Source organism: Alteromonas sp. C1M14 (assembly GCF_018860965.1).
Classification (GTDB): domain Bacteria; phylum Pseudomonadota; class Gammaproteobacteria; order Enterobacterales; family Alteromonadaceae; genus Alteromonas.
Window position 1 is genome coordinate 1 of the sequence record NZ_JAHKQF010000011.1, and the last position, 57,671, is coordinate 57,671.

Annotated in this window: 49 protein-coding genes and 1 tRNA gene (1 of these 50 running past the window's edge); 32 read left to right on the forward strand and 18 right to left on the reverse strand. The window is 45.1% G+C overall.

The annotated features are described in order from the left end of the window. Positions 1-369: hypothetical protein (locus KO501_RS09590; RefSeq protein WP_216029455.1), on the reverse strand; the 369-nt coding region annotated here is incomplete at its 3' end. A gap of 508 nt (positions 370-877) precedes the next feature. Here KO501_RS09590 and aldA point away from each other — a divergent pair. Beyond that, positions 878-2,317 carry an aldehyde dehydrogenase gene (gene aldA, locus KO501_RS09595; protein ID WP_216029456.1) on the forward strand — a complete coding sequence of 480 codons (1,440 nt, stop codon included), beginning with the start codon at positions 878-880 and terminating at the stop codon, positions 2,315-2,317. A gap of 145 nt (positions 2,318-2,462) precedes the next feature. Then, a complete protein-coding gene (locus tag KO501_RS09600) occupies positions 2,463-2,879 on the forward strand; it encodes a hypothetical protein (protein ID WP_216029457.1) in 417 nt (138 codons plus the stop codon). A gap of 103 nt (positions 2,880-2,982) precedes the next feature. Here the strand turns inward: KO501_RS09600 and KO501_RS09605 are convergent, their stop codons facing one another. Together KO501_RS09605 and KO501_RS09610 are read right to left on the reverse strand one after the other, a co-directional pair. Further along, positions 2,983-4,188, reverse strand: a complete 1,206-nt coding sequence (locus KO501_RS09605) for a hypothetical protein (protein ID WP_216029458.1) — start codon at positions 4,186-4,188, stop codon at positions 2,983-2,985. 281 nt (positions 4,189-4,469) lie between these two features. Then, positions 4,470-6,470, reverse strand: a complete 2,001-nt coding sequence (locus KO501_RS09610; RefSeq protein ID WP_216029459.1) for a sigma-54-dependent Fis family transcriptional regulator — start codon at positions 6,468-6,470, stop codon at positions 4,470-4,472. A gap of 604 nt (positions 6,471-7,074) precedes the next feature. Between KO501_RS09610 and KO501_RS09615 the strand changes: the two genes are divergently transcribed. The 6 genes from KO501_RS09615 to KO501_RS09640 all read left to right on the forward strand — a co-directional run bounded on the left by KO501_RS09615 (position 7,075) and on the right by KO501_RS09640 (position 16,175). Further along, complete coding sequence (locus KO501_RS09615) at positions 7,075-8,808, forward strand: PQQ-dependent dehydrogenase, methanol/ethanol family (protein WP_216029460.1); 1,734 nt, start codon at positions 7,075-7,077, stop codon at positions 8,806-8,808. Between the two features lie 88 nt (positions 8,809-8,896). Next, positions 8,897-9,553, forward strand: a complete 657-nt coding sequence (locus KO501_RS09620) for a Rieske 2Fe-2S domain-containing protein (RefSeq protein ID WP_216029461.1) — start codon at positions 8,897-8,899, stop codon at positions 9,551-9,553. Between the two features lie 12 nt (positions 9,554-9,565). Then, on the forward strand, positions 9,566-10,024 hold the full coding sequence (locus tag KO501_RS09625; protein WP_216029462.1) for a hypothetical protein: 459 nt from the start codon (positions 9,566-9,568) through the stop codon (positions 10,022-10,024). Positions 10,025-10,036: 12 nt separating this feature from the next. After that, positions 10,037-13,306, forward strand: a complete 3,270-nt coding sequence (locus KO501_RS09630; RefSeq protein ID WP_216029463.1) for an FG-GAP-like repeat-containing protein — start codon at positions 10,037-10,039, stop codon at positions 13,304-13,306. A 101-nt stretch (positions 13,307-13,407) separates the two neighbouring features. Next, positions 13,408-15,468, forward strand: a complete 2,061-nt coding sequence (locus KO501_RS09635) for a TonB-dependent receptor (protein WP_216029464.1) — start codon at positions 13,408-13,410, stop codon at positions 15,466-15,468. A 56-nt stretch (positions 15,469-15,524) separates the two neighbouring features. Continuing rightward, on the forward strand, positions 15,525-16,175 hold the full coding sequence (locus KO501_RS09640; protein ID WP_216029465.1) for a hypothetical protein: 651 nt from the start codon (positions 15,525-15,527) through the stop codon (positions 16,173-16,175). A 73-nt stretch (positions 16,176-16,248) separates the two neighbouring features. On the opposite strand, the gene dld is transcribed toward KO501_RS09640, so the two are convergent. Together dld and KO501_RS09650 are read right to left on the reverse strand one after the other, a co-directional pair. Beyond that, entirely contained in the window at positions 16,249-17,952 is a 1,704-nt protein-coding gene (gene dld, locus KO501_RS09645) for a D-lactate dehydrogenase (protein WP_216029466.1), read from the reverse strand. 85 nt (positions 17,953-18,037) lie between these two features. Continuing rightward, entirely contained in the window at positions 18,038-19,738 is a 1,701-nt protein-coding gene (locus KO501_RS09650; RefSeq protein ID WP_216029467.1) for an L-lactate permease, read from the reverse strand. 174 nt (positions 19,739-19,912) lie between these two features. Between KO501_RS09650 and KO501_RS09655 the strand changes: the two genes are divergently transcribed. Continuing rightward, positions 19,913-20,818, forward strand: coding sequence for a LysR family transcriptional regulator (locus KO501_RS09655; protein ID WP_216029468.1), 906 nt, complete (start codon positions 19,913-19,915; stop codon positions 20,816-20,818). A 62-nt stretch (positions 20,819-20,880) separates the two neighbouring features. Here the strand turns inward: KO501_RS09655 and KO501_RS09660 are convergent, their stop codons facing one another. Together KO501_RS09660 and KO501_RS09665 are read right to left on the reverse strand one after the other, a co-directional pair. Beyond that, positions 20,881-22,008, reverse strand: a complete 1,128-nt coding sequence (locus tag KO501_RS09660; RefSeq protein WP_216029469.1) for a DcaP family trimeric outer membrane transporter — start codon at positions 22,006-22,008, stop codon at positions 20,881-20,883. A 148-nt stretch (positions 22,009-22,156) separates the two neighbouring features. Next, the gene (locus KO501_RS09665) at positions 22,157-22,687 is read right to left on the reverse strand and encodes a DapH/DapD/GlmU-related protein (RefSeq protein ID WP_216029470.1); all 531 of its coding nucleotides are present in this window, start codon (positions 22,685-22,687) and stop codon (positions 22,157-22,159) included. Between the two features lie 135 nt (positions 22,688-22,822). On the opposite strand from KO501_RS09665, the gene KO501_RS09670 reads away from it, so the two are divergent. The 10 genes from KO501_RS09670 to tldD all read left to right on the forward strand — a co-directional run bounded on the left by KO501_RS09670 (position 22,823) and on the right by tldD (position 34,894). Beyond that, positions 22,823-23,332, forward strand: a complete 510-nt coding sequence (locus tag KO501_RS09670) for a hypothetical protein (protein WP_216029471.1) — start codon at positions 22,823-22,825, stop codon at positions 23,330-23,332. 102 nt (positions 23,333-23,434) lie between these two features. Further along, positions 23,435-23,926, forward strand: a complete 492-nt coding sequence (locus KO501_RS09675) for a prepilin-type N-terminal cleavage/methylation domain-containing protein (RefSeq protein ID WP_216029472.1) — start codon at positions 23,435-23,437, stop codon at positions 23,924-23,926. 349 nt (positions 23,927-24,275) lie between these two features. After that, complete coding sequence (locus tag KO501_RS09680; RefSeq protein WP_216029473.1) at positions 24,276-25,319, forward strand: rod shape-determining protein; 1,044 nt, start codon at positions 24,276-24,278, stop codon at positions 25,317-25,319. Positions 25,320-25,360: 41 nt separating this feature from the next. After that, positions 25,361-26,239, forward strand: a complete 879-nt coding sequence (mreC, locus tag KO501_RS09685; protein ID WP_216029474.1) for a rod shape-determining protein MreC — start codon at positions 25,361-25,363, stop codon at positions 26,237-26,239. Further along, positions 26,235-26,711 (forward strand): rod shape-determining protein MreD, encoded by a 477-nt coding sequence (gene mreD, locus KO501_RS09690; RefSeq protein WP_216029756.1) that lies wholly within the window; start codon positions 26,235-26,237, stop codon positions 26,709-26,711. Before mreC ends, mreD begins: the two co-directional genes overlap by 5 nt. A 10-nt stretch (positions 26,712-26,721) precedes the next feature. Next, positions 26,722-27,303 carry a Maf family protein gene (locus KO501_RS09695; protein WP_216029475.1) on the forward strand — a complete coding sequence of 194 codons (582 nt, stop codon included), beginning with the start codon at positions 26,722-26,724 and terminating at the stop codon, positions 27,301-27,303. Continuing rightward, positions 27,300-28,766, forward strand: a complete 1,467-nt coding sequence (gene rng / locus KO501_RS09700) for a ribonuclease G (RefSeq protein ID WP_216029476.1) — start codon at positions 27,300-27,302, stop codon at positions 28,764-28,766. The genes KO501_RS09695 and rng overlap by 4 nt, the downstream gene beginning before the upstream one ends. 57 nt (positions 28,767-28,823) lie before the next feature. Then, complete coding sequence (locus KO501_RS09705) at positions 28,824-32,642, forward strand: YhdP family protein (protein WP_216029477.1); 3,819 nt, start codon at positions 28,824-28,826, stop codon at positions 32,640-32,642. Further along, entirely contained in the window at positions 32,635-33,462 is an 828-nt protein-coding gene (locus KO501_RS09710; protein WP_216029478.1) for a carbon-nitrogen hydrolase family protein, read from the forward strand. The genes KO501_RS09705 and KO501_RS09710 overlap by 8 nt, the downstream gene beginning before the upstream one ends. Beyond that, positions 33,452-34,894: a metalloprotease TldD gene (gene tldD / locus KO501_RS09715; RefSeq protein ID WP_216029479.1), complete on the forward strand. Its 1,443-nt coding sequence runs from the start codon at positions 33,452-33,454 to the stop codon at positions 34,892-34,894. The genes KO501_RS09710 and tldD overlap by 11 nt, the downstream gene beginning before the upstream one ends. Positions 34,895-34,970: 76 nt before the next feature. On the opposite strand, the gene yjgA is transcribed toward tldD, so the two are convergent. Then, a complete protein-coding gene (gene yjgA, locus KO501_RS09720) occupies positions 34,971-35,525 on the reverse strand; it encodes a ribosome biogenesis factor YjgA (RefSeq protein ID WP_216029480.1) in 555 nt (184 codons plus the stop codon). Positions 35,526-35,596: 71 nt separating this feature from the next. Here yjgA and pmbA point away from each other — a divergent pair, with 71 nt between their 5' ends. Further along, positions 35,597-36,928, forward strand: a complete 1,332-nt coding sequence (gene pmbA, locus KO501_RS09725) for a metalloprotease PmbA (protein WP_216029481.1) — start codon at positions 35,597-35,599, stop codon at positions 36,926-36,928. 81 nt (positions 36,929-37,009) lie between these two features. On the opposite strand, the gene arcA is transcribed toward pmbA, so the two are convergent. The 6 genes from arcA to KO501_RS09755 all read right to left on the reverse strand — a co-directional run bounded on the left by arcA (position 37,010) and on the right by KO501_RS09755 (position 43,830). Next, the gene (gene arcA / locus KO501_RS09730; protein ID WP_216029482.1) at positions 37,010-37,717 is read right to left on the reverse strand and encodes a two-component system response regulator ArcA; all 708 of its coding nucleotides are present in this window, start codon (positions 37,715-37,717) and stop codon (positions 37,010-37,012) included. A 130-nt stretch (positions 37,718-37,847) separates the two neighbouring features. Further along, on the reverse strand, positions 37,848-39,509 hold the full coding sequence (locus KO501_RS09735; protein WP_216029483.1) for a HAMP domain-containing sensor histidine kinase: 1,662 nt from the start codon (positions 39,507-39,509) through the stop codon (positions 37,848-37,850). Between the two features lie 96 nt (positions 39,510-39,605). After that, positions 39,606-41,030 carry a glycogen synthase GlgA gene (gene glgA / locus KO501_RS09740; protein ID WP_216029484.1) on the reverse strand — a complete coding sequence of 475 codons (1,425 nt, stop codon included), beginning with the start codon at positions 41,028-41,030 and terminating at the stop codon, positions 39,606-39,608. Positions 41,031-41,137: 107 nt separating this feature from the next. Next, positions 41,138-42,226 carry a class I SAM-dependent methyltransferase gene (locus KO501_RS09745; protein ID WP_216029485.1) on the reverse strand — a complete coding sequence of 363 codons (1,089 nt, stop codon included), beginning with the start codon at positions 42,224-42,226 and terminating at the stop codon, positions 41,138-41,140. 22 nt (positions 42,227-42,248) lie between these two features. Next, on the reverse strand, positions 42,249-42,968 hold the full coding sequence (gene trmB, locus KO501_RS09750) for a tRNA (guanosine(46)-N7)-methyltransferase TrmB (RefSeq protein WP_216029486.1): 720 nt from the start codon (positions 42,966-42,968) through the stop codon (positions 42,249-42,251). A 169-nt stretch (positions 42,969-43,137) separates the two neighbouring features. Further along, positions 43,138-43,830, reverse strand: a complete 693-nt coding sequence (locus KO501_RS09755) for an alpha/beta hydrolase (protein WP_354667821.1) — start codon at positions 43,828-43,830, stop codon at positions 43,138-43,140. Between the two features lie 65 nt (positions 43,831-43,895). On the opposite strand from KO501_RS09755, the gene mutY reads away from it, so the two are divergent. The 5 genes from mutY (at position 43,896) to KO501_RS09780 (ending at position 47,522) form a co-directional block, all read left to right on the forward strand. Continuing rightward, positions 43,896-44,951 (forward strand): A/G-specific adenine glycosylase, encoded by a 1,056-nt coding sequence (mutY, locus tag KO501_RS09760; RefSeq protein WP_252728306.1) that lies wholly within the window; start codon positions 43,896-43,898, stop codon positions 44,949-44,951. Between the two features lie 27 nt (positions 44,952-44,978). Next, positions 44,979-45,251, forward strand: a complete 273-nt coding sequence (locus KO501_RS09765) for an oxidative damage protection protein (RefSeq protein ID WP_216029487.1) — start codon at positions 44,979-44,981, stop codon at positions 45,249-45,251. Between the two features lie 173 nt (positions 45,252-45,424). Further along, a tRNA-Phe gene (locus tag KO501_RS09770) sits at positions 45,425-45,500 on the forward strand. 357 nt (positions 45,501-45,857) lie between these two features. After that, on the forward strand, positions 45,858-46,466 hold the full coding sequence (locus tag KO501_RS09775) for a LemA family protein (RefSeq protein ID WP_216029488.1): 609 nt from the start codon (positions 45,858-45,860) through the stop codon (positions 46,464-46,466). Then, complete coding sequence (locus KO501_RS09780) at positions 46,467-47,522, forward strand: DUF3137 domain-containing protein (protein ID WP_216029489.1); 1,056 nt, start codon at positions 46,467-46,469, stop codon at positions 47,520-47,522. Between the two features lie 73 nt (positions 47,523-47,595). On the opposite strand, the gene KO501_RS09785 is transcribed toward KO501_RS09780, so the two are convergent. Further along, on the reverse strand, positions 47,596-47,871 hold the full coding sequence (locus KO501_RS09785; protein ID WP_216029490.1) for a hypothetical protein: 276 nt from the start codon (positions 47,869-47,871) through the stop codon (positions 47,596-47,598). Positions 47,872-48,107: 236 nt separating this feature from the next. On the opposite strand from KO501_RS09785, the gene KO501_RS09790 reads away from it, so the two are divergent. The 7 genes from KO501_RS09790 to KO501_RS09820 all read left to right on the forward strand — a co-directional run bounded on the left by KO501_RS09790 (position 48,108) and on the right by KO501_RS09820 (position 52,897). Beyond that, a complete protein-coding gene (locus KO501_RS09790) occupies positions 48,108-48,605 on the forward strand; it encodes a sigma-70 family RNA polymerase sigma factor (protein WP_216029491.1) in 498 nt (165 codons plus the stop codon). After that, on the forward strand, positions 48,598-49,194 hold the full coding sequence (locus tag KO501_RS09795) for a hypothetical protein (RefSeq protein WP_216029492.1): 597 nt from the start codon (positions 48,598-48,600) through the stop codon (positions 49,192-49,194). Before KO501_RS09790 ends, KO501_RS09795 begins: the two co-directional genes overlap by 8 nt. 428 nt (positions 49,195-49,622) lie before the next feature. After that, positions 49,623-50,153, forward strand: coding sequence for a hypothetical protein (locus tag KO501_RS09800; RefSeq protein WP_216029493.1), 531 nt, complete (start codon positions 49,623-49,625; stop codon positions 50,151-50,153). Between the two features lie 122 nt (positions 50,154-50,275). Then, positions 50,276-50,629, forward strand: coding sequence for a DUF2306 domain-containing protein (locus tag KO501_RS09805; RefSeq protein WP_216029494.1), 354 nt, complete (start codon positions 50,276-50,278; stop codon positions 50,627-50,629). Positions 50,630-51,216: 587 nt separating this feature from the next. Then, positions 51,217-51,555 (forward strand): hypothetical protein, encoded by a 339-nt coding sequence (locus KO501_RS09810; RefSeq protein ID WP_216029495.1) that lies wholly within the window; start codon positions 51,217-51,219, stop codon positions 51,553-51,555. A 481-nt stretch (positions 51,556-52,036) separates the two neighbouring features. Beyond that, the gene (locus KO501_RS09815) at positions 52,037-52,417 is read left to right on the forward strand and encodes a VOC family protein (RefSeq protein WP_216029496.1); all 381 of its coding nucleotides are present in this window, start codon (positions 52,037-52,039) and stop codon (positions 52,415-52,417) included. 117 nt (positions 52,418-52,534) lie between these two features. Beyond that, entirely contained in the window at positions 52,535-52,897 is a 363-nt protein-coding gene (locus tag KO501_RS09820; RefSeq protein WP_216029497.1) for a hypothetical protein, read from the forward strand. A 527-nt stretch (positions 52,898-53,424) separates the two neighbouring features. On the opposite strand, the gene KO501_RS09825 is transcribed toward KO501_RS09820, so the two are convergent. The 3 genes from KO501_RS09825 to KO501_RS09835 form a co-directional block, all read right to left on the reverse strand. Continuing rightward, positions 53,425-54,564, reverse strand: a complete 1,140-nt coding sequence (locus tag KO501_RS09825; protein ID WP_216029498.1) for a histidine kinase — start codon at positions 54,562-54,564, stop codon at positions 53,425-53,427. 9 nt (positions 54,565-54,573) lie between these two features. After that, positions 54,574-55,293 carry a LytTR family DNA-binding domain-containing protein gene (locus KO501_RS09830; RefSeq protein ID WP_216029499.1) on the reverse strand — a complete coding sequence of 240 codons (720 nt, stop codon included), beginning with the start codon at positions 55,291-55,293 and terminating at the stop codon, positions 54,574-54,576. 353 nt (positions 55,294-55,646) lie between these two features. Beyond that, a protein-coding gene (locus tag KO501_RS09835; protein ID WP_216029500.1) for a TonB-dependent receptor crosses the window boundary here: on the reverse strand, positions 55,647-57,671 show its 3' portion. Its footprint extends 849 nt past the window's final position; 2,025 of the gene's 2,874 nt are visible here — the last part of the coding sequence; its start codon lies off the right edge, out of view; its stop codon occupies positions 55,647-55,649.

The following is a 57,671-nucleotide window of genomic DNA, read 5'->3' on the forward strand; positions in this document are numbered from 1 at the left end:
TGGTGCTTGTTCACTAATGGAAAAGACGACGACTTCATCGGCTCCTAACTGGGACACCCCGTCGTACAATCTGCTGGCTAAAGCATTGGCCGTATTTTGAGAAAACACCAAATCAGGCTGTTGATTTTTCGACAATGAAAAAATGGACTTATCGGTTTCTTGATATTTAAGTGAGCGTAGGGCTTGTGTCACAAGGGGCAGGGTAATGTCGGTAGAATACGGGCTTGCATCTACCTGGGTGGCGGTTTTTATGGCCACATAATCATACTGGTGTTGCCAGATGATTTTCTCTTGAGCTGGGGAAACCTTTGAAAACAACAGCAAGGTGAATAGTACGGGTAAGTTGCAGTATTTTAATGACATCGCCATGTTACCTCTTTATCGATTGTTATTTTGTACTCGTAAAATGCAGTAGCAGTTGTCGTACCAATAAGGGCATGTTTTAGTCATTTTTCAATAACGTCTTCTTTCTCTCTATTTTGATGTTCTAACTAACTGATGAGGCTCAATTTTTATTCTTCTGCTTAATGCTGCTTTTAGCGAAGGCATAATCGGTCGCTTTGTGTGGCGTGCAAGGTGGTGTGGCAGCTATTGCAAAATGCGACATTTGCCATGCGACAAGTGATGCAAGTGTCTTATGTCCAAGGGGGGTTAAAAAACAATAGGCAGCTGGATAGCCAACCTAAAAAAAGGAATTAAATTATAAATTACAGTTAGTTAGTCTATTTTTAAACGAATTGTTAACAAATGGTGTGGTGATTGCAAATCGAAGCATAGACGGCTTGATTGACGATTTTTCTTTTTCGCTTTTAGCTGCGCAAAAAGAAAACGCTTTTGGCTTTTTATTTTTTTCATCGTTCAACAGAGAGAATTGCTTATGTCTGAGATACCTGTATATCAAAATTACATCAATGGTGAATTTCAAGCAGAATCAGCATCCTATATTGAAGTTACAAATCCCGCTGACGGCACTGTTTTATCAAAAGTACCGAATGCCAGCGCAACTGAAATTCAACAGGCCATCGATGCTGCAAAAGCTGCGCAAAAAGGGTGGGCTGCTACGCCTGCTATCGAGCGCGCACAATATCTTAATCGCATTGCTGATAAGCTGCGTCAAAACGTAGACCGTTTGGCCTCCATCATTACCCAAGAGCAAGGTAAAGTCTTAGATTTAGCCACGGTGGAAGTGAATTTCACCGCGGATTACCTCGATTATATGGCCGGTTGGGCGCGACGTATAGAAGGCGATATTATTACCAGTGATCGCCCGGGTGAAAACATCTTTTTGTTTAGAAAACCGTTAGGCGTGGTGGCGGGTATTTTACCGTGGAACTTTCCCTTCTTCTTGATTGCCAGAAAGATGGCACCGGCTTTAATTACGGGTAATACTATTGTCATTAAACCCAGTGAAGAAACGCCGAATAATTGCTTTGAGTTTACCCGATTACTTAACGAAGTGGGTTTACCGAAAGGGGTCTTTAATGTTGTGTGTGGTACCGGACAGCAGGTCGGCGAAGCATTAACAACCAGTAATAAAATAGACATGATTAGCTTTACCGGTAGCGTTGCCACAGGATCTGCCATTATGGCGGCGGCTGCCCCCAATGTGACTAAGCTTAACCTTGAGTTAGGCGGTAAGGCGCCAGCAATTGTGTTAGAGGATGCAGACTTGGATCTTGCTGTTGAGGCCATTAAAGCATCGCGAGTGATTAATACCGGTCAAGTATGTAACTGTGCCGAGCGTATTTATGTACATGCTGCGGTAGCCGATACATTTATTAGCAAACTTAGTGAAGCCATGAAGGCCACTCGCTTCGGTAACCCCATGACTCAAAAAGATTTAGAAATGGGGCCGTTAATTAACCAAGCGAGTTTAGATAAAGTAGTTAGCATGGTTGAAACCGCAAAGCGGGAAGGCGCGCAGGTTGTTACTGGCGGCAAGGTGGCAGATTTAGACAGTGGTTTTCACTATGAACCCACCGTTTTAGCGGGTTGCCATTCCGATATGGAAATCATGAAAAAAGAGATTTTTGGCCCCGTTTTACCGGTTCAGGTTGTAGATAGCTTAGAGGAAGCGGTGGAATTAGCGAATGCATCTGAATACGGTCTTACCTCGTCAGTGTATACACAGAATTTATCTACTGCTATGCGCGCCATTAATATGCTCGATTATGGTGAAACCTATATTAATCGTGAGAATTTTGAAGCCATGCAAGGCTTCCATGCCGGTGCTCGCAAATCTGGCATTGGTGGCGCAGATGGTAAATATGGCCTGTACGAGTACACCCGTACACATGTGGCTTATATTCAAAGCTAACGGCTGAACTCAACCCGCCTCAATGTTCTATTGTTGAGGTGTTTTTTACGCTTAAGTTGTGCCGTCACTAAGAAGTGGCGGCTTTTAAGGTTGTGGTCATTACCCACATAATACTGTTTTAATAATTAACCGTAGTACTTTATGTATGAGTCGTTTTAAGAAAAAATTAAACCGAATCAATATGCCTATTTTTGAAATAGATCATCCCTATTTAAATGAACTCGATACGGGTTTTTTTAGCCAGCTAAAAAACGAATGTAGTAGTATTTATAGCGGTGGTTATGATGAGGATAATCTTGTTCTATGTGATTTCGCTGTTGAGGAATCGTTATCAATTTTTATCGATAAAGCTTATGCCATTATTTCAAAAATAAGTGAAGGTAATTCCATCTATGTTGTGAATTCATCCGATGTTTACACAACCATTGAAGAAGCAGCCTTACACAATCAATTTCCCACGGCTAATAGTAAACACGTTATTTATAATATAACTATAGATAGCGCCTCAACAAGTCGCGTTGTCTTTATTAATAATGACGCGGAAAATCTTCTTTTTAAATAACTAAAATCGATGTGTGTTTGAACGAATTTGCCGCCAAAGAAGGATGTTCTTTGACGGCAATGATAGGTGGGTTGATAAATTAGGTAAGATTACCCTTATATGGTTAGAAGGTCACCGAAGCCTCAATAATCACACCGTCCCATTCGGCCCCTCCTTCTGCGCCAAATTGTGCGGTGCCACCACCAGAATACTGTTCCTCTTCTTGTTTAACATATTCAGCTTTAAAGAGGGTAGAATCGTTCATCCACCAACCCCCGCCTAACTGAAGACGGCTCGCCGTGTTGTTGTCGCTAATCCCTGCGCTTTCGTTGTCAGATTCTGCATACCGTGCAGCTACATACAGATCCTCGTTTATCATATAGCGACCTTCGATAGACCAGAATGCCATCTCAGCATCTTGCTCAATGTAGTTGGTTTGGAACGTTCCTTGTCCATCTGCCCAGCTGTAGTCGTCTTTGGCTGAGCCAAACAGGCCGTGTAGCAATACGGTGTCAGTTTTGTACTGAACATCGGCTTGCCAGATAAACGCGTCTACACCAGGCACAATTAACGGGTGGGTAACACGGGCATTAGGTGCGGAGCTGGCGAATTGATAGTTATCTCCATCGCCTACCGCGATAAGGGTGCCTGCGGTCTTTCCGGTTACCGCGTCTATGTCGTGGTTGGTGGAGAACATACCGCCGCCAAAGGATAATCCGCTAGGTAAATTATAGGTGCCGCGTAAACCATAATTGTAGCCACGGCCATCGGTGAAATCGGCAAAGAAGTCTGGTGTAGAAACCACCGCATCCCAGGTGATCGAATGGTCATTAGCGGTATTGTGTACCCCGTAGAACCATAGCCCTTCTTCAGCGGTAATCATATCTACCAAACTATTACCCACAAAGGGGTTGCTTTGCACGGCAGCTCCATCTGAATAGCGTATGAAGTTCTGTGTGGTAGAAATAAGGTTGCCCAGTCTTACGCCCATGTCATCGTTGAATTGAAATTGGATCCAAGCAAGATCCTGACTGACCGCCGCACTACTATCATTCCAGTCGTTTGGTTCTTCTGCCAGCTCGGCAAAGACCGACACTCGCTCGGTAACTTGGACATTAATATTGATGGCAAAACGGAATCTATGAAAACCGGAGTCAGCATTGGCATTCCCTGGATCTGCGGCAGCGCCTTCTACTTCCATGCCCGCTTGCCAACTTTGCATAACGGCACCTGAAAGTTGTATGCGACTTTCTTGTTGAGCAATGGCGGCGGGTGAAAAATAGAGAAGCGCTAAGCTTGATGTGGCTAAATAGAGTTTGTTTAATTTCATTTTTATGTGTCCTCTTAATGGAAATAGCTGTGTTATCCATTTAGAGAATGGCAAACTATATGCCATGTTAAATTTATTTTTTAATATGTTATTAATTGTTAATAATTAAGGGTTTTTAATATTCTTTGTTGTTTTATTTGAATTTTATTCTGACACTATTGTTGCATTTAATTGCTACAGTCTGCGACACATGGAGTGTTATTTCGATAGAAATGAAAAAGCCCGTTATAAATTGATTTTTATAACGGGCTTTTAGGTGGAGCGATAATTAATGACGTAATTTAATAGACGTCATTAGGTTGAATGATGTTAAATTTCTTCATTTTTCGATATACCGTAGAACGACAGATATTTAACTCTTCAGATACCATGGTGATATTCCATCGGTGTTTTTTTAACGTATCGAGCAGTAATTGCCCTTCATGGGATCCGGCATATTTAGATAAGGGATTATGCTCTGCCTTGGTTTCTTCTGCATTTATCTCTTGTGGGGGATCGCAGGGCATGGATGTGTTTTCAAGCACGTCATCAGGTAGGCACTCAACGTTGATTTCGTTATTTTCGCTTACTGCGGCAGCATACTTAAGAACACTCATTAATTGGCGGATATTACCGGGCCAATGATACTGTTTCAGTATCTCCAGCACTTGCTCGGTCAGGGTGTATTCACCTTCATGCTTGAGTTCTCGATGAATAACACTGGCGATAATACTTTCTTTATCTGTTCTATCCCTAAGAGCAGGTAGCTTGACCGGCATACCATTTAAACGGTAGTAAAAATCCTCGCGAAATGCTTTTTGTTCGATACGTTCTTTAAGGTTTTGGTGGGTAGCCGAAATAATTTGTAAGTCTAAGGCAATGGGCTCACTGGAGCCTAACGGCATGCTTTCACGTTCTGCCAAGACCCGTAGTAATCGAGTTTGTAGCTGAACCGGCATATCGCCAATTTCATCAAGAAAGAGGGTACCGCCATTGGCCAATTCTAATTTGCCGGTCATGCCCTTTTTATTGGCGCCAGTAAAGGTGCCGCTGCGATAGCCGAATAACTCACTTTCTATTAGGGTTTCAGGAATTGCCGCACAGTTTAACGCAACAAAAGGCCCGTTAGCGCGGCCACTGGCTTGATGGATTGCTCTGGCAAAGGCTTCTTTACCCGTGCCTGTCTCGCCGGTAATCAGTACAGGAATATCCTTATTTAAAACCTGTGAAATCTGTCGAACGATTTTTCCCATCCGCGGATCATTACCGCTAAGCTCTTCCAATGAAGGGTGTTTGCCAAAGCTCCCTTTTTTGGCGATGGCTGAGGGGCGAGTTTGCTTATTCAGCACAAAGGTTTTGTTGCCCGGTACCCGTAACGCGAGTTCAATTTCTTCTAATAGTAAGGGAGAGTAAAGCTTAATAACGTTACTGCCACCGTTGGTTTTGGTGAGTAGTTCGTCAATTGAAATACCGATGATCTCTTCGAGTTTGCTTCCTGGAAGGGATTGGTTTGCCGGTAACAGAGAACTATACTCAAAAAAGGAAGAGCGATTCGCGCCTATGATTACGCCTCGTTCATTAACGGCTAGTAATTGTTCTTGAGCGAGATCGAAAAAGCTTTCAGCAGGACGAATATTTAAGGTGATCTGATTTCTGTAGGTTTTTCTAAAATAACTGTTTTCGATCATCCTGCCGTACATCATTACCATCTGCAGGGTCAAAAACTGATTATCCTTGGCTTTATCGGCACCCAAACAAGACGCATTGAGGCAACCCCGTAATTCACCCATGGGATCAAAAATAGGAGTGACAGAACAGCTTAGCTGTTTATGGCTGGGATAAAAGTGTTCATCTTGATGAACAATCAACGATTCTTTTTCTACCAAGCAGGTGCCAATACCGTTGGTCCCGACCATATTTTCAGCCCAACGGGCTCCTATCAATAAGCCGGATTCCTTACTACGGGCTTTTTCTCCTTGGGGAAGGTTTGTGGCTAAGGTAAGGCCGGTCTCGTCAGTTAATACCACCGAATAGCCAGCATCAACAATACGCTTTGACAGACCGGTAAGACCTTGACGGGCAATGTTGAGATAATCCTCTTGTTGTTGCAATTGTTGGCGCATTTCAGAGGATGACAGAACTTCTATTTCGCCGGCCTTATTGGGGTCTAGGCCATATTTAAGTAAGCTTCTTTTCCACGAGCGGGCTATGCAATCGGAAGGTTGAATATTACGTTGCCTAAATTCTGCAGACATAAAAGATTGTGCGCCGTAGCTGTCCATAGAACCCGAAGTCTGATTCATCTTTAATTTACTCCGTTATCATTATATTTTTGGGTACTTCTCGCGATGAGTCGCAGTCGCTCTTACTGTACAGCTTTTCACCACAATAGCAGATTAACGTTTTAATGCAATTTCTGTAACAATTACGCAAAGATTAAAGCAAAAGGCAGAATTGCCTTTACCGGGCACATCTATTCATTATTAAAACTGGCTCTGTATTTTAAATATTTCTATTATTATTAATGGCTTATCAGTTTTTAGTCCAACAGAGCTGTAAGCTTTGATAATAAGGTGTCGTGCTAACCAAGCAAAATACCCTCGAAACCTGCCATGAAAGGAGCGAGAAAATGTGCGTCAAACGTGTCTCATTGTCGCATTTGCCCTGCGACACTTGTTTCGTCTTTCACACTAACTTCAAATATTGCCGCCCCATGAATTTTCTGAAAATGGTAAAATAACCATATATATCAGTAATATATAAATATTTTGAATTTTAAATGTTATTGGCATGTTAATTGTTCTTCTGTCTAGGTCTGTAACAAACGACCCTCAGAGGCACACAATGAAGAAAAACAGTACTCCAAAACTAAATTACCTAAGCTGCTGCATTGGCATCGCAACGCTAATGACTGGTTCATTAGCCACGGCGGCGGGGCTAACTAAATTAACCAAAGAAATCGAAGGTTATGCTCCTGTCACCCAAAAGCGCTTAAACGAAGCTGATCCTAAAGACTGGTTGCTACCGAAGGGCAACTATGAAGGCTGGATGTTCAGTAAGCTGAATGAAATTAACAAGAAAAACGTGAAGAAACTTACTCCGGTTTGGACCTATTCCACCAATGTGGATTCAGGACATGAAGCGCCGGCTTTAGTGAATGATGGCGTAATGTTTGTTGCTACGCCATACAATCATGTTATCGCCCTTGATGCGAAAACCGGTCAGGTATTTTGGCGTTACAAACATGATAACCCATACGATTTATCGGTAATGCACAACACCAGTCGCGGTGTCGCCCTGTGGGAAGATAAAGTCTATGTGGCAGGCTTAGATGGCACCTTAAACGCCCTTGATGCCAAAACCGGTGAAAGAATCTGTCAGGCTGAAGTCGGCGACTGGAGCGTAGGGGCGTATATCACTTCTGCGCCCACCCCAGTTAAAGGGAAAATTCTTGTGGGTCCTTCAGGTGGAGAATATGGCGTGCGAGGCTTCCTTGAAGCCATGGATGCCGACACCTGTGAGCAAGCTTGGCGCACCTATAGCGTACCTGGCCCAGGTGAACCTGGCCATGAGACCTGGAAAAAAGAAGGAAAGCGGCCTGATGCGTGGAAATATGGCGGCGGTAGTATGTGGATGCCAGGAAACTATGATCCCGAAGCTGATGTGCTTTACTGGGGGGTGGGTAATGGGTCGCCTTGGTTAGGAGATCAACGTCCAGGAGACAACCTCTACGTGGCATCATCCATTGCCATGGATCCGGACAACGGCGATATCGTGGGTCATTACCAGTATCACTTTAATGATTCGTGGGATTGGGCAGCGATGAATGCGCCCATGCTGGTTGATTTCAAGAAAGACGGCAAAACAGTAAAAGGGCTGGTTTCTCCGCAACGAAACGGCTACATGTACTGGTTAGAGCGGGATGATAAAGGTGAAATCAGCTACGTTGAAGGCAAACCCTTCGTTAAAAACAACGCCTTTAAATCTCTTGACGAGAAAACCGGTCGTCCAACCTACGACTATGACCATGTTCCAGTCACCGGTAAGCGAGTGGATTATTGCCCTAGCTTGTGGGGCGGGAAAAACTGGCCTTACGAGTCTTACAACCCCGAAACCGGTGTTGTCTATGTTCCTGCCAACGACAATGTGTGTAATTCGTTCTTAGGTAAATTCCAAGATGATGTTGAACCGGCATCCGGTCAATTCTGGGCTGGGATCGATATTCCGGATCTGGATGTGTATGTGGATGATCCGACAAAAGGCGTAGGCCAGCTTCAGGCATGGAATATCAATACCCGAGAGAAAGTTTGGCAGCATGATTATGGCAAAACCATGAACTGGGGGCCGGTACTTTCTACCGCTGGTGGACTTGTCTTTAGTGCCGGCACAAACGACCGTATGTTGCGGGCCTTCGACGAAAAAACCGGTGAGGTATTGTGGGAGTTTCCGCTCAATTCCACGGCGATTGCGCCCCCTGTTAGCTACGAAGTTGATGGCAAGCAATATATTGCTATCACCGCAGGCTACGGTGTGGATGCCCAGTGGACTAACAGTGTCTTAGCCGAGAAAGACGAATCTGGCGAATGGATTTCCGATGTACCAGAAGGTGGTGTGATCTGGGTATTTGCCCTTTCAGACTAGTGTTGTGCATGCAGATGAAAGCAGGGCTTCCCTGCTTTCTTTCTCAAGGTTTGTAGTTGATAAGATTTTATTGTTTTGAGGTTTACCTATGAGTAATCGTGCATCAGATAAGACGGCGCCAAAAGATAAAGGGTTTTCATGTCAGTGTCAGGAAGCGTCCTACAAGGGCCCTGAAGATAACTTCCGCCGGGACATGCTTAAATATATGACTTTGGCGATCCCAGTGGCCAACCTCGCTTTAGCCGGAAGTGCATCTGCCGCTGAAAAGCCAGAGCGCCTGCCCCCACAACCCGGTGATAGGTTGACCTATTTTAGTAAGAAAAAACGTGGGCAAATTATCAAAGTATCCGATTTAAACGAGCTTGATAAACAGCAACTGATATTACCATTTGATACACAGAATGAAATTGTAAGAGATGGTTCCCGTTACAACCAGATTTTGCTGCAAAAGTTACCCGAGGGTGACTTATCCGAGAAAACCAAAGCACTTTCTGCCAATGGCATTGTTGCCTATTCCGCCATTTGCACCCATGCCGGTTGTCCGGTAACCGGGTGGGTTAGCGATGATGAGCACTATATGTGTCCGTGTCATCAGTCTGTTTTTAACCCTAAAGATAGCGGTGTTGTGATGTCGGGACCGGCACCACGAAATTTACCTGCACTGCCCCTTGCCATTGATGGTGATGAGATTGTGGTAGCAGGATCATTTAATTCTTGGATTGGCTTCGGCAAACCCCGCAGATAAAGAGGTATTAATATGACGTTCACAAAACAAAAAACCATGCTTTGCTTACCGGCCCTCGTTTTGGCTCTTGTTAGCACATCTAGCTGGGGAGCGGCAAAGCCGGTGACCGGTGTGAGTTGTCAGGGTGGATTTTTTATTCGTACACCAGACAAACACATTCACTGGATCAACGATGAAAAAGACGAGCGTGTCCAAGTTTATGAAGATAAGGATGAAATTTACGCCATGGCCGAATGTGGTACCGGCGTAATTACGGTGTTTGAAAAAAGTGCAGAAGATAAACAGGAGTACGCGGCGTATTACAGTCCCAATTGCCAACATATTGGTAGTGAAGAAGGTGAAACCCAAAACCTTTATAAAGGGGAGTTGAAAATAAACCGCATAAAACCCGATGAGGAAGGGGTGGAGATCCGCTTTGTTAATAACCAAACTCTTCGCGGTGCAAGCTGCAGCGCGTTAAATCAGGGTTAAGGAGAGTGTGACGTGGCAGTGGGTAAGTTTTTGCTAGGAATCGGTGTGTTTTTGGGCCTTAGCCCAGCTTTAACTCAAGCGGCAATCAGCCACGAGGAAGAGCTAGCACTGCAGCAAGTCTTGCAGAACCTAGGAGAAACTTACCATTTTTCTATCGAGGTAAATACGCCGGATAAGCAATCTGCCATGTTTGACTTAGGGATGGAACTGTTTTTCAGTAAATCCTTAAGTGGTAATCAGGACGTAGCCTGTGCCAGTTGTCACCACCCGTACTTAGCGGGTGGTGATGGGTTGAGTTTACCGGTTGGCGAGTCCCCCTATGAAGACAATGTGGTGGGATTGGGGCGTTGGCACAACTGGCAGGATTCAAAAGATCCAAAAGCTAACGGCGCTCCCAATGTGGCTCGGCATTCTCAAACCACATTTAATGCGTCTTTGTATAACCGCTCCATGTTTTATGATGGGCGCATTTTTGTATTAGATTCGGATTTAGCTTCTCACGGGAAAAACCAGTCTCATCGTACTCCAGACAGCCACTTATGGCAGGGAGATGAGTCAGCAGGTGAAGATTTGCTGGCAACGCAAGTCCGGTTTCCTGTTGTTTCTACCGATGAGATGCGAGGTCATTCGTTTGCCGCAAATAGTACCAATGAGGGCGTTAGGCATGCCCTTATTGAACGGCTGAAAAAAAATGACACTGAAAATCGCTACCTGGCTTTATTTAGGCAAGCGTTTAACACGCCAAAAGGCGACAGTGATACCTTGATCACCTTCGATAATATAGAAACTGCCATTTCTTATTATCAGTCGACACAAATCCTCATCGATGCCCCTTGGTTTGCTTATGTCGACGGCAATCGCGAGGCGTTATCTTTAAGTCAGAAGCGGGGGGCGTTGCTGTTTTTACAACGCCCTGAACAAGGCGGAGTAGGTTGTATAAACTGTCATGCGCCACCCACCTTTACCGATGAGAAATTTCACAATATTGCGGTGCCCCAATTTGGTCGGGGCAAACAGCCTGATGGCGAAGATTTTGGCCGACGTGGGGTGACCCAACGTGACGAGGATCGTTATGGCTTTCGTACGCCGTCACTGTTAAATGTGGCCGATACCGCGCCTTATACCCATACTGGCGCATTTTATGATTTGGCATCGGTGATCCAACATCATCTTGATCCTGCAAAATCCATCGCCAATTACGATTTTAGTTTTTCTGACAACCCACAATTAACTTATGTGACTGATTTATTATCGAATAGTCGGGAATTAACCCAAGATGCCCTTGCGCATTTAATTAGCGAGCAACAAAAACAAACCAGCTTACTCCCCCAAGGGGTCGCTATGTCGGCTTCGCAATTAACCGATATCATTGCCTTTTTGCAAAGCCTTACGGACCCGTGCCTTAATGACAAGCAATGTATGTCTCAGTGGATCCCGTCTCAAAGTGCCATCGGGCCAGACGATAATCGCTTAGTCGCCGAGTTTCGCTCGCCTGTTGGGCCGCCAAAGCCAGTGGAACTACTGCCTAAAGCACCCATGGCAAGGTTATCAAATCATGATTCAACAAATGCTAGATTAGCCGCCGAGCTGCTAACAGATAAAGCGTTCGGGTGTGCTGTGGAAAACCCAGTAATGGAACCGTCGCAACAGGAGCCGCAGGGGTTTGAGGAAGTGGCGTTAGATGCTGGGCTTACCCATCGTCACCACATCAATTGGGATCAATATTCCCTGTCATCAGCCCAGCGTCTTATTTTTAGTGGCGGTGTGGCGGCTGGCGATGTGAATGGTGACTGCTGGCCGGATATTTTTTATGTTACCGGTGATGCCAAAACGGACGTACTTTATCGCAACCAACGCAATGGCCGCTTTACCGATATTAGTAAAGCGTGGGGGATCACCGGCAAGGAATTAAGCAACGGCGCAGCCATGGTGGATATCGATGGTGACGGTGACTTGGATATTATCACCTCCAATTTGCTGCATGATTCTTTGCCTTCACTGGCCGGGCAGCAAGGGGGCAACCAAGATGCCCAAGTGCCGACTTTATTTCTTAATCAAAACAATACCGGTTATCAGATCAGTGACAGCATCGGCTTACAAGTTCAGTTTACCAGCTGGTCTTTTGGCTTTGCCGACTATGACAAAGACGGTGACATCGATATGCTAACCAACCATTGGCGTGGCCCTGGATTAGGTGGAGAACAGCCTAATCATTTATGGGAAAACACCAGTACCGCTGACAATCTTAATTTTACTGGCAGGGACGAAACCGCCGGATTAATCAATTTAATCGGGGGCGCCGATTTTACCTTTACCAGTAACTTTTCTGACATCAACAATGATGGCTGGCTAGATCTGCTCTTTGCCGCCGATTTTGAGACTAGCCAGGTATATCAAAGTGTGGGTAATGGCCACTTTAAAAAAGTGACCAGTGAGCACGAAATCACCGACAAAAATGGTATGGGCGCTGCAGTGGCTGATTACGATAACGATGGTTATCTCGATTGGTTTGTTACCAGTATCTGGGATCCAAACGGACAGCCAGAGGGCAGTTGGGGAACCACAGGCAATCGTCTTTACCGCAATGACAAGGGAAGACTTACCGATGTGTCGGCCCAGGCGGGTATTGAAAATGGTTTATGGGCGTGGGGAACATGCTTTGCCGACTTTAACAATGATGGCTGGCTTGATCTGTTCCATGTCAACGGATTCGATTTACCACAGCCGTTAAGTCAGCAGTTCGGACATCCACTGGCCTACCGAAAATTAAAACACTCGGTGGCAGAATTTGAGCGTTCCCGTAGTCGTTTGTTTATGTCTAATCAGGACGGCACATTTACCGAGCAAGGGAAAGAATGGGGCATTACCGATACCCTTTCAGGCCGAGCCGTGGTGTGTATGGACTATGATCGCGACGGTGATGTAGACATATTAGTGAGCAATCATCAGGAAAAACCCTTGTTGTATCGTAATCGCCACAACGATAACGGGAATGGCAATTTCCTTTCTATTACCTTACGCACCGACGGTAATAACAGCCGCGCATTAGGTGCAAAAGTGTATGTGACCGCCGGTGACGTTACCCAATTACAGGAAGTGCGTGGCGGCGGAGGCTTTTTATCTGGCACGCCTTCTACATTGCATTTTGGTTTAGGTACGGCAACACAGGCAGACAAAATTGTCGTGCAATGGCCCGATAAGACTGGCAGTGCCAGCGAATTTACCGACGTCACTGCAAATCAGTTTTTGTATATAAAACCCATTAAACCACTGCGGTATTGACTCATTGAATTGTGAGCATGTCCGATTCAGCGGTTGAACCTGTGAACGTTAATCGTAAAAATAACTTAATCATTTACATTTCCCACATTAAGGCAGTATTCATGAGAACTTGTAGCCCCCTTTTTTGTTCCCCCGCCATCGCATTGCCTTTTAGTTTAAGTCTATTGGCGACCGCTGCGGTGGCCAACGAAAGTGACGCCCAGAACGTAGAAATTATCGAGGTGACGTCTGCCCGTCTGGCCCGTGAGTTATACGAAACGCCAGGGGCAATGTCAGTGGTGAATGTTGAAAACGAAATTCAGTTACAAGAAGCCTTACAGCTAGATGAAGCGTTGCAATTTGTGCCTGGGGTGTATTTTCAAAACCGTTATAACTTTGCCCAGAATTTGCGTATTTCCATTCGAGGATTTGGCTCTCGGGCAGCCTTTGGGGTACGGGGATTACAATTACAGGTAGATGGTATTCCGTTTACCTTACCTGATGGACAAACTCAGGTAGATGGTATTGATATGAATGCGGTGAACCAAATACAGGTCATTCGCGGAGCTGCATCGGTTCAATACGGAAATGGCGCAGGTGGGGCCATCGATGTTGTCACCCAGAGCGGTGAAACCCTGCAAGGGGTTAAATTGAATGTGGATGTAGGCAGTGATGACTTTTATAAAGTGAATCTGCAAGCCGGAGGCAGCAGCGAGTCGGCCAGCGGGTTTGTCAGTGTGAGTCATTTAGATTTTGCCGGCTCACGAGAGCAAAGCGCGGTGCAAAAGAGCACGCTATCGGGCAAGTTCAGTTACCGCTTTGATGACGAACGCAGTGTGACGTTATTAACCTCTTTAATGGATATGCCCACCTCTGAAGATCCGGGTGGCCTAACTGCGGCACAAGTGGCCGAAGATCGGCAGCAAGCGGCGTACATGGCTAAGTTACTTGATGCTGGACAGCAGGTAGAACAACAAACCGTGGGGGTGGTGTATCGCGATGAAAGCCTCGCCAATGGCTATTGGTCAGCCAATACTTTTGTTTCTTGGCGAGACTTTACGCAACAGTTACCCTTTCCTGGAAGCAGCTTGATCAAATACGACAGGGTGTTCTTTGGCGGTGGTTTACAGTTAAGCCAGGATTGGCAAGCTGACAACATCCCTGTTCGCTATACCGCTGGCACCGAATTTCGACGTCAGCGAGATGATCGAACCCGCTTTGGTGTGTCTAGCGATAACCTTGTCACCGGTCAAACCGCGGATGAAGAGCAAACAGCAGATTCTGCCAGCGTGTTTGTCATTGCCGATTGGCTGGCCAGCGATCGCTTGATTGTTTCTTTAGGGGGGCGTTATGACTCGTTAAAAATGACCATCGACGATGCGCTGGGTTTAGGCGATGTGGGATCCGGTGAGCGTAAATACAGTCAACTCAATGGCAGTGTGGGGATAAGCTACCGCTTTAGCGAGCAACATCAAGGGTATGCCAATGTGGCAACGGCTTATGAATCTCCAACGTTTACCGAATTTGCCAACCCCCAAGGGACGGGATTTAACCCTGAATTATCACCACAAGATACCATCAGCCGAGAACTGGGACTGCGTGGAGGGTTTGCTGATTTAAGTTACGATGTGGCCTTGTTTTCCATTCGGGTTACCGACGAACTCATTGCTTATGAGATTGATGGACGCACTTTTTATGAAAATGCGGGGGCCACCAATCGAGAAGGGTTAGAAGCGGCCATACAATGGCAGATGAACCAACAATGGCAGTGGCGTAGCGCGTTAACTTTGGCAGACTACGAGTTTGACGATTTTGTTTCGGTCTCTGAAGAGGATATTGCCGGCAAGCAAATGCCTGGCTTACCACAAACACAGTGGGTTAATCAGCTGAATTGGCATAACGACCAGTGGCGCGTTGAGCTGGAAGGCACATACAACGGTAGCGTTTACGCCGAAAACAGTAATACCACCGAGATAGACAGCTACTGGTTGGTGAATGGCCGAGTAGGGTATCGCTTCTCTGAACACTTAGCATTGCAGGTGGGTGTGCGTAATGTGTTTGATGAAGCGTATTTCGCCAATGTGCGCATTAATGCCAATTCAGATCGTGAGGTGGACGCGCGGGGGTATTTTGAGCCAGCGCCGGGGCGCAATTATTACCTAGGTATAAAAGCCGACTTTTAATGTGGCAGAGCATCCATGCTAGTATGACGAGGGTTTCGTCATAGAAGTTGCATTGCATGTTATACCATCTAGCAGGGGTGATTAGTTCGGTACTATTTGTGCTGACTTGGTATGGCTTATGGCGTCAAATTGGGGGCATAAGCCAACGCCGCCGTGAGGGGCTTGTTGCCACACAAAGCTTATCGTTAAACCAGTTTGGTTCGAGCTACTTTGCGTTTTATGCCAATTTCATTTTCGGTATTGCCGTTGTTCCCTTTAATCATTACTTGGTATGGACCCGCTGCGGTGCTCTGTTGCTTACGTTAATTATCTTATGGCAGATTTGGCAGGCCCGTAAAACTCCCTTTACCGGTTTTGTGGCCATATTGGCTTCTATCGCTCTTTGCGCGGGGTTTGCCTCCATGCCATTTCGCCCCTATCCGGCCATCGCTCAGATTGGGGCCAATGTGTTAATGCTTATTGTCACCTTAATATTGATTCAGGGGACATTGCATCAATTGCTCACCTTACGTCGCCATCGACAAGTAGGCGCCCTGTCTTTTTCGTTATTTCGAAGCATATTAATTAAAGACGTGAGCACCCTGCTTTTCGGTTTAACCATGCCATTGGCTCAGGCTTGGCCGTTATTGGTGCTAAATGGATCAAGCGTATTGGTTCGGGGGGCGTTGCTACTACAGATGGAATACATAAAACGCCACCCACAGTAATGGCTGTGGGTGTTGTCAGGATGATAGATTGAAATGGTAAATCAGGGTGCGCAGCAATGGCACACCCTATTTTTTAGCCGCAACAAGAACAGTTGCGTTGAGTTTTTTCCATTTTTCCAATGCCTGGATTAAAGGTATTGGTGGGATCCAGTTGGCGGTAGAAGTTTCTCAGTCCGTCTTCTGCTTCATACAAATGGCCCACATTATGTTCAGCAGGGTATTTAGCCCCTCTAGAATCAAGCAGCGCCAGCATATCCTTTTTCACCGCTTTGGCATTGACGCCTTTTTTCAACACATAATCTTGGTGGAAAACGTGACAGAAAAAATGTCCGTAATACAGTTTTTTCTCGATTTTATCGGCGATGTGCGGGGGTAATTCTTCTTCCCAATGCATTTCATTTCGACGCAGTGCGATATCTAGCGCTAAAATATCACCCACTTCTTTTTCATGCAGTAATTGATAGCGAATAGCTGCCCCAGCCGCCGCAAAACGATGTAAAAATGCCGCACTGGTTTCTTCTGCGTTACACTCGAAATAACCGCCCGCTTGTGGGTTCTGTGAGAAAAACTCGGCCAAGTAGGCTTGGGCTTCTGCAATGCCATCATCACTCATTTTCAGTATTAAGTGATGTTCGTATTTCTCTCTAAAATCGATCATTTTTTCCGGTAAGTGATTGGGAAAAAGTTTGGCGACCCCTTGCATTACCCGGTCTGTTAGGTAGTGGGGAACGAAGCTAAGTTTATTGAGCACCGCGTCGATACGTCCTTTAGCAGCAAACATTTTAGGTAGTCTGTCGGTACCTAAATGTTTTACGGCTAAAAAGGTGTCTTTGCCGTAATCCCGCGCGATATCGAATATTTCACTGTGAAGGTATTCACCGACTTCCGGCATGTTCTTAAATTCGCTAAGAATATGACGGCGCAATTGGGTGAGGGTATCGGGGTTGTTGGTGCCGATATAAAAGGTTTGTTCTTTTTTCGCCACTGGGTAAGTATCTAACCTTACTGCAAACACGGCGATTTTACCGGCACAGCCGCTGGATTCGAAAAGGCGGGATGTGTCTGCGTTGTACCGGCTCGGTGTATCTGCGTTTACATCTCGAAGTAAGTCTTGATAGTCCGTTGCACTGGCCTTGCCGGTGGTTTCAATCTTATCGCGATCAAAACGCTGGTTTTCCAAGTTCGAGAGGATTTCTTCAGGGGTCTCACCTAGGTCTAATTCGAGGTGATTGACCAAATGTAATTCGCCGTTTTCGTCAACCCGAGCAAATAACGATAATTCAGTGTAAGCCGGCCCACGTTTTACCAGCGCTCCGCCAGAATTATTGGCGATGCCGCCCACAATAGATGCCCCTAAACACGAAGACCCAATAACAGAGTGGGGAGCACGGTTTAGAGGGGTAAGGGCTTTTTCTAGTTGATACAGGGTAGAGCCGGGCAAGCTGATCACTTGTTCGCCTTTACCCAGCAGCATCAGTTGGTTCATGGCCAAGGTATTGATAACCACCACTTCCCGATCGTAGTCGTCCCCTGATGGCGTAGAGCCTTCGGTTAAACCGGTTTTTGCCGCTTGCATAATAATAATGCAGTTATTATCGACACATACTTGCAATACCCGCCACAACTGAACCAGAGACTGTGGAAAAACCACCGCCAATGCCTGTCCTTGCCCCGATCGCCAGCCAGACCGATAGTGCTCGGTTTTACGATCGCCGGTGGTGACGTGGCGTTCTGAAAGGACGCCGATAAGTTGACTGATAACAGGGTGTTGAGACATAAAATACTCCTCAGCCCCGTATGAAACGAGGCTGCCAAATAACAAAGAGGCTCCGACGACGTCGGAGCGCGAACAGTGAATTAACTTAGGCCAGAGGGCCTGATAAATTCAATCCATATAGTGCAAGCATGACCAACCCACCGGCGAAGGCAACGTAGTACAAAGTGGGTAATACTGTTTTCCGTAGGGTGGCACCTTCCTGCCCGAGCAGGCCTACCGTTGCACTGGCGGCAACCACATTATGAATGGCAATCATATTACCGGCGGCGGCACCCACAGCTTGGGCTGAAACGATAAGTGCGGGTGACAATTGCAGGTTGGTCGCCACTTCATACTGAAACTGACTGAACATCATATTGGATATGGTATTAGAGCCAGCGATAAAGGCCCCTAATGCGCCAATGGTTGGACTTATAAGCGGGAAGGCATCACCAAATGCATTGACAAAAAGTTGGGCGCTGGCCATTGGCATACTAACGATATCTGACATGTTTACCCCAGAGTTGATGAACAATCTCACCATGGGAATGGTAAACATGAGGACAAATCCTGCACCGATAATGGTCTTGGATGACTCGCTAAATGCCGAGCTAAAGGCTTTTCTTCTGTTGCCAGAGCGACACTGCAATAAAATTGCTGCGAAGGCACCTAACATGAGTAAACCACCAGGTAAATAAAGCGGTGCAATACTGGCGCTAATACCACTTTGTTGCAAAATGTCGGTAAAGCTGACATTTAAATTTGCCAAGAAGCTTTTAATGGTAGGAAAAACACGGGAAATGACTAACAGGGCCGCAACGATAAGGTAGGGCAGCCACGCTTTTACTTGGGACATAGGTTTGCCGCCAACCAGATCTTCGGCTTTTAACTCTATTGCACCAGACCAGTTTGCCGGCCACGTGCTTTTTTCATCGAAATCCCACGGGGTTTTAGGTAACAGAAAGCCGCGTTTTGCTGCAAATACCACTACAAATAAACTACATAAACCACCGATTAACGCCGGAAATTCTGGACCCAAGAAAATACCGGTTAACGTGTAGGGAAGGGTAAAGGTTACACCAGCAAAGATAGCAAAAGGCGCGGCTGCAAATCCTTCTTTCCAACTACGATTTTTACCGAAAAAACGGGTCATCATAATGATCATAAATAACGGCATTAAGGTACCTATGATGCCGTGAATAATGGCCACATCCGCGGTGATGAGCTGGATAAACTGTTCCCATGACCAACCCTGCTCTTGAAGTTTCACTGCGATGGACGCTTGGTCTAACCCATTGCTTACGCCAATCACAATAGGTGTGCCTACCGCACCGAAGGATACCGGTGTACTTTGGATCATCATACCAATCATAACCGCCGCCATAGCCGGAAAACCTATGGCAACCATAAGAGGGGCGGCGATTGCGGCGGGGGTACCAAATCCTGAGGCACCCTCTAAAAAGGTACCGAAACACCAGGCGATGATAATGGCCTGCACCCGTCGGTCTGGTGAAATGGTGGCAAAGCCTTGGCGAATGGTTTGAATTGCACCGGTGAATTTAAGGGTGTTAAGCAAAAAGATGGCGCCAAACACAATCCACATCACAGACACAGTGACAATGAGCCCTTGAATAATTGAGGCCATAACTCGCGTACCTGTCATGTCCCAGACAAATAAACCCAGCAAGATGGTCAATCCGAGTACTGCAGGCATGGCTTTTTTCGCCGGCCACTGCAGGCCCAGTAATAATACGGCAGATAACCCTATAGGCGCGAGCGCCAACAAACCAAGGGCGAGTTCACTCATCTTGCATCTCCTGAGTTTTTACGGATGACTGATGCTTTTGAAAAGCATAGTGGTCGATGTTAAATGCGAGTTAATAACTTGTAGGGAACTCTACATTTGATGAGTTCATTAATATACACCTATTTGTGATATGATTATTTCCTTTTTTGATGTAATCATAATCGAGCTGCTGATATGGTTAAGGCCGACGATATACTGTTATTTGTTTGGGTAGTGGAAGAAGGCACATTCTCTAAGGTTGCTGCCAAATACGATATTACCCTGTCTGTAGTAAGCAAGCGTATTACCCGCCTAGAAAAAGCACTAAATGTGCAATTGCTTTATCGCACCACGAGAAAGCTTAGTCTGACAGATGCGGGGCATGCCCTGTATAGCAAAGCGAAGGTGGCTGAAGAAGCGCTACAAAGTGCCAGAGATGCGGTGTCTGGTTACGGCAGTGACATAAAAGGGAAAATAAAAATTACCATGCCAGTGGTAACGGCGAACTTGGTGCTGAACCGGGCATTGACGGATTTTTGTCAACAATACCCAGGTGTGGAAGTTGAGCTATCAGTGACAAACCGCGTCGTCGACTTACTAGACGAAGGGTTTGATTTAGCGATACGTACTGCCCTACTAGAAGATTCCTCCTTGATTGCTCGTCGTCTTATAGACTCACAGTGGGTGTTGTGTGCCAGTGCGGCATACTTAACCGAAAAAGGCGTACCCCAACATCCTACCGAATTAGTGGATCACCATTGTCTTATTTATAAATATGAAGGTAGCGGCCCTGATAACTGGCCTTTTTTGGTGGAAGGTGAAAAGGTAAAAGTACAGGTGCACGGACGATTCCACACCAACACCCTTAATTCGTTAAAAGAAGCGGCGATAAGTGGTTTTGGCATAGCCTATTTGCCCAAAGCATTGGTTTTTGAAGATTTACAACAAGGCACATTGGTACCTTTATTGGCGCCCTTTGTGGCCAAAAAACTTGGGATCTATGCGGTTTATCCGAAAACCCGTCAGCCAGATAATAAACTCAATTTGCTGGTGGAGTATTTGCGCACCGCATTGCATAACAAAGAAAATTATTTTTACTGAGGCATTGTCGCGAATCGGTGGAGAAGCTCGCCCTATGGCATAGAGCGAGCGGTGGCTAAATGCTAGAAAGTAAATTGGGCAGAAAACTGCAGATAGTTTGAATCGATATTATCGATGCTTTTATCTTTTATTGCATAGTTACCCACTTCTACACCCACATTAAGATGATCGGTGAGAGAATCCATTAGGTTCACGCCCCAATGAGCACGGCGCAGCTCGGTAACATCTGTTTCAGCACCACCATAAAATACGGTAGAACGCACAGTATCAGTCCAAAAATGGCGGTAAGCCACGGTAAAGGCCGTGGTTTCTTCCACCACGGTTTCCTCGGTCACTGGATCTTGCACAATATCCGTGGTCATGGCCGTGGCAGCGTAGCGTCCTGGCTCGCCTACCGTCACCTGAAATCGAAAATCATCTTTGCCAATAGAATTGATACGGCCGCTAAGATTCACCGAGGTACTAATTTCGTCGATGCCACCTTGATCGATGGTGCGTAGCAAGCCCCCCAGTGATACAGAGCCCCAGTCGGCTTCGTAATTATAACGGGCCACAAAATCTGGCGTGTCTTCATCGGCATCGGCTTCATCACCGGTAAGGCCTAAGGCACTAGAGGGGGTGCCTGTGTCACCGTCGCCCCAGGTCTCGGGGTTTTCGATGGCAAACTGCCAATTACCCGTGGTATATCTTACCTGTACTGCACGGACAAACACTTCACCGACATGAGGGCCGCCGAAATCTAACGTTTCAGGAATTGCCTTTAACGGCATGAAGGTGCTCCAGTTTTGGCCCACCATCCAATTTTGATACGAGATATAAAGGTGACGTAATCGTACGTTCGAGGAATTTGAGATCACTTCGTTTCCGCCACCGCCGTAAAAGTCAATTTCAACAAAGCCGGTAACTTCACCGTGTTGAATTGCCATATTTACTCGAGATTCTCTTACATTGAAGCCAGTGTGTGAGGTTTCTGTGGCTTCACCACCGGGGAAGTTTCCTACCCAGTAGTCTTGATAAGCAACGTCACCGTTTACATAGCGAACATCAACCTTGGCGTAGCCACCTAAAGATACCTTGGTGAGGTCGTCACCTTCACCGTGACTGTACAGTTCGATGGCTGAAGAAAAAGGAGAAACGGCTAAGCTAAATAACGCTAAGCCGACTTTGGCTGAGCTTGGTACGTATTTCATTGCGGGTCCACGTTACGTTAACAAAAAGTTGAGGATGTAATTTACTCATTAACAGGAGGGAAATATATGTGGTAAACGTGGAATGATTATTTCCAAAAATGCCGAAATAACTTGCCAAATATCCTAGAACCTTGGAAATTAACGACGGTTATTCTGTGATCATTCTGTGCATAGAAGCCGGAGCGCCCGTCACCACGGTGTTATCAGGAACATCTTCATAAACAACGGCATTCGCGCCTACGATTGCGTTACAACCCACATGCACTCCAGGTAGTATGATCGCATTCGCGCCAATCCATGCGTTGTGACCAATGCTAATTTTGTCTATTTCCCGAGAAACGACACCGTTAATGGCAAGCGGGTACGTGGATAACACGGCATTGGGCCCAATAAATACCCCTTCTCCAATCTCTATAGGCGACTGTGCCAGTAAAGTAACGTTATGATTAGCGAAGACAAAACGGTTAAAAGTGACGGTGGCCGGGCCTGCAACAAAAAATTCGGGCTCTATCCAGCACGGTGCAGATAAGGTAACCAGCTGTTTTAGTGCTTGGCGCTTTTGTTTAGGTGTGCTTGTTGGCGCATTGATTTGTATTAGCGCCTCTGGATAGGCGATACGATGTGAAAACATCTTGCGAAGTTGTGAGATATTGCCAGGGGAATAGGGAATAGGCGACACTAATCTCATCCTTAAATAACAAAGTTACTCTATTGTACGGTAAAGTGAATAAAACCGTGAACGATCTGTTTTCCCATCATGCTTTTTTCTAAGCAAGATCATAATAATAAGAAATGAGCTTTAAGGACGTTGAAAATGAAAAAATCACACGCTGCTGCCAAAGAACAGCGCAATTTAACTATCGGTGTTGTACTTACCATCCTGTTTGCGTTGGTGATGGGCTCGATAATTGTGTACCTGTATGAGTCTGAGCCAAATTTGAAAGGTCAAAGGCTGATGGAGTTTGGTGTCATGCTTGAAGATAGTGCGGTAAGTGCGCACTGGCAATGGGACGCCGAGAATCAGCCGCAAATGATAATGTTAGTACACTATAATGACGAAGGTTTGGAAGTGGATCGCCGACCCGTACGCATGGCCTATGGCGGCTGGCCGAAGGTGGAAAATAGCAGCGCAGGATGTAAAAAATTATGGCAGATGCTGTTAAACCAACCGATGAAAATAGATGGCTTTCTGGTGCGCGGAGAGTACTTTGAAGGTGAGCTTGTTAATGCTGAGCCGGTGAACGCCTATTGTCGTTTTCGCCTCAGTGCCGGTGACTTCTTCGATTATGCTATTTATACCGGCAAGGTTACCTTTAATGAGTAAGTTATTATTTTAACTAACAAAGGTGATTAAGATATAACCAACGAGGTGCCGGCTTCTACCATAATGGCTGCAAATGGATTTTCGACAGCAGAGGTAGTGAATATGGTACAGCGAGGTTTTACCTTCATTGAACTGGTTATTGTGATGGTGATCCTAGGGTTACTGGCGGTAACGGCAGTGCCAGGGCTTATGGAAAAGCAAATGGGCAGTCAGTCGACCTTACAAAATGTACGGGCCTCACTAGACAGTGGTATTCAACTGGTTTATGCCAAATCAGCCATTGCGGGCACGCAAAACCTGCCTTATTCCGGCAATAAGAATACCCAAATTACTATTCATGATATCGTTATCGATACCGAGTACGGATATCCCGATGCCCAGCGCACTAATATGACCCGATTAACTATGTGGGCCGATATAAGCGATAAATATTGGGATGTAACATTGGATCTTCCCGCCCCAGGCTCTTTTGTTATCACGCCTAAAAACCAAACCTATACCGCTAATGTTTCTGAGCAGTGCCAAGTTATTTACACTGAGCCTGGCGCAATAAATGGACGCCCTACCATCGAAGTGCAAGATCAAGGATGCTAACCCCTTGTTGATAACCTTAGCGCGGTAAAAGTTATTCCGGTGGGATAAAAAGTCTCGCTTAAGGGAACTGTTACAAATTGCGCCGGTCTAAAGCGCATTCAGCGCAAACAAGAGCTTCGCCTTTTAAAGGTGGAAAATACAAGCAGTTTGATGTTTTTTTCATCGCTTTTTGCTGCTTGTAAACGCCGGTGATATCAGAAGCAGCATTTTATCTCCTTGAACGGGGTATTTGCTTGCTGAAACTGGCCCTCATTGTTAAAGTGTGCGGATATTTATCTTCATTTTGCAGTCACGCCAAAAACCATACCTATTAACGGTGTGCAGGCGCAATAACAGGAACTGGCATTTCATGTTTAAAAAGCTTCGAGGCATGTTCTCCAACGACTTGTCCATCGACCTCGGAACGGCAAATACGCTCATCTACGTTAAAGACCAAGGTATCGTGTTGAATGAACCTTCGGTTGTTGCCATTCGTCAAGAGCGGGCTTCTGGCCCTAAAAGTGTTGCCGCAGTCGGTGCAGATGCCAAGCGTATGCTAGGGCGTACCCCTGGTAATATCCGTGCAATTAGACCGATGAAAGACGGTGTTATAGCCGATTTCTTCGTCACAGAAAAAATGCTTCAGCATTTTATCAAGCAAGTGCACGACAATAACTTTCTTCGTCCCAGTCCTCGGGTACTGGTGTGTGTGCCTTGTGGCTCTACCCAAGTAGAACGTCGGGCTATTAAAGAGTCTGCACTTGGTGCGGGGGCACGGGAAGTCTTTCTTATTGATGAACCGATGGCCGCAGCCATTGGTGCAGGTTTACCTGTTTCTGAAGCCACAGGCTCCATGGTAGTGGATATCGGTGGTGGTACCACAGAAGTGGCCATTATCTCTTTAAATGGTGTGGTGTATTCCTCTTCGGTACGTATTGGTGGTGATAAATTTGATGAAGCCATCATTAATTATATTCGCCGTAACTTTGGCTCATTGATTGGTGAAGCCACAGCCGAGCGTATTAAGCACGAGATTGGCGCCGCTTACCCAGGTGATGAAGTGCGTGAAATCGAAGTGCGGGGTCGAAACCTTGCTGAGGGTGTACCTCGAGGGTTTATTCTTAACTCAAATGAAATTTTAGAAGCGCTACAGGAACCCTTAACTGGAATTGTTTCTGCGGTTATGGTTGCTCTTGAACAATCGCCGCCGGAATTAGCGTCAGACATTTCTGAAAGAGGCATGGTACTGACCGGTGGTGGTGCATTGCTAAAAGATCTCGACCGCTTGTTGATGGAAGAAACAGGTATTCCTGTTGTCATCGCAGACGATCCATTGACTTGTGTAGCGCGGGGAGGCGGTAAGGCATTCGATATGATTGACCTTCACGGCGGCGACCTGTTCAGCTACGAATAAACAATACTGACGGGCAACCTTAGGGTTGCCCTGCTGTTTTTATGGATACCATATTCTCTCGCGGCCCCTCCCTGAATCTCCGGCTAACTATGGCGCTGGCGATGTCTGTGATCCTTATTTTTGCCGATCATAAACTCGATGCATTTCAATCGTCTCGGGTTTACATGAACTCCCTAATGAGTCCTTTGCAATACTTGGCAAATTTACCCAGTCTTATGCTAAATGCCAGCGCTCAGCGTTTAACTTCCCATGAAGATTTAGTAGCGGAAAACCGGCGTCTTACCAATCAGGTTTTATTGATGCGTGAGCGTTTGCAACGTTTTGAACTGCTGCAATCAGAAAACGTCACGTTACGGAAATTGCTAGATGCGCCGGTAAACACGGCGATGAAAAAAACCGTGGCAGAGTTAATGGCGGTGGACAATAACCCCTTTAGTCAACAGATTGTGATAAACAAAGGAGCCATCGATGGCGTTTATTTGTCGCAAACCGTGTTGGATGAAAGGGGCATTGTGGGGCAGGTAATGGAAGTGGGCACCACCAACAGTCGAGTGGTGCTAATTACAGATGTCACCCACGCCATACCCGTTCGCTCGGCGCGTAATGATATTCGATTTATTGCCAGTGGCACGGGCTCGTTAGACGAATTACTGTTAGAACATGTTCCCCATAGCGTTGATGTGGAAGTAGGGGATATGTTGGTGTCATCAGGGTTAGGCGATATCTTCCCTGAAGGGTATCCAGTGGCTCAGGTTACCCAGGTTGTCAGAGACGAAAGCCGCCCATTTGCGAGTGTGACCGCCACACCATTAGCTAAGCTGGATCGGCTGAAGTACTTATTGTTATTGTCACCGAGTTCACCACAAACCTTGCCTTCATCAGAGCCGGTGCTTCCACCTCAGGAGCCCCAGCGTGATTAAAACCCGTCATCCGGTAATCGCCGCAACCATTATTATCGCATTGGTATTACAAATTATGCCATTGCCGATTCAAATTGATACCTACCGACCGGATTGGGTACTCATCGTATTATCTTATTGGTCTATGGCCTTGCCCCATCGGGTCAATGTGGGGGTGGCGTTTGTTACCGGTATTGCCATGGATATTCTGTTAGGTACGGCATTGGGGATCCATTGTTTTGCCTTAAGTGTGTCTGTGTATACCTTGGCCGCCAACTACCAACGGCTGCGCAATTACTCTGTGTGGCAGCAAGCAATTATTATCGGCCTAATTAGCGCTCTTTATCACGCCGTCCTTTTTTGGTTACAGCACCTATTAACAGGTATTCCCTTCCAGTTAAGTTATTTATGGCCGGTGGCCAGTTCCATGGTGCTATGGCCGTGGATTTTCTGGCTGCTACGAAAAGCCCGGCGACAACTTAACATTAGCTAGCGGGGGCAACATGGCTAAAGAATTGGTGCTGGCATCAGCATCCGCACGACGTAAAGCCTTACTCACACAAATCGGCGTAGCTCATCGACAATTCCCGGTGGACATCGACGAATCGCCCAGACCAGATGAATCCCCCCACGCTTTGGTAACGCGATTGGCAAAAGAAAAAGCCATGGCCGCGTGGCAGCGCCTGGCAAACGAACCCAACGAGCGGGTGGTATTGGCCAGTGATACGTTAATCGCCTTTAACGGCAAGCCGCTGGGGAAACCCGCAGACAGGGATGACTGTTTTGCCATGTTGCGAGCATTGTCAGATAACCAACACGAGGTTCTTACTGCCGTGAGTGTTTGTGATGCAAATACGCAGAAAAACCTGTGTGTATGCACAAAGGTGTACTTTGCCCCTGTCACCGACGCCCAGATTGCCGCATACTGGGAATCTGGTGAGCCTGCAGACAAGGCAGGCAGTTACGCAATTCAGGGGGCTGGCGGACAGTTTGTTCGCAAGGTCTCAGGCAGTGTCAGTTCAGTCATCGGGTTGCCATTATATGAAACCCGTTGTCTGTTAGAAGAATTTGGGATTATATCGTGAGCGCAGAACTGCTAATTAACGTTACGCCGTCGGAATCTCGGGTAGCACTGATTGAAAACGGCATCCTCCAAGAGATCCATGTTGAGCGTCATACTAAAAAGGGGCTGGTGGGCAATATTTATCGTGGCAAGGTCAGCCGTGTTCTACCGGGTATGCAAGCGGCTTTTGTGGATATAGGCCTAGATAAAGCCGCCTTTTTACACGCGTCGGACATTCTAATTAATAACGAAGTAGCCGATGAAGTAAACAGTACTTATATCCAAAAACAAGATATTAGAGAGTTGGTTAGGGATGGACAGGATATTGTCGTGCAGGTGGTCAAAGACCCCATTGGTACGAAAGGTGCCCGTTTAACCACCGATATCACGATCCCATCACGTTACCTGGTGTTTATGCCTAGTGTTACCCACGTAGGGGTAAGCCAACGTATTGAAGATGAAGCCGAACGAGAACGCCTTAAAGCCCTTGTTCAAGAATACTGTGATGAGGATGGTGGTTTCATTTTGCGTACTGCCGCAGAAGGGGTTAATCAAAATGAACTGTCTTCTGATGCGGCTTTTCTTCGCCGACTTTGGAATAAAATACAGCAGCGAATGAAACGCAAAAAATCCAATGTGCTGTATGAAGATTTGCCCTTAGCACGACGCGTGATTCGAGATTTTGTAGGTACAGAATTAGATCGAATTCGAATCGACTCGAATTTGTCGTTTCAAGAATTGCGAGAGTTTACGGCCGAATACGTGCCCGAATTGCAAAGTAAGCTGGAATACTATCAGGGCGAGCGGCCTATATTCGATTTGTACGATGTGGAAAACGAAATTCAGCGCGCCCTTAGTCGACGTGTCGATCTTAAATCCGGTGGCTATTTGATAATAGATCAAACCGAAGCCATGACGACCATCGATATTAATACTGGCGCCTTTGTGGGTCATCGGAATTTAGAAGAAACCATCTTCAATACCAACATAGAAGCGACCCTAGCCATTGCCCGACAGCTTCGGCTGCGTAACTTAGGCGGTATGATCCTAATCGACTTTATCGATATGTCGGAACCGGACCACAAAAGACGTGTCTTAAATAGTCTGGAAACAGCCACCACCAAGGATAGGGCAAAAATTAACATCCATGGCTTTACCGCTTTGGGTCTGATAGAAATGACACGGAAACGGACACGGGAGAGTCTTGAACATACATTATGCGGTGAATGCCCGGTGTGTAAGGGCCGTGGTTCGGTTAAAACCATCGAGACCATTTGTTTTGAAATAATGAGAGAAGTGGTAAGGGTTAACCGAGCGTACGACGCAGATATGTTTGTCATTTATGCATCACCGAGCGTTGCAGAAGCGTTGCTAGGTGAAGAATCTCATGTTCTGGCAGAGCTGGAAGTGTTCGTGTCCAAGCAAATCAAAGTGCAGACTGAACCGCTTTATAACCAGGATAAATATGACGTAGTGATGATGTAGGGCGGTATTTATTCAGTGACAAAAACAGGTAAGGTAGCTACATACCTGGTAAAAAAATTGTGGTTGCTATTGGCAATCCTTCTGGTGTTGTTTGCTGTTGCGCTAAGCGCGATGCGTTACGCCCTGCCTTATGTCGACCACAATAAAGACCTATTAGAAAACTACGTAAATGACAAATACGGCGTTGAACTTCAAATAGGCAGCGTGCGGGCGAGCTGGGAAAAGCAAGGCCCCAGTATTATTCTCAGTCATGTAGCCCTAGCCAGTAACGATTCTTCCCCGGTGGCACTAGAAATTGACACCGTGCATATGCAACTGGATTTCTGGGAAAGTTTGCGTTCGCGCATGCTCTCTTCAAATGTGTTTACCCTCGAATCTGTCACCTTGGAAGTGGATGCAGATCGCCTCGATAGCGCTGGGGAAAGTGACTTTCCTGTGGTTGATGCGTTAAAAAGCCTCTTTTTAGAACAGCTTCAACGTTTTTCCCTTCGCGAGGGCGATGTGACTATCGTGCGGGGTGGTAAGCGGGAGGTGTTGCAAGTTGAGTCACTCAATTGGATAAACGCCGATAGTCGACACCAAGGCACAGGTGCAGTGCGGGTTAAAGAACTGGCAAACAACTCTGCTTCGTTTATTTTTGATCTTACCGGTTCGCCGGATGAATTAAACGGTGTGCTGTATGCCAAAGCCGAAGATTTGGATATTTCGCCCTGGGTCAGTGGCATGTTGTCTACCCGTCGACCGCTAAAGGAAAGTCGTGCAAATTTCGAGATTTGGGCTGAAGTACAAAACAGTGCATTTAGTGCGCTATATACCGAGTTCCATGACAGTAAGTTAGCCTGGGGCGACGAAGACTCGGTGATCTTTCATTCAGGGATCAGAGGCGGCAGCATTCAAGCATTGCCGGTGGGCGACGCCTGGCATTTTCGAGTCGACCAACTGATTTTTGATTCTAACGATCAAAGTTTAATTACCGATTTGGTTGGTACAGTAAACCAGCAGGGCGATATTCTTGTTAATACCGTGAAGCCTGCGCCGGTGAATCCTTTTCTAGTGCTATTACCCCTGTTCACCGATGATACCGCCGATGACAATGTGCGTGATCTTAATCCCACCGGAGAGTTGGCGACGTTACAGTTACAATGGAAATCCAAGGGCCTAGAACTGGCGGCCAAACTTATTGACGTAAGCTGGCAACAAGATGGAAAAATACCCGGTTTTGACGCCATTGATGCCGAGATTTATTGGCACAAAAATCAAGGCGTAGTGACATTAGCTGCCGATAATGCCCAGTTGAATATTACCCAATTACTGCCAGAAGATATTCCTTTTACCCATATGGGCGCCAAGGTGTATATCTTCAAAAATGTGCCAGACAACAACTGGTATGTACAAAGCGATGACTTGGTCGTTGATTCGCCGGTGTTGTCGCTAAATTCAGAATTTAGTTTAAACGCTAGTAGCAAAGATTTATCTCTGCGCATAGACATTGCCGAGCGGCCTGTTAAAGGCATTGAGAATCTATTACCAGCGCCTTTGATGGGCACGCAAACCACCGCTTTTTTAAAGCGCGCTATTGTGGGGCCCGGTAACATAGATAAAGCCACCATACTATGGCAAGGAAAAGGGAGCGACTTTCCCTTTGCTAATAACGAAGGGATTTTCCAGACGAAGGTTAGTGTGTCTGACAGTACCTTTATGTTTTCCGATAAATGGCCCGCATTAGAACAACTTGATCTTACCTTACTGTTCGAAAATGGCGGCCTTACCATGACAAGCCCGGGCGGGCAGCTCAAAGATATTGCCGTATCAAACATGGTTGCCACCATACCGGCATTTAAAAAGCAGTCCAAATTGGTGATTACCGCCCACGGTGAGGGCAGCGGGGATGACGTCGCAGCGCTGATGCTTGATAGCAGTTTATCGGCGTCATTAGGTCGAGTACTAGATAAAGACGTGGTGGTTGAGGGCACCGTTGCCGCCGATTTACACCTTGATATTCCCTTTGACGGTAGTCATGTGGTTGCCAGTGGTACCGCCTACTTAAACGATAACCGCGTGTATGTTGCCAGTACTGATATGACTTTTCAGCACACCGCTGGTGAAATCAGCTTTGAAAACCAGAAAATTAATGGGTCGTCGTTAAGTGCTGAATTACTGGACCAACCGGTGTCTCTTTCTTTTCAATGTGGCAGTGAAGATGAGGCTTATTTGGTCAACATTAACCTCGATGGACACTGGGATGCCGCCCCGTTGATAAATCATTTTAACCCAGGCTATAACGATTACATCGACGGCACATCCGATTGGCAAGCCGTGGTTGCATTGCGTATTCCTAGCGACGGATTTAGTTATCGGGCGACGGTATCCGCCCCCTTAGTAGGGCTTAGTTCTCGCTTACCGGCACCCTTGGCTAAACAACGTGATGAAACAGTGTTGCTTAACATTGTTAGCGAAGGTGATGAGCAGGCGTCGACTATCCACGCCAGTTTAGGTGATGAGGTGCGCTTTGAAGGGGTGCTTCCCCATCAGGAAAAACAATTTTCCCGTGCTCACCTAGCGTTGGGTGAAAGCGATTTTGTGGGTATGGGCATTGGGTTTAGTGTGTCGGCCACCCTTGATACTGTGGATACCTCTAAATGGTACGATGCCATCTCGTTATTGATCAATGGTGCAGGGGAGTCGTCTAACACCGACAAGCCAGGGCTATTTTCCGTCCCAGAACGGGTATTTATTACCGCGGATAACTTGATTGTCGCAGGACAGCAGTTACACAACGCCAATGTTACCGCAAAGCAGAGTAACAACGATTGGCTTCTGGAAATCAATGCGGTGGAAGCCCGAGCCTCGGTGAATTTTTATCACGATTGGTTAACTCGAGGAGTATCGGTAGAAGCCGATTACCTGCGTTTTGAAGACTGGGCACCGAGTACCACTGAAGCTTCAGAAAGTTGGGACGCCGATACCCTACCGCCGCTGTATTTTCATTGCTCCTCTTGTCAGATTGCAGACAAAGAATTGGGTGAACTCACCTTGGATGTAGCAAAAGCAGACGATGGATTTGCTATTCGCCAGTTTAAAGCTGATAGCAAACATGGGCATATTTCTGCGATTGGCAAATGGCAATATCAAGGGCAACAAAATATTACTTCGTTAGATGGCACGATCAAAAGTAATGACGTGGGTAAACTGTTATCGGCTTGGGGCATGCATAGCGGTATAAAAGATTCTGGCGCATCCGTACAATTTGATGTTAACTGGGCTAAATCCCCCATGGATTTCGACGTGGAAAGCTTGGCTGGTAACGTAGAGTGGTCTTTGTCTGATGGCTACTTAAGCGAAGTTAGCGACAAAGGGTCACGTATATTCACCATCTTTAGTTTGAACTCGTTAGTTCGCAAATTAAGTTTGGATTTTAGGGATGTATTTTCTAAAGGGTTTTTCTACGATGGTATGAGTGGCAGTTTGTCTATTGAGCACGGCAAGGCCTACACCGATGACACCTCTGTGGACGGTGGTGCTGGGGAAATGAATATCAACGGTTATACAGACTTGGTAACCAGCCAGCTAAATTACAACGTAGAATTTACTCCTAACGTGACAGGGAATTTACCCATATTGGTGTATTTTTTGGCAACGCCGCCCACTGCGCTTGCCGCGCTGGCCTTAGACAAAGTACTAACGTCAGCGAAGGTGATTTCCAACGTTAATTATCACGTTTCCGGCACCTTAAGCGAACCGGTTATTGAAGAAATGGGTAGAAAGAGCAAAGAAATTAGTTTACCAACTCAAACCACAACAAATGAGACCTCCGGTGCGAATACCATCACCGAGCAGGGATCAAAACAGGAAAGCGGGGAGGACATAAATGGTTAATGCGGTTGCACTGCAAATGACATCGTCACCGGATATAGAAGAGAATCTACGTTTTGTAGAAGAAAGCCTAGCCCAGCTTCCCCACGATGAGAAGTCCCCTTTTTTGGTGGTACTGCCTGAATGCTTTGCCTGCTTTGGTACCCGTGACGGTGTATTACTGGACGTGGCCGAACCGAAAGGCGATGGGCCAATTCAGCAGGCGTTAGCTAAACTGGCAAAAACCTTTGGTTGTTATCTTGTGGCGGGCACTATTCCACTGGCATGCGACAGCGACGATTTATTTACGGCCTCTTGTTTGTTCTATGGTCCAGAAGGGCAACTTCTGGCTGAATATCAGAAAATCCATATGTTTGATGCGGCGGTGAATGACACGACCCGAGCTTACCGTGAATCAAAATATACACAACCGGGAGAAAACGTGGTGGTAGTGGATACACCATTAGGTCGGATTGGCCTTGCGGTGTGTTATGATGTTCGTTTTCCGGGCTTATTCACTGCCATGGGAGATGTGGATATTCTCGTTCTTCCTGCAGCTTTTACACAGCGAACCGGCGAAGCACACTGGACAACGCTGGTACGCAGCCGAGCAATCGAAAAACAGTGCTTTGTTGTTGGTGCTAATCAAACCGGTGTTCATGCTAACCAAAGAGAGACATATGGCCATAGTCTTATTGTGTCTCCTTGGGGAGAGGTACTTGCTGAACGTAAAACCATGCCGGGTATGGTATGCGCGTCGTTGGATATAGCAACACGGGCGACCCTTAAAGCCAACATGCCAGTGAGTGAACACAACCGATTCAGGAGCCATTTTGTTAAATAACGTTAAAACCCATTTATTGTCCGATTCCGGCTTAGATCTGACATCGTTAGAGAAAGCACTGGGACAGATTTATCATCACGATAATGATTATGCTGATTTGTATTTTCAGTCCAGCCAGCATGAAAGCTGGGTGTTAGAAGACGGCATTATTAAAGAGGGTAGTTATAATATTGAGCGCGGCGTTGGCGTAAGAGCTATTAGCGGTGAGAAAACCGGTTTTGCTTATTCAGATGAAATTAGTGAACAGGCGTTGCTTAACGCCTGTAAAGCCGCGCGTACGATTGCCCCTGAAGGTGGAAAGCACCATGTGGCTGGCCTACAAGCGACTTCCGTTGAAGCCCGCTACAAGGCTAATAACCCGTTACTGGCCATGGAAGATGCGGAAAAAATCGCCTTATTGCGAGCCGCAGATAGCTATATCCGTGCAAAAGAGCCTGGAATTAACCAAGTCGTGGTGAGTTTAAGTGGGGTGTACGAAGAAATACTGGTTGCCGCCACTGATGGCACCTTAGCGGCAGACATTCGTCCTTTAGTTCGGTTAAATTGCTCTGTACTTATTGAAAAGGGTGAACGCCGGGAACGGGGAAGTGCAGGAGCCGGTGGTCGACACGCTTACAGTTTCTTTTCTGCTGACAAAGACGGTAGACCTTACTACGAAGTGCTGGCTGACGAAGCCTTGCATATGGCCCGGGTGAACATGGAAGCGGTGGCGTCACCAGCCGGTGCTATGCCGGTGGTGCTAGGCAATGGCTGGCCTGGTGTGTTGCTACACGAAGCCGTAGGACATGGACTCGAAGGGGATTTCAACCGTAAAGGGGCTTCCACCTTCAGTGGCCGTATAGGCGAGCGCGTAGCGGCTAAGGGCGTAACTGTGGTGGATGATGGCACCATGCATGATCGCCGAGGTTCATTGTCGGTAGACGATGAAGGCACCCCAACTCAGCACAATGTGTTGATTGAGGATGGCATACTTAAAGGTTATATGCAGGATAAAATGAACGCTCGTTTAATGGGCGTAAAACCCACGGGGAATGGCCGACGTGAGTCTTTTGCTCATTTACCCATGCCACGGATGACAAACACCTACATGATGGCAGGTAGTCATGATCCCCAAGAGATTATCGCCTCTATCGACAAAGGCATTTACGCACCCAACTTTGCCGGCGGACAGGTAGACATTACCTCGGGTAAATTCGTGTTTTCTAGTGCAGAAGCCTATTTAATCGAAAATGGAAAAATTACCGCACCGGTAAAAGGGGCCACACTGATTGGAAATGGCCCAGAGGTGATGCAAAAAATATCCATGATCGGCAATGATGTGGCGTTAGATCGCGGTGTTGGTGTATGTGGCAAAGATGGCCAGTCTGTGCCTGTCGGAGTGGGACAGCCCACACTGAAAGTGGATGAGCTAACCGTAGGTGGTACGGCTTAATTAGCTTGCGATGTATCTTTAGCATTAAAAAAAAACGCGCTTATTATAAGCGCGTTTTTGTTTGCTTAAAAAACCATTATTCGCCGTGATGGATCACGTCTTTGAGGTACTGGAACAATTCTCTGAACGCCTTTGGCGGGGCATTTTTTTCTTGTTCCTTTTTTATTTGGCGATGAAACTGCCTGAGTTTCTGTCGGTTTAATGCCGGGTGTGCCTCAATTAGCCGCTGAATCCCATCATCACCTTCTTGAATAATGGATTCTCGGGCTTTCTCCAATTCATGAAAGGCGGCATTGGTGGCCTGATGAGTCATGGAGAGCTTCGCCAGCGCGGTTTCAATATCCGTGGTATCGCGATGGCGCATCAGTTTACCAATAAACTGTAATTGTCTGCGATAGCCGTCTTTTTTGCGGTTGATAGCTTGGGCGATGGTCACCGCTTTTTCCAGTTCCTCATCAAGGGGGATGGTCGCGAGATGGGCGGGGGTGAGATTCACCAAGCTTTCACCAAGTTTTTGTCGTGCAGCCGACTGACGTTTTAATTCAGTTTTACTGACAAAATCCGCCTCGTCATCTTGCTGGATATTCTCAAATAAGTTTTCTTCGTCAGAATCACGCTTGTTGTCGCTCATTGGGCACTCATAAATGTTACAATGCAATATTCGGTTATTGTGACATACACACAGAAATAGCGAAACTGACTATGCAAATAGAAAAGCAAATAGCTCAAATTCAGAACATTGTCGACGACGTACTAAAAATGGCATTAAGTAAAGGTGCCACACAGGCTGAGGCCAGTATGTCGAAGGTTCAAGGCATCGCGGTTTCCTCCCGCATGGGCGATGTAGAAAATGTAGAATTTAATAATGACGGCGGCCTAGGTATTAGTGTTTACGTGGGAAAACACAAAGGCAGCGCCTCTACGGCAGATCTTAGTAAAGAAGCCCTGGCCCTTACTGTGGCAAAAGCGGTGGATATTGCTCGCTATACCAGCGAAGATCCTTGTACCGGTTTAGCCGACGAAGATCTTATTGCCACTGAATTTCCTGATTTAGATTTATATCATCCGACGGTTCTTGACCCTAAAAAGGGTATCGAGTTGGCCATAGAAACAGAGCGTGCGGCCATGGCATACGATGCACGTATCACTAACTCGGACGGTGCGTCGTACAACGCCAATATGGGCATGCGTGTGTACGGAAACACCCACGGTATTAATACCGGTTATCCAAGCAGTCGCTATAGCCTTAGCTGCATGATGATTGGCGCCCAAGATGGTGATATGCAACGGGATTACGCCTATACCGTAGACCGCCAGGCGCATAAGCTAAAAACTCCCTTAGAAGTAGGGCAGGAAGCGGCCGAGGCGACGGTATCACGACTTGGCGCCCGTAAAATAGCAACCGGTAAAGTACCGGTATTATTGCATCGTGATGTGTCTTCATCGTTGTTTGGACACTATGTTAGTGCGATTAGTGGTGGCAGTCTTTATCGCCGTTCGTCGTTTTTGCTGGATAAATTGGGTCACCAAGTCTTCCCTGAATGGCTGAACATCGAAGAGAAACCCCATTTAAAAGGGGCCTTGGCAAGTTCGAGTTTTGATGCTGAAGGTGTGGCCACAAAAGATATGACCATTGTAGAAAATGGGTGTCTGGCTCATTATCTATACACAACGTACTCGGCACGTAAGCTCGGTGTGGTTTCCAACGGTCATGCTGGTGGTATTCATAATTGGATTATCGGTGATACCGGACAATCTGATGCCGAACTCTTAAAAACCATGGGTACTGGCTTGTTAGTGACTGAGTTAATGGGGCAGGGCGTGAATACTGTTACCGGCGATTACTCGCGTGGTGCAGCCGGTTTCTGGGTAGAAAATGGTGTTATTCAATACCCTGTTCATGAGGTGACTATCGCCGGGAACTTGTCTGATATGTTTGCCAACATTCAAGCCATTGGCGCAGAGCGGGATGTACGAGGCGGTGTGCAAACCGGCTCAGTACTCTTAAGCGAAATGCGTGTTGCGGGAAATTAATTAGCCGTTAGCAACATTAAGTGAAAAATAAAAACGCAGCCCAAGGGCTGCGTTTTTTTTTGTCATTGGCTAATGGATTGCTTAACTGTCTACAGAGCCGCAGAACCGGTAGCCTTCACCGTGAATAGTAACAATCAATTCTTCATCACTAGGCTCAGACTCGAAGTGTTTACGAATTCGGCGAATAGTCACGTCAACTGTACGGTCGTTTGGACGCAGTTCACGGCCTGTCATTTCCATAATGAGCTGCTCACGGGTAAGAATTTTGCCCGGATTGCTCAAGAACAAATGCAATGCACGAAACTCAGAGCGTGGTAAACGGAACTCTGTGTTACTCGGAGAAATGAGTGAGCGACTGTCGCCATCTAATGTCCAACCGTTGAAGCTAACGCGACTGGGTAAGTCGTCGTCTTCAGCAGAGTTAGTGGTACGGGCCAATAGGTTACGAGCACGTATGGTTAACTCACGAGGATTAAACGGTTTTGTTAGGTAATCATCAGCACCAATTTCAAGGCCGAGGATTCGGTCAACGTCATTGTCGCGACCGGTAAGGAAAATTAAGCCCACGTTTTTACGGTCGCGAACTTCGCGAGCCAGTATAAGACCGTTTTTACCAGGCAGATTGATATCCATGATCACCAAATTTATCGCATGGTTCTCAAAAAAATCGTGCATTTGATTGCCATTTTCGGCCTCAAATACGCTATAGCCTTCAGCTTCAAACAAGCTCTTTAGTGTGGTACGTGTTACCACTTCATCTTCAACAATTAATATATTTGGCGTCTGCATGGTGTTTTACACTCTTTTACAATCGATTAAGCTAGCTTCTGACAAATTGTAATATTCGTAACCGTATTTTTAAAGACGTTACAGAATAACTTGTCTACGGTATAAGGATTTGTAGAAAAATTACAAGGGCTTATTCATTATTTAACGTTAAATTTCCTGAATCAGAGCTTTGAACAGGAAAAACAATGACAAATTCGACACCTTTACCCTCTTCACTGGTCAGTGAAATGGTGCCATTAAGTGCCTGTGTTACCAGGTTATACACCAAATGCATGCCCAAACCGGAACCACCTTGCCCTCGTTTAGTGGTAACAAATGGGTCGAATATACGTTTTCGTATATCGTTGGGTATTCCCTTGCCATTATCTTTGTAAATTAGTTTCAATGTTGTTGGCGATTCCATCTGAGCCACAATATCGATTTCACCATGCTCCATGTCTTCAAAACCATGTATCACCGAATTCATGATAAGGTTTATTAGGATCTGGTTAATTGGCCCAGCCTTAGATTCAACTTCCAGCGTTGGATCGCATTCTACTCGAATATTGTGCTGGAGTTTTTTCAGCCTTGGTCGTAATGACAGTAGTATCTCATTAACCAGTTGTGCAAAGCAAAATGTTCGGTTTGCTTCTGACGACTGATCCACGGCAACTTGTTTGAAACTGGATATTAACTCTGCGGCCCGGTTTAAGTTCCGGTAGATAATATTCAGGTTTTCCTGACTTTCACTAATGAACCGCGCCATTGTACTGGCTTTTAACGTTTTACTCTCGAATTCTTTTTGAATAATCGTCAGTCTGTCCAACATCATCGTTGAAGCAGTGACACCAAGGCCAATCGGTGTGTTTACTTCGTGGGCCACGCCGGCGACCATATCGCCTAAAGAGGCCATTTTTTCGTTCTGCACAATTTGACGTTGAAATTGATGTAGTTTTTCAAGGGTTTGGATAAGCTCTTGGTTGGCATCTTTAAGGGCTAGGGTACGCTGATTAACCATGTCTTCTAACGATGCATTGAGCTTTCGATGTTGCTCTTCTGCCATCTTTTGTTTGTGCATATATTCTTGAATACGGTTTAGCATGACATTTACCGCATCGCTAAGCACGGTCAGTTCAATAATGTTGGAGGGTTGAGTTCGCGATGAGTAATCTCTTTGGCGTGAAGTTAAGTTTAAAAAGTCAGCTAATTTTCGAATTGGGTAGGTGATAACGTTTTGAAATTTTAACGCGGCGATAAAACTGGCCGTTAGCACTAACAACGTCACCACGACATTTTGAATGATGGTTTGCATGGCCATTTTAGTATGGGCATCGGTGCTTGCTTGCAAGAAAATATAACCGGCGGTGGTGCCACGTTCATTTTCAATTGGACGAGAGACTTCTATTTTATCGTCTATAACAACAGGCTGGAAAAAGCTGGCAATAGACTGGGCATGGGAGTTAGTGCGGGTTTCCCCTTCTTTTGTATAGCTGCTATGTAAGGTGAGCTCGTAGGGTGTCGTTTGTTTATAAATATGAACATTGAGAACCTGTGGCGCGGCACGTAAGCTTTTAAGCTTGCGATTTACCAGATGTTTGTTTGAATCAGAATAGGGTTCGCTAAGATCTTCGCTAATAAAAGCGGCGACCATGTTTACGAGCATTTCCACTTCCTGCTTTTGCATAGCAGTGTAGTGATTCAACTGTGTATACGTTGAGTAACAAGCAGGCAGTATGGAGGCAAGGGCAGCAATCGACATGATTACCCACAGCAATAAGCTCTTAATCGATAGCTGCACAGCAGATGTGGTCATTATTATTTGTTCACGTTGTGCGCGTTTCTAGTATCAATAGTGGCTGATAAATAGACAAAAATAAAGCAGCTTTAACAATTAGCCTTTAATTCTGTCTTAAACCATTGTTCGATATAGCTGTAGGTAGGCTTTCGCCGCATCTTCCCATGTAAAACGGGTGGTCATGCCCCGTATTTGCATTTCTCGTAAACCGACGGGATGTTCATAGTAAAAAAGTAAGGCTCTGCGCAGGCAACTAAGCAAAGCTGCTGGCGTTGGTTCATCAAAAACAAACCCGGTGGAATGGTGCTTATCTGCAACCTGATCGATCACGGTGTCTTTCAATCCCCCTACGGCACGCACAATGGGTATAGTGCCGTACGCTAGGCTATACATTTGATTTAATCCACACGGTTCAAATTGCGATGGCATGAGGAAAAAGTCGGCACCGGCTTCGACTAAGTGAGCATGTTGAATGCTAAATCCATTCACAAAGGCAAATTGTGAAGGGTGGTTTTGGGCAAATTCGTTGAGATCCATACAAACCGAAGGATCGCCCGTACCCACAATTACCATTTGCACGTTGTGATGCATCAACTCGTCGAGAATGGGCATGATATAACCGAAACCCTTTTGTTCGGTTAAACGGCAAACCATGCCAATTAGCGGTACGTCGGTATTGTCAGGAAGATCGCATTCACGCTGAAGGGCCTGCTTGCAGGCTTTTTTGTCGTGCAGCGAATCTTTGGTGTAGTTGATCGGGAGAAAATGGTCGTCTGCTGGATTCCACTGACCATAATCGCAGCCGTTAAGGATCCCCACTAAATCACGCTTGCGGGTGACGAGGCGTTCATGGAGACCATGGGAACCTAAATCTGTGAGTAGTTCTTTTGCGTAGTTTGGACTAACAGTGGTGATTTTTGTGGCGTACGCAATGCCTGTTTGAAGCATATTAATATAGCCACCGTGTACCTGAGACAAGATAGCTGGGTGATGACGCAAAAACGGAATATCATCTAGCTTGTGTATGCCTTGAAAGGCGGCATTGTGAATCGTGAAAACGGTTTGGGTTTGTGCGAAATAGCCAGTTTGCTCATTGCGTAGCAAAAATGGCAAGATGGCGGTATGCCAGTCATGACAATGAATGATATCTGGCTGAATGCCCAAGTCTTGTAAAGCATGTAGCGCACTGCCACAGAAAAAACTGAAACGTTCTGCGTTGTCATCAAAAGCGTCGTATGTGTTGCTGTACAATCCGTCTCGGTGAAAATAATCGGGATAATCGATGAAATATATAGTGATATCATTCCAGCTGAGTTGTTTTACGCTGTAATGATAAACCTTGCCTTCGGCGAAGAGCGTTTGTTGTGGGCAGGCGTCAGCCAAGGCGTATTCTTCTGCTATCGCCTTGTAGTAAGGCATGATGATGGTAACGTCTTCTCCGGCGTCACGTAAAGCAAGAGGCAATGCTTTTCCCACATCTGCCAGGCCTCCCGTTTTTACCAGGTCTTCAACTTCTGAAATGGCGAAAACAATTTTCACGTAGTTTCTCCTAACGGGCTTACCTAACTAAGCTGTTTTTACAAACCGCAGCTAGAGTGTCTGTGGCCGTGAGTGTATTAGACGTTATCACAAGGTAATAAATCTGCCTACGCAGAAACGCTTAAATACACAGAAAATTGACTGTTTTGCGCCACGGTATGAGTACTTGGAAAGACATCGGCAAGTAATCCCGGATAGGGCAGAAAGCGGTTCGCGACCAGTTGTACGGTGCCTTTAGAGGCAAGGCATTTTGCACTGTCTGCAATGAAGCGCCGGGTAATGGTGTAATCGGTTTTCACTCCAGTATGAAACGGCGGGTTCGTCACTATATGGGTAAACTTTTGTGACACACCGTGCAATCCATTGGCTGCGATTAAATTGGCAGACTGATTATTCGTGGCCAAGGTTTTGGCCGCGCAATACAAAGCAAGGGCACTGACGTCAAGCAAGGTAAGCTCAATATGAGGAAAACGGCCTAATAAGCAGGAACCAATCACCCCTGCGCCACAGGCAAAATCCAGTACTTTACCGCGCATTCTGTGAGAGCATTTTTCTAGTAATAGCCGAGTACCCTCGTCTAATTCTCCGTGGCTAAAAACACCCGGTAACGACACAACCTGCCAATTAAAGCCATCCACTTCAAATGCGGATTCATCCAGCCAATCGTCAATATTAAAAGGTTGCGCTTTTGCATTAGGGGTAAGGGTAATGAGCGAACAATGGCGAGCCGAATCCACTTTGTGTGCAGTACCAATGTGGGAAATGGCTTTCCCTATGCTTTTGATGCCTCCTTTATTTTCTCCTACGATGTGTAAGCGCCCATCGTCAGACAAGGCCGCATGGGCCATAGAAATCAGCATAATCGCGTGGGCTTTAGATTTCGGCAGGTAAATGAGGATATCGGTGTAAGACTCCCCTTTTTTGATAAAGGGGCTAAACATATGGCGGTGCAAGCCGGCTTTTTGTTCGATACAAAAGCCATTGGCTGCGCTACTGACGTCTCGACTATCAAATTCACAGCTTGGAATAACCCTGACGCTTTCAGAGAAAACATCAAAATATTGGTATAGAAACGTGACATCGAAGGTTGTTAATTCGTCACTGAAATAGGCATCAGCGGGATTAATAAACAACCATTTTCCGTTTTCAAATAAGTCTAGGTTTCTTTTTAGAAGTTGGCTTTGCGAGCTTAGCATTAAAACTATTCCGTTTTTTTTATTATTCTGTACGTTGGTAAATGAGATCCCAAACGCCGTGTCCTAGTTTTTGTCCACGAACTTCAAATTTTGTTATTGGTCGGTATTCTGGCCGTGCAACATAGTTACCTTCTGGGGCGGTATTGGCAAAGCCTGGCGCGGTATTCATTACTTCCGCCATATATTCAGCATAAGGTTCCCAGTCGGTGGCCATATGAAACTTACCACCAATGGCCAGTTTTTCCCTAACCATTTGCGCAAAAGGCAATTGTACAATACGACGTTTATGGTGGCGTTTTTTGTGCCAAGGATCAGGAAAATATAATTGCACTCTGGCGAGGCTTTGATCTGGCAGCATTTTCTTAAATACTTCTACGGCATCGTATTCCATCACGCGTAAATTGGTGAGGCCACGTTCGCCGGCTTCTGATAAACAGGCGCCAACGCCTGGGCGATGCACTTCAATGCCAAAAAAATTGGTGTCTGGGTCGTTTTCTGCCATTTCTACCAATGACTTGCCCATGCCAAACCCAATTTCTAAGACGACCGGGGCTTTGCGACCAAACACTGCTTCCATGTCTAACGGGGCATCTTGAAACTCTACGCCCATTGTAGGCCAATGAGATTCTAGGGCCTTAGCCTGACCGTTTGTTAGCCGGCCTTCACGTTTCACAAAACTTCTAATTTTACTGATGTAAACACCAGCCGCTTCGGCTTCTTGCTGATTTTTAAACTGACCCATAACCTTGCCTGATGTTGCTTATCACATGATATAAATAACGGCGCTTAAATGATGGCTTTTGCTAGCGTCACTATTGTCGGAATATACAGGTGCGGCATTATGCCCATTGGCAGCCCGAATGCAATAAAATGTGGTTAATAATACTGCAAATTTAACCTTTCTGCGGCCCTTACTGGTAAATGCGTTGTAAATACTGGCTTACCAATTCCGGTTGTTCTAACACGCACATGTGAGCGGATTGCTCGATGGTAAATAGATTACCTTTATTGAGGAGCTTCGCTGCCTCGCGTATTGCCTTGATGCTAACAAGCTGATCTTCATCACCCACAATAAAGTTAATGGGAAATGGGGCGTTAGACAAGGCTGTTATAAGAGAAGGGCGGGGCGTGGTGGCTTCGGTGTGAGCCAGCAGTGTTGCTGCGCCCAAATCTTTGCCCATGTCTCGCATAATATCGGCCACATGGGGGCTTTGCAAATGATCAGGATGAATAAAGCGGCGCAGATAGTCGGGTTTGTCGGGATGAAACTGCCCTTTTTTCAACATCGAGATTAACTGCTTGCGGCGTTGAACTTCATGCTGGTTTAAACCATGGGGGTCCCAACCAATAACGGTTAACGAGGCAACGTGCTCAGGATGTTCACAGGCCCATAATGCCGCGATATAGCCGCCCATGGAAAACCCGGTTAAGTGTACTTTTTCATCATCCAACACGCGGTCGCCGGTGAGAGCAAGCATATCGTTTTTGCTTGTTGCCCACTGAAGCGGAACGTAACGACGTTGAATATCAAGACGCTGCCAAATGGGAAGCCAGACACGCTCATCACATAAAGTACCGGGTAAAAATAAACAAGGGTTCGACACGCTTACTCCACAACTGATGCTTCGAGAAAATCAACGCCATGTTATCATAGGAACCTTATACACTGATGTTAAAAGTAAAAATGACAAAGCCTTTTTCCCAGCGTGTGCTTCGTTGGTTCGATGAACACGGTCGTAAGCACTTGCCATGGCAGCAAAACATTACCCATTATGGTGTATGGGTGTCGGAGATCATGCTGCAGCAAACCCAGGTGACTGCGGTTATTCCCTACTACCAGCGGTTTATGAATAGCTTTCCTACCGTGGAAGCGTTAGCGGCAGCCTCACAAGATGAAGTGCTAGATCACTGGACGGGTTTAGGTTATTACGCCAGAGCTAGAAATTTACACAAAGCGGCTAATGTGATTGTGGATAGTTACAACGGCGTTTTTCCTTCAACGCTGGATGAGGTGGTGGCATTGCCCGGTATCGGCCGTTCTACGGCTGGGGCGATATTATCCATTGCTGGCGGGCAGAATTTACCGATATTGGACGGCAACGTGAAACGGGTGTTGGCGCGGTACTATGCCGTTGAAGGCTGGCCGGGACAAAAGGCGGTGGAAAATCAACTTTGGATCTATGCGGAGCAAAATACCCCGGATAAACGGTGTCATCATTATACTCAGGCCATGATGGATTTAGGGGCGATGGTTTGTACCCGCAGTAAACCCCATTGTGATCATTGTCCGTTGCAAAGTGAGTGCTTGGCTTATGCCCAAGGGCGGCAAAGCGAATTTCCGGGTAAGAAACCCAAAAAAGCTTTGCCGGTGAAAACCACCACCATGATTGCGGTGTTACATCAGCAAAGTATTTTGATGACTCAGCGCCCACCAAGTGGTTTATGGGGCGGACTGTATGGCTTTTTGGAAACCGATCTAGCGGTGGCAGACGCCATAGAAGGGCTACCTATTGAAGCGGCCGAGATAAAACCTTTAGCGCCCTTTCGGCATACCTTTAGTCATTTCCATTTAGAGATTAGCCCTTACCTAGTTATTGCAAAACAGCTTTTAAGCCGCCATGTGTTAGAAAGTCAGCAGCGTTGGTTCGAACTTGATGCGCCGCTGGGCGTAGGTATTGCTGCACCGACGCAAAAAATTATCTCGCAGATCAAGCAAATCCTATAAACTGTGATCCTAAAAGAAGGAGGCACCATGAGCAGACAAGTATTTTGTCAGCATCTTAAAAAAGACGCTGAAGGACTGGATTTTCAGTTATATCCTGGCGAATTGGGTAAACGTATTTACGACAATATATCTAAAGAAGCCTTTGCTGAATGGCAAAAAAAGCAAACCATGCTAATTAATGAAAAAAAGCTGAATATGATGGCCCCCACAGACCGAAAGTTCTTGGAAGAGCAAATGGAAGCCTTTTTGTTTGACGGTGTAGAGCCGTCTATAGAAGGCTATGTTCCACCGCCAAAGTAGCGATTTTGGCGTATGATTTCTGCGCAGATTGCCGTTTTTTCGATAAAATTGAATAAAGTGTGTGCAGTTGAATAAAAAACCAAGAAAAATGGTTGACTTGTAACGCGTAAATCCGTTTAATACGCACCCACAGCGCAACAGGCACTAAACGCCTTTATCGCTAAACAGATTTTGCCTCGATAGCTCAGTTGGTAGAGCAGCGGATTGAAAATCCGCGTGTCCCTGGTTCGATCCCGGGTCGAGGCACCATTCTTACATCAAGCCCTGCAAGCAATTGCGGGGTTTTTTGTATCTAGCGCCGCTACCACCATTTCCAAATACTAAACGCATTTATAATGGATTTATCCATCGCTCTTTGCCAGGTATCCCAAGCATTTAAGCAAAATCATGCAAATCATCCACCGTGCTATGGCCGCAGATATTGTGCAACGGCTGTATATTTGAAGAAGCAGGCTAAGACAGGCGCAGTGACTTACATTCAAAGATTCGGTAGCGTTTTGCACGCTAAGGTAGAAAGATTACTGCATAGGCGCTTCTAAAACAGATGCGTTATTTTGAATAGACTATATTTGATTTAAAAAATCCTTTAAATTACTGCATATAGGAATGGAATTAACACTAAAAAAAGGAATAAACGTGCAGATTTTTTTTGCAAGCAACTGGCTTTCACTTACGCTTTTAGCGATATTTATCATCGTCTTTTACTCTTGGTATGTATCTATCATTACAAAGCGAAATGCCGTAGAAGAAGCCTACTCTGGCATCGATGTTCAACTCAAAAAACGTACAGATCTAATACCCAATATATTAGCAATTGCGAAAAAGTACCTAGACCACGAAAAAACGTTGCTTGAGGAAATAACGCGCTTGCGAACTAACGTCATGAACGCATCGAATGAAAGTGGACAGCGTTTCAAGCTCGAAGGGCATTTAGAGCATGCGATGTCAGGCTTAATGGTTGCAGTAGAAAACTATCCTGAACTTAAATCTGATGCAGCAATGACTGAAGCACAAAGAACATATGCAGACGTCGAAGCACATATCTCTGCAGCAAGACGCAATTTCAACAGTGCTAATCGCGTGTTGAGAAACGCGACTCAGGTATTTCCCGGCAATATCATTGCCGCAATAGTTGGTGTAAAAAAGATAGCATTCTTTGAAATAGCCGAGACTGAAAGAGCCCCGGTTAGTGCATCTGATATGCTTGGTTCTTAGATGAACGAGTTAGCGTTTCCCCTCAAAGAATTAACGACTTATTTAGAGGCGTTTAAATTAAGGTTTAGGCGTCAAAGAAAAGTCGATTTTAACATTACGGCGTCAGACGCGCTAAAAGAAACATTTGAACAAAAAATAAAGCCTAACCTCGCGGCTATAGAGCAGCAAAGAGTCGATTTTCACGACAAGTTCAAAAAACGTCGTCGACTTGTAAATATAAAAATTCTACCACTCTCGGTAATTGTCGCGTGTTTACTCGTAGCGCTTGGGGCAGATGGCAGTTACTTTTCTATTATTGTCATCACATTTTTTATAGGTACAGGTTGGGCGTACAAACCTGCGCTTGACTATATTCACTTTTATAAACGTAATGTACTGCCTCTTATTGTTAAAATGTACGGTAATTTTGACTATTCGCTGAACGCCTCTTTTACGAAAGATGAAATAAAAAAGTGGGCGCTTACCCCGCATTTTGACTATCTGAAAACGGAAGATAGTATCAGCGGCAGTGTGGATAATATAGGCTTTGAATTTAGTGAAGTATTACTGGAACGAGGGGGGAGGAATGGACGCTCAACTTCGTTTCAAGGTTGTGTTGTCGTGCTCACTATGCCATTCAGTTTCGACTCTCATACAATCGTAAAGCAAGATTTAGGTAAATTGGCTAACTGGTTTACTAAGGCTTCAAAATCGACCAAAAAAGTTGCGCTTGAAAATGTTGCTTTCGAAAAGGTCTTTGAGGTTTTTTCAACCGATCAAGTTTTAGCTCGATATATACTATCGCCTGTGATGATGGAGCAGTTATTAACGCTCCACGCTCTGTTCGTGAAAAACGTTAATGCATCAAAATTAGAATGCGAGTTTATCGATAATAAGGCCGTGTTTTTTATTTCGTATAGAGAAAATTTAATAGAGCCTGCATGGATAACACAGTCGGCATTCGAACTTAATTCGCTACCGCTCATTGAAAAAGAAATAGCGTTGCTTATGTCTATTTCTAAGCAACTAAATTTAGATTTAATGGCCTTACGCAAAGCATCGAGGATGAACGCTTAGCTTGTTGTTTTGAGCTAGTACAGCTAGGTTTAGTTACCTATTTTTAAGGCCTTTGGCTTTATATGTCGCAGGTCTATTTTAGCGCATTGATTTTTTGATTCAGCTCGTAAGCTGGCTCAGTCACAAGAGCTTCAAGGGTTTCAATGCGCTCAACCAATGCCGCTATTTGTTTATCTTTTTTCTCAATAAGCTGTTGTTTCTGTGATGATTCATTCGCAATGAAAGGGTTGCTACAGGTGCCATTAAACCAATCGTTTAAGCGCCACTGAAACTTGGCATCAAGATAACTTGCACCTAAGGCGATGGTAGCAATAAAGCCAACAAGTAAAATAATACTTAATGTAGTCATGGTCTACTCCTAGATAGAAAGGTTGTGGTCAGTGAAGGTGTGTCGATAACCTTCTTTTAACTAGTCTTTGTACTTAAAAAAAAATTACGCATGAATGTAATTTTTTTTTAAGTTGGAAGACTATTCATAGTAAGCACCCGATATTTCGAACATCGTTGTTCGCTACGTAAAGTGCGTACCCGGCAAAAATAATGTGAATAAGCCAACGTATAATAAGAAATATTGAGGATGTGAACTTGGAGCAAGGATTTGAGGATGTATTTGCAAAATACGGCAGTTTATTGAGCCGTGTTGCGAACAGTTATGAGGCTAATCACGCTTTACAGCAAGAGTTGCTGCAAGAAATCGCCATTGCCGTGTGGCAAGGGCTTGTTCGATTTAAAGGTGATAGCGCTGTTAAAACCTATATTCTTAAAATTGCCCATAACCGTGCTGTTACTCATGTGGCGAATCAGGTAAAGCGTATCGATACCGATGAATTCAACGACGATCTTATCGTTGAGCAAACTGCGCATAGTTCTCCTGAACAGGCCGCTAGCCAACAACAATCTTTAGCGCTGTTATTAACTAAAGTTCGTGCATTGCCGGTGCAACCCCGGCAGGTACTTACCCTTTCCTTAGAAGGCTTATCTTACGATGAAATAGCCGACATATGCGGTTTAACCAAATCTCATGTTGGCGTAATTTTAAAGCGAGCTAAAGCAAGTGTATTAGAAGGTGATTCAGATGAATAAGTTTAATAAAGGCGCTGACGATAACAGCGATAAAAGCCTTAGCGCGCTTTGGCAAGCTCAGCCTGTTTCTCAAATTGATGTGGATGAAGTACGAAATACCTTTAAAAGCCAAACAAAAAAGCAGCGACTTTATTTTTTAATGGACTGCCTTTCAATCATTCCGGCCGTGTGGATGTTTATACTCTACTGGGATGAATTTCCTATCAGTGTTCGCGGATTATATTTTGGTCTTATGCTGTTGGTCATCCCGTTATTAGGGTATCAGTTGTGGTTGCGGAGAGTTGCCGCTTTTAACAGCAATGTGCAAACCACTGACCACGTTCAAAAATTGAAAAAACAGTTTAAAAACAACGCACGTATTGCGTTTGTTAATAAACACTCTGCATGGCTGGCCGTGCTTATTGTTGTTGTTTTCAATACGGCTTTCTCGCTCGCCAAAGCAGCCGAAGAAAGAGAATATACCTTGCTGTTTTTGGTAACGGGAGGCACAACCGTAATTATGGCTATCTGGTATGTATGGGCGCATTGTCGGCAAAAGAGTTTCGAAAAAAAATTAGCCGCGTTGAACGAAATAAGCCATGAAAGTTAACGTGTAACAGAGCTACCTCGCTGAAAACAGATTGGTTTAATCTGGTCATTTAAGTAGGACAAAAATCAGTTGGTTTTTGCTTCTTCGTTGCTTATTTTGACCAACTATTTAGAAGGTTTTACCCTAATGGGCAACAATCTATAGTTTCGGATAGTTGTTTTAACACTTTTATGATCGAAGAGTACTTGTGTAAGTTCAAGCTCTAGAACACTCGCCATCTTCTTACCTATAAATTTATTAAATGTGAGATAAGTCGTAACCATGCGGCACTTAATAAAATAACTACAGCGTAAACGAGTAAGATATTGATGCTGTGTATTTTTTATGCAAAAGTTGGGGTTTAATAATGTGATATACGGAAATACTCCGCACTGCATTAAGGATTTTTTCCGTATAATAAATTGTTAGCCATCACAAGGATGTTTAAAGTGAAGTTATTTTGTTTTTTGGTTGTTTTTATTCTTAGTGGCTGCGCGAGTATACCGCTGAGCACAATGTTGAAATTCAGTTCATTCGAAAAGAGTGATTTTGTAGCACTAGAACCAGCGGATATCAAAGCAAAGATTATACTCGATCAACCTGTCGAAATTGATATTGAGAAAGTTGACTTGGGGCTTGAGGTAGAAACTGAGCAAGGAAGTAGGATCTATAAGTTTCCATTATCGTTACTCGAAAGGCGGGCTATTCCTGCCAAAGAAGATTGGTTCGATTCTGACGAAGCAAAAACAGAATACACTTTCAATTTGAGCTCAGAATCTGTTAAAAATTTTAAAGAAGTCCAGCAGTTACTAACTAACAAAAGTGGTGGGAAATTCGGTTTCTCTGTCAGTTCGGGCTTCGAAAACCTACCGAACGATGTTCAGAGTGTGAACCTGTCAATACTTTTGAAATTGCAGAGCCATGATGATTTCGTTCCGATTTTTGAGGATGCCACAATCGCAATCAAGCGTGATGGCTAACAAACACATCAAGCCGCTCTCAAGCTCCCTGGGACAATAACACGTGGGCTCAGTCGCTTCGCTCCAAATTTTAGCCCACGTGTTATTGCCCCTAAGCGGGGTGTTAGGCATTTAGAGTTAATATGGATATTTATATACATCTACTAGCCGTTATACCTTCCTTAGTTTTAGGTGCTATAAACTTATTTTTAGAAAAAGGTACTTTAACTCACAAGCGTATCGGGAAAGTTTGGGCTATTTTAATGCTTATTACAGCTATTAGTTCTCTTTTTATAATGCCAACAGGTAGCTTTACGTGGTTACATCTTTTTTCTATATTGGTTATTGTTTGTATTCCCGTTGGTGTTATTTCTATTCGTAAAGGTAATATTAAACGTCATACTCATTGTATGGTTGGAGCATATATAGGTACTATTATTTCGGCATATTTTGCTGTTGAAACCCCTGGTCGTTTTCTTTACGGCGTATTCTATTAGCAAATGCCTAACAAGCAATTAAACAGGACTAAAAACAGCGGGCTGTTCGCTTCGCTCCATTTTAGCCCACTATTTTTAGCCCGTTAATTGGGCGTTATGTGCCAAAAGGTGAAAATGGAATTCGGTGCAAGTAGAAAAAAGATATCTCTATGTTGGGTTGCAAGTAGTCTAGTTGCTGCTTTGGTTGCCTCAATTGTTTCTATGCTTTATTGGAATTACACGTACATTCCTGAGCCAAATGTGAATTGGCGCCCAATCGCTGACTTTTTCAACATGATAATTATTTTGCCTTTCGGCTTTCTTTTTTCGATTGCATTACCATGGGGTTGGACAAGTATTGTTAGCTTGGCACTTTCGCTTTGGTTCAGAGATTTAAGGCCGCTATTGATCTCGATAATAAGCTGTATAGTATTTGGCGCGTTCTGGCCAAAATGGTTTGTAGCTATGATGGGCATATAGGCAATGGCACATAACAAACCACTCAAGGCTCTCGCTTCGCTCGCTGGGACGCTAAAACATGGGCTGCGTCACTTCGTTCCTAATTTTAGCCCATGTGTTATCGCCCCTTAGTGGGAAGTTAGGTGCTTATGGGAAAACCTACATATTTACTCACTAATAAACCAATTTTTATTCTAGGTATCCCAGCTCTAATACTTATTCTTCTGGCTATTCTATTTCAGTTTACAGTTGTGACAGGAATCGAAAGTGGCACTCTAGAAGGCAAAGTTTACTCTATTTCTCAACGCCCACTTGGAGGTGGTAACAGAAGTATCCGTAAGATAGATTTAGCTAAGGTGAAACTTCAGGACGGAACATTCATTATGGTGAGATGTGAAAGCTATTGTCAGTTGGACCAAGAAATCAAAATCACAGTTTACAAACCTTTATTTAGCAGCGAACTTAGGTATGTTTATGAGCGCACCTAACAACTCAATCAACACACTCACTTCGTTCGCTGGGACGCATACACGCGGGGCGGCTTCGCCATTATGCCCCACATGTCTGCGCCCGTTATTGAAAAGTTATGTGCTTTGGTAGTAAAAAAGGATTTTAGACATGGAAGAAACACTTAACTCGCTCATCAATCTGGTAGTTACCATAAGCCTAATTGCGGTAGCCTCAGTATTTGTAGGTCATGTTTTTGTTAGAAAGGCTCTGCTGGCTAAAGGTAAATCGCATTCAAGTAGCAAGCTTATTGGTAGCTCCGTAAGTGTCTTGCTTTTGTTGGTTTTATCTTTCTTTTTTGTAGTACCTAGGTAACTATTAAATTGCGTCAGCACATAACAAAAAAATTAAGTTCGCCCGCTGCGCGGGCTGGGACGCAAACATGTGGGCTGGCTCACTTCGTTCGGATTTTAGCCCACATGTCTGCGCCCCTTATCTAGAAGTTATAAGCTAGGAATTTAAATGGAACTTAACCAGATCACCTTACCAGTAGAAGATATGGATGTTGCTGTTAACTTTTATCTAAAACTTGGCTTCACTCAAATTGTCGATACGCCCCATTACGCAAGGTTTTCTTGCCCAGATGGGAATTCTACTTTTTCCTTATCACTTGAATCCGGTGAATTTGAAAACAGTTCTGTGATTTACTTCGAGCATGAAAAACTTGATGAACTGTGTGCTGAGTTGATTGAGAAAGGTTTTCAGTTTGAACAACAGCCGACAGAACAACGATACTTGTGGAAAGAAGCAGTACTTAAAGATCCGTCTGGTAATAAAATCAAACTTTACTGGGCAGGTGAGAACCGTTTAAATCCGCCATGGAAAGTTGAGAAACGCGTATAACAAACTGCTGCAGCCGCTCGCGGGCTCGCTGGGACGCTAACACATGGGCTGCGTCACTTCGTTCCTAATTTTAGCCAATGTGTTATCGCCCCTTAGTGGGAAGTTAGGTAACTATGGATGGTCAATCTTCTTAAACAAGCATTGCGAAACCGAGATATAAGAAAACTAGTTGAACCTCATCTGCACGAAGTTGTTTGGGATTCTGAAGTTGATGAAACTAGTGAGTGGGTAGTGGCTTCATTTGAAGATAAAACTCATATTCAAAAGCTAACTTCTTGGTTAAATAGCAAAGGCGTTTCGTGTTTTACTAAAGTTATTTTAACTGATTCTGCTTGGTCTGAGCTTCAGCAAACAACTTGGGAAGTCTTTCTTAAAAAATCGGAAGGTTATTTGGGACAAGAACACATGTTTGTTGTGGCAGCAGATCGCTCTTGGGTTATTTCGCTAATTTGCATTCAAACTGCATTTGCAAAATGTTGAACAATAAGGCTGTGATGAGATAAGGTGAAGTTAAAATTGTTTCGCCGTTAAAGGCAGAAAGTACTGTTGCGACAAGGCATATGATAGTAATCAAGCCCGTTACGAAGCGCGTTAATTTAATCATTGAGTTATACCTCCTAAATGTTATTCATCGCTATTTTTCTAGATGAGGAATAAGGCTTAGCAAGTATTAGACGAAATCGTATCTATTACTTTAATTTCTTCTAAATTCAATTCGTTCATACGATTAACCCATTTTTAATAAAACTCTCAACGTACTGCCTTGGCTATTATCAGCGTAAATACATCACCTTGAAACTGGCCTGATGAACTAAATGAGAATCGAAAAAATGTGATTGCCGTTGGCAGTTAAATCTATATAACGGTGCGATACAGTAGGGATAAACGCCTTGGGGCATTGAAAATGTCATGGATAGGGACACAATGGGATGCCGAGGGAAAATGATTGCTACCCACACCGAGGCACAACAACCAGCGCCACACTCAGCGCTACGACGGTTCTAGTATTACAGCGCCCGTTCTATTGGCAATGAGGTGGTTACCATGAAGCCGTGGGGCTCGGCTACACTCAGTTTTAATTGATGTTGGAGGGGGTAAATCACATTGAGTCGTTCATCAATGTTTTTTAAGCCAATTCCCGGTTCGTTTTGCTTATTCTGATCCAAGTGGGTAAAGGGGCCATTATCGGCAACTTGAAGAATTAAGTGTTCCTTTTCGCAGTAGGCTTTAATGCGAATTTCGCCGCCTGTCTTCATTTTGGAAATGCCATGTTTGATTGCATTTTCTACCAAAGGTTGAAGGATCAAACTGGGCACCAGTAACATTTTAGTATCAGAATTCACTTCAAACACAATACTCAGACGATCTCCAAAGCGCGCTTTTTCAATATCCAGATATAAGGCTAACGCCCGTAACTCCTCCTCAAGGGTGATTTTCTTTTCCGGGTCATTGTCCAATGAATAACGAAAAAACGTTGAAAGCTGGGCCAACATGGCGTTGGCGATGTCCTTTTTTCCCTGCAATACCAGCGAAGAAATGCCATTTAACGTATTAAATAAAAAATGCGGATTAATTTGATAGCGCAACATTTTTATCTGTGCTTTTTGCGACATCGTCACGGCGAGGAAATGCTGTTCCTTTTCTTCTACCAGACGATAATGGTAGTTGATGCCAAAATATAAACTACTCCAAACCATCACCATGAAAAACGCATAGCTAATTGTCATAAACAGATGGTGGAGTTGATGTTGCCCGTCAAAGTGGCCAGTGAGAGTTAGCCAAACAGAATAGTGATCTTCCCAGTCCCAGATGATCATGTTTTTTAGCGGCGTCCACATTAAAGCAATGGCAAAACTGCATAAGGTGGCGGTAATAAACAGTCTGGCCGGGCTAAGCGACCACAAACGATGGTAGAGGTAACGCAGCGGCAGCGTTAGCATAAAAGCGAATAAGCCGCTGATTAACAATGGCAGAATAACCAGTTTGTCATTTAATTTTTCACTACCGATAAACGCCACATTATCGATGGTTAAAATAATGGCATATAGCAACCAACCTAAAGAGTGTAATAACCAGAATGAAGGTTTCTGTTGTTTGGTGTATTTTTCTGGTGGATTCACATTTGACCATATTGTTAATAAGCTCATGGAAAATATCTATCTCTGACTTAGATCCAGCCCTAAGACTCGAAACAAATGACTTTTATAGGCAGAGCCGATTTTAACCTCGTCCCCGTTATGCAAGTGCAGTAATGAGTAACGTCCCAATTCACTGCTCAAGCTTTTGATTTTTTGTAAATTAACCAATGAGGAACGGTGCACCCGTACAAATTTGCTTGGATTAAGCTGGCGCTCAAGTCGGGATAAGGTTTCGCGATGCAATAAGACTTTGTCCTGACAATGTAATTCCACATAGTTCGACGCGCCTTTTGCCCAAAGAATATCTTCTGCATTGACAAACTCTACCGAGCCAATGGATTTAATGGCCAACATCTCAGAGCGATGGGTTACCTTGTCGGCTATTTGTTTTTCCGCTTTTGTTAGAGCATTAATTATACGTTTGTTTTCAAAAGGTTTGAGTAAATAATCTAGCGCATCTACTTCAAATGCCTGAATAGCAAAATGGCTGTGTGCCGTGGTGAAAATCCATCGACAATCGATCTGTTGGGCCAGTTCATTAACCAGTTCGATTCCACTGCCCCCAATAATACTGATGTCCATAAAACAAACGTGGGGCTGATGATTAATTAATAGTTCTTTTGCTTCATTGTATTCTGATGCCTTAGCAATCACTTCCCACCCCGGTTGCTGTTCAACAAAACTCACAACACGTTGCTGAGCTAAGGGTTCATCATCAACGACAATACACTGATACATTTAAACTCCAATACGAACCTTGAGCGCTGGAATATAGGGGAGGTGTTAGCGAATATCAGTAAAAAAGAGACTAAAAATCGTAATGTTAAGGTCAGTTACGAAAATATTTTGTAAAGGGGTGTAAGGCTAGAAATAAAAAGATAAAAAAAAAGCTGCATCGAGTTGATGCAGCTAAAATGTCTAGGGTGCAATACGTTGTTTAAAAACGTGTATTGGCCGGGTTATTAAGCCGACTGGGTCATCATACAAACTAAATGGAGCGGGATTAGTTTGTTGTGACTAAACGCCTGTTTGGCGGGATAAAACCGGCACTGTTAGACAATGACGGTATTACCCCTACAGCAAACGTTAATTTAGAAACGGATGCTGGCGCTTAACCGAACACTACGTGGTGTTTGGAAGCCCGTTGGTAATAAGAACTTACGATCTTCAACACCAACACTTTGTTCTGCCGTTTCATATACTTGCGTTACACTACTCTGATCGAACAGGTTGAATATATCCGCACGGAAAGAAAGGTCAGCAACGTCCCATTCAGGGGTGTATTCTAGTGATAAATCCACTTTGCTTACCCAATCTGTGCGACCGAAGCTGCCTCTTGGTACAAAATTAGTGCCATCTAAATAGAAGGTATCACCGTATGCTGGCGTACCATCTGGGTGGCCCACACCATAACCGTTGATTGGACGACCAGATTGGAGCAGGTAGTTAATACCTAACAACCATTGCTCATTAATCGCGTAAGAACCAAATAGTTTCACGGTATGACGACGATCATTTGGCAAGTTGCCGTAAGCGCCATCCATTAGCTCAGGTAGATCGAAATCTTGCGTCAAGCCAGCATCATCCTGACCGTTATCAGATTTCACATAACCTTCTGCATTACCCCAAGAGTGAGACCATACGTATGATCCTTGCAATGACCATACGCCATCCCAAGTTTTGGCAAAGTTATACTCAAGGGCCAGGTATTTACGGGTCGCTTCATCAAAACCTAGTTCTTCCGCGGAAACATTTACCGGAACCAGGTTGCCATCTGCGTCACTGTAAGAAATGCTGATATCGGTTCCAGGGTTGGTTAGAACACAGCCGGTATGGTTGTTCTCATACCCTTTGGCGACCATAACGTCATCGATATTACAAATATCGTCCATGGCAGTTTTTAGGTCACGATAAACAGTACGAAGCCCCATTGACCAGTCATCAGCTACCACGGTTTCATAACCAATGATGTATTCATCCTGGTACATGGGTTTAATGGTTTGGTCAACGATTTGCAAAGGATCTTTGACTTGTCCGTTGGAGTTAATTAACTCGCCGCCAATTTCATTTGCTGGATCATAAACCGGTGTGCCATCAGCATTAACTGCATCCAAAGCGTAAAAACGTGAACGATCGTCTTCTGAACCGGCTAAACGCACGTTGGTGTTGTTAGCCACGGGTAGATAGTAACGCCCGAAGTTTCCGTATAAGCGGGAATTTCCGTCACCGTTAACATCCCAGATAATGCCCAAGCGAGGCGCCCACTGATCATCGACTTTAATGAAGGACTCACCATTTACGTTTTTGTTGTTGAAGGTTTCATTTCGAAGACCGGCTGTGACAGTAATGTCATCCGTCGCATTCCAGGTATCTTCTAGGTAGTAGGCGCTGGATATGGTTTCAAAGCTACCAACGTTGGTCAGTTGGCGGATCTGGACAACTTGGTTAACCCCATCAGGCACAATACCGCCATTGTTTAACTCTGCACCCGACAGTGCATCCGTATAAAGGTAATAAGCACCACCGGAATAGTTTTGTTGGCTGAAAGAGGTATTTTCTTCACGATCATATCCAAAACGGATCAGGTGGTCATCCAGTTGCCATTCGAAATCAATACGGGTGGCTTTACGCTTATCATCACCCTTCTCGGCTATGGAGTTGACCCAACATCCAGGATAAGTGGTTGTTGCATCAGAGCGCACATCCACAATCAACGGGCAATTAACATCGGCATCTGACTCTGTCGTTAGTGAGTATTTGTTAACGCCATAAAGTGCTGAAACAGAGAAGGTATCGGTCAAATAACCTTTATAGTTCACAATAAAGTTATCGCCACCGCGAGATTCCTCGGTGATCCCTTTCAACTCGCCTGAAGCATCATAACTATAGGTTGGATTGGTGGTTTCATCGGAAAAGGCAGTTAAGGCTAAAGAATGATCATCATTAATTTGCCAATCTACTTTTAACCCCCAGAATGGATCATCAGATTGGTATTCGGAAACATCTTGGGAACCGGCTAGCATTCCGCTGCTTTTGATGTCGCGCAGCGTGTATATACCGTAGAAGAACAGCTTATCTTTGATCAGCGCACCACTAGCATAAAGGTTGGTTTCCAT

Bases quoted from the DNA above. Each gene is read 5' to 3' on its own strand.
- KO501_RS09765 (WP_216029487.1), top strand. From the start codon at position 44,979: ATGAGCAGACAAGTATTTTGTCAGCATCTTAAAAAAGACGCTGAAGGA.
- KO501_RS09610 (WP_216029459.1), bottom strand. From the start codon at position 6,470: ATGAATCAGACTTCGGGTTCTATGGACAGCTACGGCGCACAATCTTTT.
- KO501_RS09825 (WP_216029498.1), bottom strand. From the start codon at position 54,564: ATGAGCTTATTAACAATATGGTCAAATGTGAATCCACCAGAAAAATAC.
- yjgA (WP_216029480.1), bottom strand. From the start codon at position 35,525: ATGAGCGACAACAAGCGTGATTCTGACGAAGAAAACTTATTTGAGAAT.
- KO501_RS09650 (WP_216029467.1), bottom strand. From the start codon at position 19,738: ATGAGTGAACTCGCCCTTGGTTTGTTGGCGCTCGCGCCTATAGGGTTA.
- KO501_RS09780 (WP_216029489.1), top strand. From the start codon at position 46,467: ATGAACGAGTTAGCGTTTCCCCTCAAAGAATTAACGACTTATTTAGAG.
- KO501_RS09605 (WP_216029458.1), bottom strand. From the start codon at position 4,188: ATGAAATTAAACAAACTCTATTTAGCCACATCAAGCTTAGCGCTTCTC.
- KO501_RS09695 (WP_216029475.1), top strand. From the start codon at position 26,722: ATGGCTAAAGAATTGGTGCTGGCATCAGCATCCGCACGACGTAAAGCC.
- KO501_RS09830 (WP_216029499.1), bottom strand. From the start codon at position 55,293: ATGTATCAGTGTATTGTCGTTGATGATGAACCCTTAGCTCAGCAACGT.
- KO501_RS09745 (WP_216029485.1), bottom strand. From the start codon at position 42,226: ATGCTAAGCTCGCAAAGCCAACTTCTAAAAAGAAACCTAGACTTATTT.
- KO501_RS09655 (WP_216029468.1), top strand. From the start codon at position 19,913: ATGGTTAAGGCCGACGATATACTGTTATTTGTTTGGGTAGTGGAAGAA.
- trmB (WP_216029486.1), bottom strand. From the start codon at position 42,968: ATGGGTCAGTTTAAAAATCAGCAAGAAGCCGAAGCGGCTGGTGTTTAC.
- aldA (WP_216029456.1), top strand. From the start codon at position 878: ATGTCTGAGATACCTGTATATCAAAATTACATCAATGGTGAATTTCAA.
- KO501_RS09810 (WP_216029495.1), top strand. From the start codon at position 51,217: ATGGGAAAACCTACATATTTACTCACTAATAAACCAATTTTTATTCTA.
- mutY (WP_252728306.1), top strand. From the start codon at position 43,896: ATGTTAAAAGTAAAAATGACAAAGCCTTTTTCCCAGCGTGTGCTTCGT.
- KO501_RS09620 (WP_216029461.1), top strand. From the start codon at position 8,897: ATGAGTAATCGTGCATCAGATAAGACGGCGCCAAAAGATAAAGGGTTT.
- KO501_RS09670 (WP_216029471.1), top strand. From the start codon at position 22,823: ATGAAAAAATCACACGCTGCTGCCAAAGAACAGCGCAATTTAACTATC.
- KO501_RS09625 (WP_216029462.1), top strand. From the start codon at position 9,566: ATGACGTTCACAAAACAAAAAACCATGCTTTGCTTACCGGCCCTCGTT.
- KO501_RS09615 (WP_216029460.1), top strand. From the start codon at position 7,075: ATGACTGGTTCATTAGCCACGGCGGCGGGGCTAACTAAATTAACCAAA.
- KO501_RS09805 (WP_216029494.1), top strand. From the start codon at position 50,276: ATGGATATTTATATACATCTACTAGCCGTTATACCTTCCTTAGTTTTA.
- KO501_RS09635 (WP_216029464.1), top strand. From the start codon at position 13,408: ATGAGAACTTGTAGCCCCCTTTTTTGTTCCCCCGCCATCGCATTGCCT.
- KO501_RS09735 (WP_216029483.1), bottom strand. From the start codon at position 39,509: ATGACCACATCTGCTGTGCAGCTATCGATTAAGAGCTTATTGCTGTGG.
- KO501_RS09680 (WP_216029473.1), top strand. From the start codon at position 24,276: ATGTTTAAAAAGCTTCGAGGCATGTTCTCCAACGACTTGTCCATCGAC.
- arcA (WP_216029482.1), bottom strand. From the start codon at position 37,717: ATGCAGACGCCAAATATATTAATTGTTGAAGATGAAGTGGTAACACGT.
- KO501_RS09710 (WP_216029478.1), top strand. From the start codon at position 32,635: ATGGTTAATGCGGTTGCACTGCAAATGACATCGTCACCGGATATAGAA.
- KO501_RS09660 (WP_216029469.1), bottom strand. From the start codon at position 22,008: ATGAAATACGTACCAAGCTCAGCCAAAGTCGGCTTAGCGTTATTTAGC.
- KO501_RS09785 (WP_216029490.1), bottom strand. From the start codon at position 47,871: ATGACTACATTAAGTATTATTTTACTTGTTGGCTTTATTGCTACCATC.
- KO501_RS09675 (WP_216029472.1), top strand. From the start codon at position 23,435: ATGGTACAGCGAGGTTTTACCTTCATTGAACTGGTTATTGTGATGGTG.
- dld (WP_216029466.1), bottom strand. From the start codon at position 17,952: ATGTCTCAACACCCTGTTATCAGTCAACTTATCGGCGTCCTTTCAGAA.
- KO501_RS09815 (WP_216029496.1), top strand. From the start codon at position 52,037: ATGGAACTTAACCAGATCACCTTACCAGTAGAAGATATGGATGTTGCT.
- KO501_RS09820 (WP_216029497.1), top strand. From the start codon at position 52,535: ATGGTCAATCTTCTTAAACAAGCATTGCGAAACCGAGATATAAGAAAA.
- KO501_RS09600 (WP_216029457.1), top strand. From the start codon at position 2,463: ATGAGTCGTTTTAAGAAAAAATTAAACCGAATCAATATGCCTATTTTT.
- pmbA (WP_216029481.1), top strand. From the start codon at position 35,597: ATGCAAATAGAAAAGCAAATAGCTCAAATTCAGAACATTGTCGACGAC.
- mreC (WP_216029474.1), top strand. From the start codon at position 25,361: ATGGATACCATATTCTCTCGCGGCCCCTCCCTGAATCTCCGGCTAACT.
- KO501_RS09775 (WP_216029488.1), top strand. From the start codon at position 45,858: ATGGAATTAACACTAAAAAAAGGAATAAACGTGCAGATTTTTTTTGCA.
- KO501_RS09640 (WP_216029465.1), top strand. From the start codon at position 15,525: ATGTTATACCATCTAGCAGGGGTGATTAGTTCGGTACTATTTGTGCTG.
- KO501_RS09795 (WP_216029492.1), top strand. From the start codon at position 48,598: ATGAATAAGTTTAATAAAGGCGCTGACGATAACAGCGATAAAAGCCTT.